This window comes from Pseudomonas sp. MIL9 (genome assembly GCF_016887925.1).
Taxonomy (GTDB): domain Bacteria; phylum Pseudomonadota; class Gammaproteobacteria; order Pseudomonadales; family Pseudomonadaceae; genus Aquipseudomonas; species Aquipseudomonas mohnii.
Genome location: NZ_JAFEHE010000020.1, coordinates 114689 through 172359 on the forward strand (window position 1 = coordinate 114689; position 57671 = coordinate 172359).

At 59.6% G+C, this 57671-nt stretch carries 55 protein-coding genes (1 of these 55 cut by a window edge); 38 read left to right on the forward strand and 17 right to left on the reverse strand.

Translation table 11 applies throughout. From position 1 onward, the window contains the following. Positions 1–814 carry the 3' portion of a peptidoglycan-binding protein LysM gene (locus tag JQF37_RS20095; protein ID WP_130203831.1) on the forward strand. 500 nt of this gene lie to the left of the window's left edge, so the window shows 814 of its 1314 coding nt (coding positions 501–1314); its start codon lies beyond the left edge, outside the window; the stop codon is at positions 812–814. A 136-nt stretch (positions 815–950) separates the two neighbouring features. Further along, on the forward strand, positions 951–1238 hold the full coding sequence (locus tag JQF37_RS20100) for a SelT/SelW/SelH family protein (RefSeq protein WP_130203830.1): 288 nt from the start codon (positions 951–953) through the stop codon (positions 1236–1238). On the opposite strand, the gene JQF37_RS20105 is transcribed toward JQF37_RS20100, so the two are convergent. Together JQF37_RS20105 and JQF37_RS20110 are read right to left on the reverse strand one after the other, a co-directional pair. Then, positions 1232–2125: a DMT family transporter gene (locus JQF37_RS20105; RefSeq protein ID WP_130203829.1), complete on the reverse strand. Its 894-nt coding sequence runs from the start codon at positions 2123–2125 to the stop codon at positions 1232–1234. The two genes, JQF37_RS20100 and JQF37_RS20105, sit on opposite strands and share 7 nt — an antisense overlap. A 73-nt stretch (positions 2126–2198) precedes the next feature. Beyond that, on the reverse strand, positions 2199–2960 hold the full coding sequence (locus JQF37_RS20110; protein ID WP_130203828.1) for an AraC family transcriptional regulator: 762 nt from the start codon (positions 2958–2960) through the stop codon (positions 2199–2201). A 135-nt stretch (positions 2961–3095) separates the two neighbouring features. Between JQF37_RS20110 and JQF37_RS20115 the strand changes: the two genes are divergently transcribed. Beyond that, positions 3096–3911, forward strand: coding sequence for a UDP-2,3-diacylglucosamine diphosphatase (locus JQF37_RS20115; RefSeq protein WP_047532099.1), 816 nt, complete (start codon positions 3096–3098; stop codon positions 3909–3911). Between the two features lie 92 nt (positions 3912–4003). Here the strand turns inward: JQF37_RS20115 and JQF37_RS20120 are convergent, their stop codons facing one another. After that, positions 4004–4594 carry an HD domain-containing protein gene (locus JQF37_RS20120; RefSeq protein WP_130203827.1) on the reverse strand — a complete coding sequence of 197 codons (591 nt, stop codon included), beginning with the start codon at positions 4592–4594 and terminating at the stop codon, positions 4004–4006. Continuing rightward, positions 4591–4917, reverse strand: a complete 327-nt coding sequence (locus tag JQF37_RS20125) for a DUF962 domain-containing protein (protein WP_130203826.1) — start codon at positions 4915–4917, stop codon at positions 4591–4593. The genes JQF37_RS20120 and JQF37_RS20125 overlap by 4 nt, the downstream gene beginning before the upstream one ends. 161 nt (positions 4918–5078) lie before the next feature. On the opposite strand from JQF37_RS20125, the gene JQF37_RS20130 reads away from it, so the two are divergent. Next, positions 5079–6140: an AraC family transcriptional regulator gene (locus tag JQF37_RS20130; RefSeq protein WP_081997935.1), complete on the forward strand. Its 1062-nt coding sequence runs from the start codon at positions 5079–5081 to the stop codon at positions 6138–6140. On the opposite strand, the gene JQF37_RS20135 is transcribed toward JQF37_RS20130, so the two are convergent. Beyond that, complete coding sequence (locus JQF37_RS20135; RefSeq protein WP_130203825.1) at positions 6097–7551, reverse strand: TrkH family potassium uptake protein; 1455 nt, start codon at positions 7549–7551, stop codon at positions 6097–6099. The genes JQF37_RS20130 and JQF37_RS20135 overlap by 44 nt on opposite strands. 121 nt (positions 7552–7672) lie before the next feature. On the opposite strand from JQF37_RS20135, the gene JQF37_RS20140 reads away from it, so the two are divergent. Next, a complete protein-coding gene (locus tag JQF37_RS20140; RefSeq protein ID WP_103406377.1) occupies positions 7673–8239 on the forward strand; it encodes an NAD(P)H nitroreductase in 567 nt (188 codons plus the stop codon). A 108-nt stretch (positions 8240–8347) separates the two neighbouring features. Here the strand turns inward: JQF37_RS20140 and JQF37_RS20145 are convergent, their stop codons facing one another. The 6 genes from JQF37_RS20145 to JQF37_RS20170 all read right to left on the reverse strand — a co-directional run bounded on the left by JQF37_RS20145 (position 8348) and on the right by JQF37_RS20170 (position 12632). Continuing rightward, positions 8348–9691, reverse strand: coding sequence for a HAMP domain-containing sensor histidine kinase (locus tag JQF37_RS20145; protein ID WP_130203824.1), 1344 nt, complete (start codon positions 9689–9691; stop codon positions 8348–8350). Positions 9692–9873: 182 nt separating this feature from the next. Further along, positions 9874–10323: an LTXXQ domain protein gene (locus tag JQF37_RS20150; protein WP_130203823.1), complete on the reverse strand. Its 450-nt coding sequence runs from the start codon at positions 10321–10323 to the stop codon at positions 9874–9876. 202 nt (positions 10324–10525) lie between these two features. Continuing rightward, positions 10526–11203 carry a response regulator transcription factor gene (locus tag JQF37_RS20155; protein ID WP_130203822.1) on the reverse strand — a complete coding sequence of 226 codons (678 nt, stop codon included), beginning with the start codon at positions 11201–11203 and terminating at the stop codon, positions 10526–10528. A 7-nt stretch (positions 11204–11210) separates the two neighbouring features. Further along, on the reverse strand, positions 11211–11624 hold the full coding sequence (locus tag JQF37_RS20160) for a translation initiation factor 2 (RefSeq protein WP_130203821.1): 414 nt from the start codon (positions 11622–11624) through the stop codon (positions 11211–11213). 110 nt (positions 11625–11734) lie between these two features. Next, a complete protein-coding gene (locus JQF37_RS20165; protein WP_008156126.1) occupies positions 11735–12034 on the reverse strand; it encodes a YciI family protein in 300 nt (99 codons plus the stop codon). A 1-nt stretch (position 12035) separates the two neighbouring features. Continuing rightward, a complete protein-coding gene (locus JQF37_RS20170) occupies positions 12036–12632 on the reverse strand; it encodes a septation protein A (RefSeq protein WP_130203819.1) in 597 nt (198 codons plus the stop codon). Between the two features lie 87 nt (positions 12633–12719). Between JQF37_RS20170 and JQF37_RS20175 the strand changes: the two genes are divergently transcribed. The 9 genes from JQF37_RS20175 (at position 12720) to arfB (ending at position 22321) form a co-directional block, all read left to right on the forward strand. Next, positions 12720–13583 carry a PHP domain-containing protein gene (locus tag JQF37_RS20175; RefSeq protein WP_103406381.1) on the forward strand — a complete coding sequence of 288 codons (864 nt, stop codon included), beginning with the start codon at positions 12720–12722 and terminating at the stop codon, positions 13581–13583. A 13-nt stretch (positions 13584–13596) separates the two neighbouring features. Next, the gene (locus JQF37_RS20180) at positions 13597–14226 is read left to right on the forward strand and encodes an L-threonylcarbamoyladenylate synthase (RefSeq protein WP_130203818.1); all 630 of its coding nucleotides are present in this window, start codon (positions 13597–13599) and stop codon (positions 14224–14226) included. Between the two features lie 60 nt (positions 14227–14286). Next, positions 14287–15045 carry a ScpA family protein gene (locus JQF37_RS20185; protein ID WP_174552501.1) on the forward strand — a complete coding sequence of 253 codons (759 nt, stop codon included), beginning with the start codon at positions 14287–14289 and terminating at the stop codon, positions 15043–15045. Between the two features lie 11 nt (positions 15046–15056). Continuing rightward, positions 15057–16046 (forward strand): SMC-Scp complex subunit ScpB, encoded by a 990-nt coding sequence (gene scpB / locus JQF37_RS20190; protein ID WP_130203817.1) that lies wholly within the window; start codon positions 15057–15059, stop codon positions 16044–16046. Between the two features lie 231 nt (positions 16047–16277). Continuing rightward, complete coding sequence (gene rluB / locus JQF37_RS20195; RefSeq protein WP_047532076.1) at positions 16278–17507, forward strand: 23S rRNA pseudouridine(2605) synthase RluB; 1230 nt, start codon at positions 16278–16280, stop codon at positions 17505–17507. Positions 17508–18371: 864 nt separating this feature from the next. Next, positions 18372–19787, forward strand: a complete 1416-nt coding sequence (locus JQF37_RS20200) for an amino acid permease (protein ID WP_130203816.1) — start codon at positions 18372–18374, stop codon at positions 19785–19787. 224 nt (positions 19788–20011) lie between these two features. Then, on the forward strand, positions 20012–20512 hold the full coding sequence (locus JQF37_RS20205; RefSeq protein WP_130203815.1) for an Hcp family type VI secretion system effector: 501 nt from the start codon (positions 20012–20014) through the stop codon (positions 20510–20512). After that, positions 20505–21173: a DUF4225 domain-containing protein gene (locus tag JQF37_RS20210; protein WP_130203814.1), complete on the forward strand. Its 669-nt coding sequence runs from the start codon at positions 20505–20507 to the stop codon at positions 21171–21173. Before JQF37_RS20205 ends, JQF37_RS20210 begins: the two co-directional genes overlap by 8 nt. Positions 21174–21907: 734 nt before the next feature. After that, positions 21908–22321, forward strand: a complete 414-nt coding sequence (gene arfB / locus JQF37_RS20215; protein ID WP_090464219.1) for an alternative ribosome rescue aminoacyl-tRNA hydrolase ArfB — start codon at positions 21908–21910, stop codon at positions 22319–22321. Here the strand turns inward: arfB and JQF37_RS20220 are convergent. The 6 genes from JQF37_RS20220 to phhA form a co-directional block, all read right to left on the reverse strand. Next, complete coding sequence (locus JQF37_RS20220; RefSeq protein WP_130203813.1) at positions 22318–23517, reverse strand: MFS transporter; 1200 nt, start codon at positions 23515–23517, stop codon at positions 22318–22320. The genes arfB and JQF37_RS20220 overlap by 4 nt on opposite strands. A 103-nt stretch (positions 23518–23620) precedes the next feature. Next, positions 23621–23857, reverse strand: a complete 237-nt coding sequence (locus JQF37_RS20225; protein WP_189340168.1) for a hypothetical protein — start codon at positions 23855–23857, stop codon at positions 23621–23623. Positions 23858–23893: 36 nt separating this feature from the next. Next, positions 23894–24025 (reverse strand): hypothetical protein, encoded by a 132-nt coding sequence (locus JQF37_RS31735; protein WP_256590390.1) that lies wholly within the window; start codon positions 24023–24025, stop codon positions 23894–23896. A gap of 264 nt (positions 24026–24289) precedes the next feature. Next, on the reverse strand, positions 24290–25486 hold the full coding sequence (locus tag JQF37_RS20230) for an amino acid aminotransferase (RefSeq protein ID WP_189340174.1): 1197 nt from the start codon (positions 25484–25486) through the stop codon (positions 24290–24292). Beyond that, on the reverse strand, positions 25483–25839 hold the full coding sequence (locus JQF37_RS20235; RefSeq protein WP_130203811.1) for a 4a-hydroxytetrahydrobiopterin dehydratase: 357 nt from the start codon (positions 25837–25839) through the stop codon (positions 25483–25485). The genes JQF37_RS20230 and JQF37_RS20235 overlap by 4 nt, the downstream gene beginning before the upstream one ends. Before the next feature lie 103 nt (positions 25840–25942). Further along, complete coding sequence (phhA, locus tag JQF37_RS20240; protein WP_130203810.1) at positions 25943–26734, reverse strand: phenylalanine 4-monooxygenase; 792 nt, start codon at positions 26732–26734, stop codon at positions 25943–25945. A 386-nt stretch (positions 26735–27120) separates the two neighbouring features. Between phhA and JQF37_RS20245 the strand changes: the two genes are divergently transcribed. The 24 genes from JQF37_RS20245 to JQF37_RS20360 all read left to right on the forward strand — a co-directional run bounded on the left by JQF37_RS20245 (position 27121) and on the right by JQF37_RS20360 (position 57630). After that, on the forward strand, positions 27121–28680 hold the full coding sequence (locus tag JQF37_RS20245) for a sigma-54-dependent transcriptional regulator (RefSeq protein ID WP_103406390.1): 1560 nt from the start codon (positions 27121–27123) through the stop codon (positions 28678–28680). A 228-nt stretch (positions 28681–28908) separates the two neighbouring features. After that, positions 28909–29649, forward strand: a complete 741-nt coding sequence (locus JQF37_RS20250; protein ID WP_130203809.1) for a flagellar basal body rod protein FlgF — start codon at positions 28909–28911, stop codon at positions 29647–29649. A gap of 45 nt (positions 29650–29694) precedes the next feature. Further along, a complete protein-coding gene (flgG, locus tag JQF37_RS20255; protein ID WP_047532060.1) occupies positions 29695–30480 on the forward strand; it encodes a flagellar basal-body rod protein FlgG in 786 nt (261 codons plus the stop codon). A 52-nt stretch (positions 30481–30532) separates the two neighbouring features. Beyond that, entirely contained in the window at positions 30533–31228 is a 696-nt protein-coding gene (flgH, locus tag JQF37_RS20260) for a flagellar basal body L-ring protein FlgH (protein WP_130203808.1), read from the forward strand. Between the two features lie 57 nt (positions 31229–31285). Further along, entirely contained in the window at positions 31286–32356 is a 1071-nt protein-coding gene (locus JQF37_RS20265) for a flagellar basal body P-ring protein FlgI (RefSeq protein ID WP_239142529.1), read from the forward strand. A 10-nt stretch (positions 32357–32366) separates the two neighbouring features. After that, on the forward strand, positions 32367–33656 hold the full coding sequence (flgJ, locus tag JQF37_RS20270) for a flagellar assembly peptidoglycan hydrolase FlgJ (RefSeq protein WP_103402444.1): 1290 nt from the start codon (positions 32367–32369) through the stop codon (positions 33654–33656). Between the two features lie 10 nt (positions 33657–33666). Continuing rightward, positions 33667–35724 carry a flagellar hook-associated protein FlgK gene (flgK, locus tag JQF37_RS20275; protein WP_130203807.1) on the forward strand — a complete coding sequence of 686 codons (2058 nt, stop codon included), beginning with the start codon at positions 33667–33669 and terminating at the stop codon, positions 35722–35724. Between the two features lie 13 nt (positions 35725–35737). Next, positions 35738–37318: a flagellar hook-associated protein 3 gene (locus JQF37_RS20280; RefSeq protein ID WP_130203806.1), complete on the forward strand. Its 1581-nt coding sequence runs from the start codon at positions 35738–35740 to the stop codon at positions 37316–37318. Between the two features lie 113 nt (positions 37319–37431). Next, a complete protein-coding gene (locus tag JQF37_RS20285; RefSeq protein ID WP_130203805.1) occupies positions 37432–41028 on the forward strand; it encodes a glycosyltransferase in 3597 nt (1198 codons plus the stop codon). A gap of 215 nt (positions 41029–41243) precedes the next feature. After that, positions 41244–42017, forward strand: coding sequence for a glucose-1-phosphate cytidylyltransferase (gene rfbF / locus JQF37_RS20290; protein WP_103402448.1), 774 nt, complete (start codon positions 41244–41246; stop codon positions 42015–42017). Further along, positions 41999–43081 (forward strand): CDP-glucose 4,6-dehydratase, encoded by a 1083-nt coding sequence (gene rfbG / locus JQF37_RS20295; RefSeq protein WP_103402449.1) that lies wholly within the window; start codon positions 41999–42001, stop codon positions 43079–43081. The genes rfbF and rfbG overlap by 19 nt, the downstream gene beginning before the upstream one ends. Further along, positions 43078–43638 (forward strand): dTDP-4-dehydrorhamnose 3,5-epimerase, encoded by a 561-nt coding sequence (rfbC, locus tag JQF37_RS20300; RefSeq protein ID WP_130203804.1) that lies wholly within the window; start codon positions 43078–43080, stop codon positions 43636–43638. The genes rfbG and rfbC overlap by 4 nt, the downstream gene beginning before the upstream one ends. Beyond that, positions 43635–44861 carry a class I SAM-dependent methyltransferase gene (locus tag JQF37_RS20305; RefSeq protein ID WP_130203803.1) on the forward strand — a complete coding sequence of 409 codons (1227 nt, stop codon included), beginning with the start codon at positions 43635–43637 and terminating at the stop codon, positions 44859–44861. Before rfbC ends, JQF37_RS20305 begins: the two co-directional genes overlap by 4 nt. Then, on the forward strand, positions 44858–45979 hold the full coding sequence (locus JQF37_RS20310; protein ID WP_103402452.1) for a DegT/DnrJ/EryC1/StrS family aminotransferase: 1122 nt from the start codon (positions 44858–44860) through the stop codon (positions 45977–45979). The genes JQF37_RS20305 and JQF37_RS20310 overlap by 4 nt, the downstream gene beginning before the upstream one ends. Further along, on the forward strand, positions 45976–46641 hold the full coding sequence (locus JQF37_RS20315) for an acetyltransferase (protein WP_103402453.1): 666 nt from the start codon (positions 45976–45978) through the stop codon (positions 46639–46641). The genes JQF37_RS20310 and JQF37_RS20315 overlap by 4 nt, the downstream gene beginning before the upstream one ends. A 25-nt stretch (positions 46642–46666) precedes the next feature. Further along, the gene (locus JQF37_RS20320) at positions 46667–47395 is read left to right on the forward strand and encodes a cephalosporin hydroxylase family protein (protein WP_103402454.1); all 729 of its coding nucleotides are present in this window, start codon (positions 46667–46669) and stop codon (positions 47393–47395) included. A 55-nt stretch (positions 47396–47450) separates the two neighbouring features. Further along, positions 47451–50381 carry a TIGR00180 family glycosyltransferase gene (locus JQF37_RS20325; protein ID WP_103402455.1) on the forward strand — a complete coding sequence of 977 codons (2931 nt, stop codon included), beginning with the start codon at positions 47451–47453 and terminating at the stop codon, positions 50379–50381. Positions 50382–50411: 30 nt separating this feature from the next. Beyond that, complete coding sequence (gene pseB / locus JQF37_RS20330) at positions 50412–51413, forward strand: UDP-N-acetylglucosamine 4,6-dehydratase (inverting) (RefSeq protein ID WP_130203801.1); 1002 nt, start codon at positions 50412–50414, stop codon at positions 51411–51413. Continuing rightward, positions 51410–52567, forward strand: a complete 1158-nt coding sequence (gene pseC, locus JQF37_RS20335) for a UDP-4-amino-4,6-dideoxy-N-acetyl-beta-L-altrosamine transaminase (protein WP_130203800.1) — start codon at positions 51410–51412, stop codon at positions 52565–52567. Before pseB ends, pseC begins: the two co-directional genes overlap by 4 nt. A gap of 32 nt (positions 52568–52599) precedes the next feature. Next, complete coding sequence (locus JQF37_RS20340) at positions 52600–53223, forward strand: pseudaminic acid biosynthesis-associated methylase (RefSeq protein ID WP_130203799.1); 624 nt, start codon at positions 52600–52602, stop codon at positions 53221–53223. Next, positions 53220–53927, forward strand: coding sequence for a pseudaminic acid cytidylyltransferase (pseF, locus tag JQF37_RS20345; RefSeq protein WP_130203798.1), 708 nt, complete (start codon positions 53220–53222; stop codon positions 53925–53927). The genes JQF37_RS20340 and pseF overlap by 4 nt, the downstream gene beginning before the upstream one ends. Then, entirely contained in the window at positions 53924–55429 is a 1506-nt protein-coding gene (pseG, locus tag JQF37_RS20350; RefSeq protein ID WP_130203797.1) for a UDP-2,4-diacetamido-2,4,6-trideoxy-beta-L-altropyranose hydrolase, read from the forward strand. Before pseF ends, pseG begins: the two co-directional genes overlap by 4 nt. Further along, on the forward strand, positions 55422–56474 hold the full coding sequence (pseI, locus tag JQF37_RS20355) for a pseudaminic acid synthase (protein WP_103402461.1): 1053 nt from the start codon (positions 55422–55424) through the stop codon (positions 56472–56474). Before pseG ends, pseI begins: the two co-directional genes overlap by 8 nt. Before the next feature lie 229 nt (positions 56475–56703). After that, the gene (locus JQF37_RS20360) at positions 56704–57630 is read left to right on the forward strand and encodes a ketoacyl-ACP synthase III (protein ID WP_103402462.1); all 927 of its coding nucleotides are present in this window, start codon (positions 56704–56706) and stop codon (positions 57628–57630) included. Positions 57631–57671: the final 41 nt, after the last annotated feature.

Below are 57671 nucleotides of genomic sequence, written 5' to 3' on the forward strand. Positions count from 1 at the left end.
ACTTCCTGCGCGCAAGGAACCGCCCAGGCCTGGCGCCGCTCCAGTGAATGATCCGCTTTCTGAACAATTGGCCGCCAGCGTGCTGCAAAACCAGCAATTGCAGGCAAGCGTCGACGAGCTCAAGGCGACGCTCCTGGCACAGGGCGAACAGATCGCCGCTGGGAAAAAGCAGGTAGCCGAGTTGCAAACCCGGTTGGCAGAAGTTCAGCAGGCAGCAGCGGAGCCATATGAGCCTGCGGTGGTGACGCCGACGCCTGTCGTCGCAACAGAGCCCCGGACGGATTTGTCGCTGATGTTCGGGCTACCGGCGCTGGTGGTGTTGGTGTTGCTGGGATGGTTCGTTCGGCGTCGCCGCCAGCCATTTCAGACCGCCCCCGAACCTGAGGCCAAGCAAGAGCCGGTGCTGAACCGATCGGTGGAACCACGGCAGGATGTTCTGGGCAAGCAAGGTGATATCGCGGCCCATGACGCGCAACAGGCCAGCCTGCGCAGTTCCGGGTTTGCCCCACAAGAACTTCTGGAAAACCCTGCACGTCATCCCGGGTTGAGCCCTGTCGCACCAGCCGCGGTGCCCGTGGCGACAGCGTCTGGCAACGAGTACCAGTTGAACCTGGATGACCTGTCGATGGGGGCGAGTTGGGACTTGATCGACGCCATCGCACCGCCACCGAGTGCGTCTACGCTGCCGGAGCCCGAAATTGAATGGGAAATCGAACCCGTTTCCCGATCGATGGACGACAGCTTTCTCGTCGAGTTCGCCGAGCCGGTTCCATCGACGGACCTTGATCCGCCGAAACAGACGGCCCGCAGTTAATGGGCCGGCACCCGATAATCCTGGGTGTAAGGAACTATTGTGGCGAGGGGGGAAGCTCCCTCGCCACAGATGTGATGTGTTGTAAGCTGGAGCGCATTCAAACGTCAGTCTTTATGCCTCAGGGAACCTGTCTTTCATGACCGCGAGCAAACCGGAAATCGTCATCACTTATTGCACCCAATGTCAGTGGCTGTTGCGCGCTGCCTGGCTGGCCCAGGAGCTGCTCAGCACGTTCGGCGATGATCTCGGCAAAGTGTCCCTGGTACCCGGCACGGGCGGGGTCTTTCACATTTTCTGCGACGAGGTGCAAATCTGGGAGCGCAAGGCTGACGGTGGGTTTCCCGAGGCCAAGGTTCTGAAACAGCGGGTCCGCGATCAAATCGATCCGGACCGGGATCTCGGACACAACGACCGCACTCAGTGAGAGGCGGCCTCTGCGGCGACGGCTTTCTTGCTCGAACCGCCCGCAAGCCTGCTGGACACCACAATCGCGACGATGATCAGCGCACCGCCCAGCAACATGCGCAGGGTCGGGTTTTCATCGAATAACAGCCAGGCCACCGTGATCCCGTAAACCGGCTCCAGGGCGAAGACCACGGCGGCGGTCCGGGCCTTGATCACGGCGAGACTGGCGACGAACAGGCTGTGGGCAACGCCGGTGCAGAACACCCCCAGCAGGCCGATCCACAGCCAGTCGATGGCACGCACCTCGCTCAATTGTGGCGCCGCCATCGGCAACAGGCACAGGGCAACCACCACGTTCTGACATAACGCTGCCTGCACCGGCGGAATGCGACCGGAACTGACGCGATTGGTCAGCGACAGCAGGGCAAACAATAGACCTGACGCCACTGCCCAGAGCAGGCCGGTGGTAGCGCCGCTGGCCAGATCGAACGCTGGCGTCACCAGCACCAACCCGATACTGACCAGCACGACCAGCAGGATCTCATTGGCGCGAATGCGTTCGCGGAAAATCAGGCCTTCGAGGATGACGGTAAAGGCCGGGAAACTGGCAAAACCGAGCGTTGCGATCGCCACGCCAGCCACTTTCACTGCAATGAAGAAACTTACCCAGTGCCCGGCCAGCAACAGGCCGCTGAGCAACAGTCGACGCCAGTCCACGGCTTCAAGGGTTTGCCAGCGGCTCTGGCGGGCGAATCGTGCAAAAAATGCCAGCGCCAGCACTGCGAATGCCGCGCGGCCGAAAACGATGATGGCCGGTGAGGCCGCGGCGAGTTTTCCGAATACGCCGGTCAGGCCAAACATCAGTGCGCCGATATGCAGGGCGCCAAGGGCGGTACGGGGAGTCATTGCAGTCCTTGATAAACATCGTGAGCCAGACCATTTAACCGCACCCGCTACCGTCGTGTCTGTCGTCAGACTCTCACTGTTTGTCGCCAGCCTCGCGTCGCAGTTTGCCCGGTGATGTGCCGAACTCGCGCAGCACTGCGGCGGCGAATGCACTCTGGGAGCTGTAACCGACGCGACAGGCAATCTCGCCTATGGGCAGCATCGATTCGCGCAACAAGGTAACGGCCTTATGCAGGCGGCGACTGCGGATGTAATCCATCGGTGTCTGCCCGCATTCGGCAACGAACCGGGCGTGCAGGCGAGCACTGGAGAGGCCGGACACGCGTGCCAGATCGGCGACTTGCAGCGGGTAGGCGGCGTATTGGTCAATGTGCGCATTCAATGCAGCATAGGGCAGGCGCCGAGTACCGACGCTGTCAGGCCTTGCGTTGCTCAGACTGGCCAGCAACAGCACCGCACCCTGTTGCGCAATCAGCGGATCCTCGACCGGACTGTTGGCCAGCCAGGCGACCAGTTGGCTTTGCCCGGCATCCAGCGACAGCCGTCCAGCGTTGTCGAGCAAGCGTCGGCTGGATTCGGCATGATCGCCCAGCGACTGAGAGACCCATTGATCACCGGGCACGTCCAGTACCAGGCAACGGCTGCCATTGGCGCTGCCGCACGCATGGTGCGCGCCGGATGGCACCACCGCGAAACTCTGCTGAACCACCTGGCTGCCACGCCCGTCGATCTCGAAATCCAGCGCACCCGACAACCCGAACACCAATTGTGCGTGCTCGTGGCTGTGGATGATCAGGTCGTGGCTGTACTGGCGAAGGGTGAGGATCGGTCTCATCGCAGGGCTCCGGGGACTGGGCGGCAGTTTACACCGGAGCGGCTCGTTCGCGTTGTCACAAGACTGACTTGCTGCTGTCATGGGCTATTAATCCACCCGGCGCAAGCTGGCGAAAACCAGTCCTGAGGGTTGCCCATGACCAGCGCCGAGCTCGCCAAACCCAGCCGTAAACAACGAGTGCGGACCCTGTGGATTTCCGACGTGCATTTGGGCACGCGCGATTGCCAGGCCGAGCATCTGTCGCAGTTTCTCAAGGGTTACCACGCAGACAAGATCTATCTGGTGGGCGATATCATCGACGGCTGGAAACTGCGCGGCGGCATGTACTGGCCGCAGGCGCACACCAACGTGATCCGGCGCTTGCTGACCATGGCCAAGCGCGGTACCGAGGTGATCTACGTCACCGGCAACCATGACGAATTCCTGCGCCGCTATTCGAAGCTGATTCTGGGCAATATCCAGTTGGTGGACGAAGCGGTGCACGTGACCGCTGACGGCAGGCATTTGTTGGTGATCCACGGTGACCAGTTTGACGTGATCACTCGCTATCACCGCTGGCTGGCCTTTCTCGGCGACTCGGCCTACGAATTCACCCTGACCCTCAATCGTTGGCTCAACCATTGGCGTGCCCGTTATGGCTATGGCTACTGGTCGCTGTCGGCGTACCTCAAGCACAAGGTGAAAACCGCCGTCAGCTTCATCAGCGATTTTGAAGAAGCCATCGCCCATGAGTGTGTCAAACGCGAGCTGCATGGCGTGGTGTGCGGGCACATTCACCATGCCGAGATTCGCAAGGTCGGCGAGGTGGATTACCTCAATTGCGGGGACTGGGTGGAGTCTTGCACGGCGCTGATCGAGCATTGGGATGGCACGATCGAGTTGTATCGCCTGGCGGATGCCCAGGCGCGGGAGGCGCAGTTGAAGGCTTTGAAAGTCGCCGAGCCGGCTTGAACATTGCGCTGATTGCAGTGGCCTCATCGCGAGCAGGCTCGCTCCCACAATTTGATCGTTTTTCCTGAAAGAACGCGGTCCCCTGTGGCCTGTCAGGCGGGTGAGTATTCTTCCATCGCCGCCTTGTAGATCGAGTGCTTCGGCTGCGCAAACAGCCGCGCCATCATCGGTTCAAAGAAGCTCAGCGGCAGGGTGTCATACGCCGGATCAAACGCCGCCGCATCGTACCTGGCGCAGAATTCGATGGTTGCCAGGTACTGCGGGTGATCGCTGAATTGCTCGCGCAGGTGCCGGTCCATGCCCAGGTGATGGAAGAAGTAGTAGCCCTGGAAAATTCCGTGTTTTTCCACCATCCACAAATTCTCGGCGCTGACGAACGGTTTGAGGATGGCGGCCGCGATGTCCGGGTGGTTGTAGGAGCCAAGGGTGTCGCCGATGTCATGGAGCAGGGCGCAGACCACGTACTCTTCATCGCGGCCGTCGCGCCAGGCGCGGGTGGCGGTTTGCAGGGAGTGGGTCAGGCGGTCCACTGGAAAGCCAGCAAAATCACCCTCCAACAACTTCAGGTGCGCCGCGATTCGTGCCGGCAGTTGACGGGCGTAGGCACTGAAGTCCGCAGCAATGATCGCCCAGTCTTCCTGGGTGCCGTCCTTCATGTGGGTGAAACGGGCGTTTGCATTCATCGGCAATCCTCCTGTAACGGCACGCGTCCCAGAATCATGTCGCGATACATGACGAAATCGCCGAGCAGGCTATAGAAGGGATGTTGGAACGTTGCAGGGCGATTCCTTTCGAAGAAGAAATGTCCGACCCAGGCGAAGCTGTAACCGGCCACCGGCAAAGCCCATAACAGCATCCAGGCGCCCCGACCAATGGTCAGCGCCAGAATGAAAATGACCAGCGTCGTGCCGATGAAGTGCATTCGTCGGCAAGTGCTGTTGCTGTGCTCGCTGAGGTAATACGGGTAAAACTCAGCGAAGCTGTTGAATCGTTTGACGTTTTCCACGACCGCGATCTCTGTGGTTATTGTTCTGACTGCAAGTTGTTCTGCGGGTAGCTTATTTGAGTCTAGAGTGATCAATGGCATCGGCCAGTGACAATAGGCGCCACTTTAGTATCCTTCGGAAATTGGCCGTGACATTGCGGCTCATCATGTAAGAACCCGACATGAGCGAACGAACGACTTCTGCAAGCTGGGCGATGGGGATTGTCAAAGCACTGGAAATGGACGGCCTGGATTGCCGGGTTCTGTTCAAACAGCTGGGGCTTGACTACGCGGCATTGGATGATCCGGATGCGCGATTTCCGCAGGACTCCATGACACGACTCTGGCAACGCGCGGTTGAGCTGTCCGGCAATCCGGCGATTGGCCTGAACATGGGCAAGGTGGTACGACCCGCGCAGTTCCATGTGACCGGCTACGCCTTGATGTCCAGCCAGACCCTGGCCGAAGGTTTCAAGCGGCTGGTGCGTTACCAGCGAATCATTGCTGAAAGCGCGGACCTGAGTTTCCGTCTGCTGGATGAGGGGTATGCGCTGATTCTGACGGTCCACGGCGATCATTTGCCGCCCACCCGCCAAAGCGCCGAAGCCTCACTGGCCTGCGCCCTGGCGTTGTGCGGCTGGCTGACCGGTCGCACGCTGCACCCGCGAAAAGTGCTGGTCCAGGGCGATCAACCGGCCAATCTCGAGCCCTATAAACAGGCTTTCCATGCGCCCTTGGTGTTCAACGCACCTTACGATGCGCTGATTTTCGAGCGTTCGGACATGGAAGCGCCATTGCCGACAGCCAACGAGGCCATGGCGCTGCTGCATGACCGCTTTGCCGGCGAATACCTGGCACGGTTTTCCGAGGGGCGCGTGACCCACAAGGCGCGGCAGGTGCTATGCCGCTTGCTGCCACAGGGCGAGCCCAAGCGCGACACCGTGGCGCAAACGCTGCACCTGTCGCAACGTACTTTGCAGCGACGCTTGCAGGAAGAGGGCACGAGTTTTCAAGCGTTGCTCGACGACACCCGGCGCGAATTGGCCGAGCAGTATCTGGCGCAACCGACCATGACGCTGCTGGAAATTGCCTACCTGCTGGGGTTCGCCGATCCGAGCAACTTCTTCCGCGCCTTCCGGCGCTGGTTCGATGCCACGCCCGGCGAATACCGGGCGCGATTGATGGAAGCGCCACCGACGGTCAGTGACGCCAGAACGCCGGAATGCACAGAACAAACACCGTAATGATCTCCAGTCGGCCCAAGAGCATGCCGAACGAGAGAATCCACTTGGCGGCGTCGGGCAGCGAGGCGAAGTTGCCGGCCGGGCCGATGGTTTCACCCAGGCCGGGGCCGACACCGGACACGGTGCTGGCGGCGCCGGTGAGCGCGGTCATCCAGTCCACCCCGAGCAGCGACAACAACAGCGCGATCACGCAGATGGTGATGGCGAAGAAAAACGAAAAGGTCAGAATCGAACGCACGATCTCTTCATCGAGCCGGTGACCGTTGTACTTCTGCTTGATCACCGCGCGCGGGTGAATCAACTGATTAAGGTTGGCCTTGAGCAGAATGTAGGCCACCTGGAAGCGGAAAATCTTGATCCCGCCAGCCGTCGAGCCGGAACAACCGCCGACAAAGCCCAAATAGAAGAACAGCATCAGCGAGAAATTGCCCCAGAGGCTGTAGTCCCCCAGTGCGAAACCGGTGGTCGTCACCACCGACGTCACGTTCAGCGCGACATGCCGCAGCGCTTCCAGCCAATGCAGTTTGGTGGTCCACCAGTACCAGGTGCCGAGCACCAGCCAGGTCACCAGTAACATGCCGAGCAAGCCTTGAACCTGTTGATCCTTGATCAGCGCCCGACGGTTGCCGCGCAGGGTCGCTACATACAGGGTGAACGGCAGGCTGCCGAGAATCATGATGACGATCGCCACCCAGTGCACCGCCGGTTGTGTCCATTTGGCCAGGGACTGGTCGGAGGTGGAGAAACCACCGGTGGAAATCGCCGACATCGCATGGTTGATCGCATCGAACAGGCTCATCCCGGCCCACCAGAACGCCAGGCTGCCGACAATGGTGATGCCGACGTAGGCCGCTACGATCAACCGCGCCACCATGTGTGAACGGGGCATGACTTTTTCGGAACGGTCCGACGACTCGGTCTGAAACAGCCGCATGCCACCGATGCGCAGCAGTGGCAGAATCGCCACCGCCATGCCGATAAAGCCGATGCCGCCGATCCAGTGCAACAGCGAGCGCCACATCAGAATGCCGGGGGACATGCTGTCCAGGCCACTGAGTACCGTCGAGCCGGTGGCGGTGATGCCGGACATGCTTTCAAAAAACGAGTCGGTGTAGCTGATGCGCTGGGTCAACAGAAACGGCAGTGCGGCGAAGATGCACACCACCAGCCAGCTGCTGACGGTCAGCAGGTACATGTCCCGTGGACGCAGGTGAATGTGCTCGGGTCGTCCCGGAATGACCAGCGCCAAGCCGGCGACAAAGGTGATCATACTGGCCCAGAGGAACGACGGCAGGTCATGGGTGCGGTCGAAGATCACCAGCGTGGCCATGGGCACGACCATGGCGATGGCCAGGGTTATCAGGAAGATGCCGATGATGAAACCAATGATCCGTAAGGTCGGCAACGCCATGAGGTCCGCTCGGCTGAATGTGGGAAGGGCGCCATTCTACCTGCGGTGCAGGGCATGTAAACCGGCACTCTGGCGGTAGATACCGCTAGAATAGCCGCACCAATTTTTCAGGAGGTGGCCGATGCAGGCTCTCGACGTATTGCTCAACCGTGTTTCCGTCCCACGCCTGGTCGAGCCGGCTCCCACGCCAGAGCAGCGCGAGGCGCTGTTTGCCGCCGCCATGCGTGCACCCGATCACGGTCACTTGCAGCCGTGGCGTTTCTTGACCGTCGAAGGTGCTGCGCGCGAGCAAATGGGCGAGTTGCTGGCCGAAGCCGCAAAGCTGCAGGATGGCGAAGCCAGCGAGGCGGCCATCGACAAGGCGCGCAACGGTCCGCTGCGGGCGCCGCTGGTGGTCGTGGTGATTGCGCGCTTGCAGGATCACGTCAAATATCCAAAGTCCGAGCAACGGCTGGCGGCTGGCTGCGCGGCCCACGGGATTTTGCTGGCGGCCTATGCGCAGGGCATTGGCGCGGTGTGGCGTACGGGTGATCTGGCCTATTCGCCGCATGTGGCCAAGGGCTTGGGATTGGCCGAAGGTGAGGAGGTGATTGCGTTTCTGTACCTTGGCACGCCGCAGAAAGAACCGCGCGTTGCGGAGAAAGTTGATCTGGCCGAATTTGTCAGCGCCTGGCCCGGTAAAGCCTGACGACCTCGATCAAAAGTGGCAGCGAGCCTGCTCGCGATAGCGGTGTTTCAGTCACTTTGATTGTGAATGTACTGCCGCTTTCGGGAGCAGGCTCGCTCCCACAGGGGTTCAGGGTTGGACCACTGCGCCTGGGACGAGTGGCAATTCCAGGCTGGCAATAAACCCGCCTTCCGGGTGATTGGCCAGCACCAGACTGCCGCCATGTCTCTCCGCTGCCCGCCGTGCAATGGCCAAACCCAAACCGTGGCCTGCCGCAGTCTGCCCCGGCGCGCGGTAGAAGGGTTCACCGAGTTGATTCAAGTGTTCGGCGTCAACGCCCGGCCCATGATCGCGCACGCTCACCACGATCCGGTCTCCCTGACGCAATGCCAGCATTTCGATCGGTTGCCCGTTCACCGGGTTGAAGCGCTGGGCATTGCGCAGCAGGTTGTCCACGGCGCGTTCGATCATGGTCGGCCAGCCTTTCAGGTTCAGTTGCGCCTCAGCCTCCAGTCTTACGCTTTGTTCCGGTGAAGCCATTTGCGCATCCCGTTGCAGCGCTGTGAGCAAGGCGTTGAGGTCCACCTCCTCAGCGCTGGCGTTATCGGCATCGACCCGCGCCAGCACCAGAATTTCGCTGATCAGCGCTTCGAGTCGGTCACATTCGCGCGTGAGGCGCGGCCAGAGCTTTTGCCGTTCTTCCGGTGACGCCCGTTCGGTCAAGGCCAGGGCAATGCGCAGCCGGGCGAGGGGAGAGCGCAGTTCGTGGGACACATCGCGCAGCAATTGCCGCTGGCTGCCGATCAGGCTTTGCAGGCGTGCACCCATGCGGTTGAAGTCGTTGGCCAGCACACCGAATTCATCGCGGCGGTTGGCCAGTTTGACCAGGCTGTTCTGTTGGTAAGTGGTTTGCCCCAGATCATGCACCGCGCCGCGCAAACGGTTGAGGGGGCGGGTGATGGAAAGGGTCACGAACAAGCTGAACAGGGTCAGCACCACCAGGGCAATCCCCAGCGCACTCAACGGCCAGAGCAGGCTTTCGCGGTGCCAGGCGTCCAGTTCCGGGTGTGGAATGCGGTAAATCAGCAGGTAGGTGTCGCCGGTTTTTTCGCTGGTGTATTCCGCCGTCAGACGACGCCATGGCAGGTGCCGGTCATCATTGTTCTGGCGTGCTTCGAAGGCCGCCGCGCGACGTGGGAAGGTGCCGCGCACCACCGGGTCGCCGCTTTCGTTGAGCACCTGAACATCGATGTGATATTGGCGTTTGCGCTGTTCGAGAATGTCCTGGGCGGCTTCCTCGCCTTGGGTCTCATAGGTTTGAGTCCACTCCTCGGCCAGGGTGTTGAGGCCGGGATGACGACTGAGAATCCACGCGTCCTGATTGAGCATGTGCCCCAGCAGAATGGAGAGTCCTGCAACCAAAGCGATCGCCAGCCAGAAGCTGGCCAGAATACGCCAGAACAATGAGCGCACAGAAAATCCTCGAACAATCACGGAATCACATGTAGGAGCGAGCCTGCTCGCGAAAAACGAATAGACAACACGTGCTACCTGTTGCCGCGCGTTATCGTTGACGTCCATCGCGAGCAGGCTCGCTCCTACAGTAAAAGCATCAGACCCAACGGTGTTCAGCCATTGGGTCCGGGGTTAACGCATTATTGCGCTTTTTGCGGTTGTTGCGCTTTCCAGGCCTTGAATTCGGCCCATTCGGCGCGGCGTTCAGCCTGTTGCTTCTGGATCTCGTCGAATTTCTTCTGCTGATCCGGCTTCAGCAGGGCGCGGACGTCGGCTTCGGCTTTCTTGTGGTTGGCGGCCATTTCGTCCTTCATGGCTTTCTGGTCGGCTGGCGAAAGTTTTTCCAGGTACTTGTCTACCAGTTGCTGACGCTCGTGCATTTGCTCGCCCATGATCTTGCGGATCTGATCGCGCTGTTCGCGGCTCAGGTCCAGTTGGCTGTACGGGCCTTTGCCGTGCATGCCGTGCATCTGACCGCCGTGGCGCGAACCGTCCATTGGCCCACCCATCGGGCCTGTGCCTTCAGGCATGGCCATGGCAACGGTCGGCAGGGCGGCGGCGAACATCAGAGCGATAAGAGTCTTGCGCATGGTGAATCTCCTTGTCTCGTTCCCGGTACGTTCCGGATGAGTACAGATTACGGAGATCAAGGTCAGCGGCGGTCAGTGGAGCGTAAAGCTTGGGTAAAGATGGTTTTCCGCCGACCTGACATAACGTCATTTGGGGCGCCGGTCTGGGGCGAGGGAGCAAGCTGACTCGCCACAGGTTGCAGTCGGCCAGCTCCTTCTCGGTTTACAGGCTGTAGTAGTAACCACGGCTACGCAGCGCGACGATGCGCGGACGGCCATCCGGGTGCGGGCCGATCTTCTTGCGAAGGTTGCTGACGTGCATGTCCAGGCTGCGGTCGTACAGCGTCAGTTTGCGACCGAGGGCGATTTGCGCCAGTTCCTGTTTGTCCAGTGGCTCGCCGGGTTGCTTGAGCAAGGCTTCCAGCAAGCGGCTTTCGGAGACGGTGAGGGTGAATTCCTGTTCGTCGATGCTGACCACGCCGCGCACCGGGCTGAAACATAGATCGCCCAGTTCCAGCTGACTGGAAACGGCCGCGGGGTGGCTGCGGCGCAACACCGCTCGCAGGCGGGCGGTCAGTTCCCGCGGGTCGCAGGGTTTGGCCAGGTAATCGTCGGCACCCAGTTCCAGGCCGAGGATGCGGTCCAAAGGTTCACCGCGGGCCGAAAGCATCAGTACCAGCAAGTCCGGGTGATCGCTGCGCAGTTGCTTGAGCAGTTCCAGGCCGCTGCCATCGGGCAACATCACATCCAGCACGACGGCTGCCGGAGACGTTTCGGCCAGTGCACGACGGGCGCTCTGGCCATCGTGACAGGCACGGACTTGAAAGCCTTCCTGGCTCAGCCAACTGCTCAGGAGCTCGCACAGCTCCTGGTCATCATCAATAAGTAACAGCTCGCTCATGACTCACTCAATTTAGCCATTGTCGACGTTTTCGACTTGCACCACTGGCGAAGATACCGCAGAGCAAGGCCAATAGCGCAACTCCGGCGCCGATGACGAACCATTGTTGCTGATCGGTCAGCAAGCGCGGCAGCGGGCTGCTGGCCTGGGCCTCCTTGAGTTGCAGCTTCAAGCGCTGGTTCTCCTGGCGCAATCGGGCCAGCACGGGGCTTTCGCGTTCGCCATCGGCATTTTGCAATTGTTTGCTCAGTTCTTCCCGTTGCCGCTCGCTTTCCTTAAGACGCTGTTGCAACTCGGTGATCTGGCTGCCAGCGTTCAGGGACAGCGGCGTCGAATTACCGCCACTGGCGCTTTCTTCACCGTGGACGGGGGCCACGATCGACAACGTGACCAACATCAGACACAACGGACCCTTGCGCATCACGACTCCTGATTCCAATACGAGTATTGGGAAGTTGTCGGCAGGCAAACGAGAATAATGAGCGATTGAGAGCGCGATGAACCGAGAAGGTTCATCGCGAGGGGGACGAATTACGGCAGGACTTGCTTGAACGGTTTGACCGAAACGTTGGCGTAGACGCCTGCGGCGATATACGGATCGGCGTCGGCCCAGGCCTGGGCAGCGCTCAGGGAGTCGAATTCGGCGACGATCAGGCTGCCGGTGAAACCCGCCGCGCCCGGATCATTGCTGTCGACCGCCGGATGCGGGCCGGCCAGTACGATGCGACCTTCGCCCTTGAGCACTTGCAGACGCTCAAGGTGCGCTGGCCGGGCGGCCAGGCGAGCTTCCAGGGAGTTGGCGACGTCTGTGGCAATGATTGCGTAAAGCATGTCAGTCCTCGGTTTTTGGCGTGGTGGTATCGGCATCGTGCAAGTGGCGGGACAGGTAGATACCTTGACCGACCAGGAACAGCAAAGTCATGCCCAGGCTGCCGAATACCTTGAAGTCGACCCAGTAGCTCTGGAAGGTGAACGCGACAAAGAGATTGGCGGCACCGCAAAACAGGAAGAACACGATCCAGGCGATGTTCAGGCGGTTCCAGATGGCGTCAGGCAGGGTCAGCGCGTGGCCCATGATGCGTTTGATCAGCAACTGCTCACCGACGAAATGGCTGCCAATGAACGCGAGGGCGAACAGCCAGTTGACCACCGGGGCCTTCCATTTCAGGAAGGTCTCGCTGTGGAACGCCAGGGTCAGGCTGCCGAAGACCAGGCAGGCGATCAGGGTCAGCCACTGGCTCTTCTCCAGCTTGCGCTGTTTGATGAACAGCGTGCCGTAGACCACCAGGGAACTGATGATGAGCATCGCGGTGGCGCTGTAGATGCCGCCTACAGTGACCTCGTGGCCGGCAATGTCGACGACCCTTGGATCAATCTTGAAGACGATGAAAAACAGCAGGAGGGGGATGAAATCGATGAATTGTTTCACAGTGGCAGCCAGAAGCAGGATGTGGCGGCATAATAACAAACATATGGGCGCGCGATAGCGCCAGCTGATTTGAGGTTACAAAGCCCCGTGAATGTTGATTTGCACTGCCATAGCACGGCCTCCGATGGCGCCCTGGCGCCTGCGGTTCTGGTTGCGCGTGCGTTCGAGAAAGGCGTGCGAGTCCTGGCCTTGACCGATCACGATACCCTCGAGGGCCTCGACGAGGCCCGCAACGCAGCGAACGCGCTGGGGATGCAACTGGTCAACGGTGTCGAATTGTCCTGTACCTGGGGCGGTGCGACCATTCATGTATTGGGCTACGGTTTCGACGTCAATGCCGCGCCGTTGGTCGAGGCAATCGCCAAATTGCATGACGGTCGCTGGTTGCGATCCGAAGAAATCAGCCGAAAACTGGCGCTCAAAGGCATGCCGGGCGCGCTGGAAGGCGCACGGGAGATCCAGCAGGAATTGGGTGACAGCGGCAACGCGCCGGCCCGCCCGCACTTTGCCGACTGGATGGTGCGCGAAGGTTTCGTCAAGGATCGCGCCGAAGCGTTCCGCAAATGGCTGGGTGCCGGCAAGCTGGGCGACGTCAAGCTACATTGGCCGACGCTGGAAGATACCGTTGAAACACTGCGCGCAGCCAACGCCTGGGTCAGTCTGGCGCACCCCTGGCATTACGATTTCACGCGCAGCAAACGTCGCCGCCTGATTGCCGACTATATTCAAGCAGGGGGCCACGCGATTGAAGTGGTCAATGGCCATCAGCCCGCCGAGCAAGTGGGCAGCCTGGCCATTCTCGCCCGGGAGTTTGGTCTGCTGGTTAGCGCCGGCAGTGATTTTCATGGCCCTGGAGGCTGGTCCGAGATCGGTGAGTACCGCCCGGTCCCGGAGGATCTGCCACCACTGTGGTGTCGATTCAAACATGACCCAATTATTGCCGCCGTCTGAACAGGTAGAGAATGTGAGTCAATTTTTCCAGATTCATCCGGAAAACCCGCAAGCGCGCCTGATCAAACAGGCGGTCGAGATCATCCGCAGCGGCGGGGTGGTGATTTATCCCACGGACTCGTCCTACGCCATTGGTTGCCAGATCGGCGACAAGAATGCCGTGGAGCGTGTGCGCCGGTTGCGTGGGCTGGATGACAAGCACAATTTCGCGCTGATTTGCAGCGACCTTTCGCAACTGGGACTGTTCGCCAAGATCGACACCGGCCTTTTCCGCTTGCTCAAGGCCCATCTACCGGGCCCGTACACCTTCATTCTCAACGCCACCCGTGAAGTGCCGCGCCTGCTGTTGCACCCGAAAAAACGCACCATCGGCCTGCGGGTGCCGAGCCATCCGATTGCCTTGGCGCTGCTCGAAGAGCTCGGCGAGCCGCTGATGAGCGTGACTCTGATCCTGCCCGGCGAAACAGACCCGATGACCGATCCCTATGAAATGCGCCAGGTGCTTGAGCATCAGGTTGACCTGATCATCGACGGCGGTTTCGGCGGGGTTAAGGCGTCCACCGTGATCAACCTCGCCGACGGCGAGCCGGAAGTGATCCGCGTCGGTTGCGGCGATCCCACGCCGTTCATGGCCGAGGCCTAGATGTCCGCAGTAGAACCCGTCGACAGTCAGGCCGGAGCCCAGCAAGAGCTGCCCTTCGCCATGGTCTATGGCCAGGCGGTCATGGAAATGCCGCTGGACTTGTACATTCCGCCGGATGCGCTCGAAGTCTTTCTCGAAGCCTTCGAAGGCCCCCTCGATCTGCTGCTGTACCTGATCCGCAAACAGAACATCAATATCCTCGACATCCCTGTGGCGGAAATCACCCGTCAGTACATGGGGTATGTCGAGTTGATGCAGTCGGTGCGCCTGGAGCTGGCTGCCGAGTACCTGGTGATGGCCGCGATGCTGGCCGAGATCAAGTCGCGGATGCTGTTGCCACGGGCTGAAACCGTCGAAGACGAGGAAGAAGACCCGCGCGCCGAGCTGATCCGCCGCTTGCAAGAGTACGAGCGCTTCAAGGCCGCCGCCGAAGGCATCGACGGTCTGAGTCGCGTCGGTCGCGATGTGCTGGTGCCCAAGCTCGACGCCCCGGAGGCCCGGGCGCGCAAGCTGCTGCCGGACGTGCGGTTGTCGGAACTGCTGCTGTCCATGGCCGAAGTGCTGCGTCGCGGCGACATGTTCGAAAGCCACCAGGTCAGCCGCGAGGCGCTGTCCACTCGCGAGCGCATGAGCGATGTGCTGGAACGGCTCAAGGGCGGCGGGTTTGTGCCGTTCGTCGAGCTGTTCACCGCCGAAGAAGGGCGTCTGGGAGTGGTGGTGACATTTATGGCGATCCTCGAGCTGGTCAAGGAATCCTTGGTCGAGCTGGTGCAGAATGAGCCGTTCGCAGCGATCCACGTGCGAGCCCGAGCCGAATAACGAGTTGAATCATGAACCTGAGTGAACCCCGCGAGCTGGCACCCTTGCTCGAAGCCTTCCTGTTGGCCTCGGGAAAACCGCAATCCCTGGAGCGTCTGTTCGAACTCTTCGAAGAGGGCGAGCGGCCGGAGCCACCGGTTTTCAAGAAAGCGTTGACGATACTCGCCAAGTCCTGCGATGGCCGCGCCTTTGAACTGAAGGAGGTCGCGTCCGGTTATCGCCTGCAAATCCGCGAAAAGTTTTCGCCGTGGGTCGGCCGTTTGTGGGAGGAGCGCCCGCAGCGCTATTCCCGCGCCATGCTCGAGACCATTGCCCTGATCGCCTACCGCCAGCCGATCACCCGTGGCGAGATCGAGGACGTGCGGGGTGTGGCGGTCAACAGTCAGATCGTCAAAACGCTGATGGAGCGTGAGTGGATTCGCATCGTCGGATACCGCGACGTGCCGGGCAAGCCGGCGATGTTCGCCACCACCAAGGCGTTTCTCGATCACTTCAACCTGAAAAACCTCGACGACCTGCCGCCGCTGGCCGAATTGCGCGAACTGGAGCCCGATCCGGTGCTCGATTTCGACGATGCGCCGGTGCCCGCCGGTCTGCAAGAATTGGCGGACGCCAGCGCCGAGCCGGAAGAGCCCAAGGAAGAAACCAGTTTCCATACGCTGTTGCTGGAACTGGACAGCATGGAGGAGGGGATCAAGACCGATTTCGATGATTTGTTGCGTGATGGCGAGGTATCCGTGACTGATCCGGAGTTCGCTGACGTTCAGCCGGACACCGAAACCGTGCAGATCGAGCCGGCGCCTGACCTTGAAGCGGAGCCTGAAGCAGACATCGAGCCGGAACAGGAAGACGACATTCTCGGTGTCGCCGAAGCCCGGGAAAAACTGCTGGCGGCGGTTGCTGCCCTGGAACAGCCAAAACCCGAGCTGAGTGATGAAGAGGCCGAAGCATTGGCTTTGGCCGAAGCCATCGAAGCCGAACGCCGCGAATTCGAAGACTGACCGCAATCCCGTAACCACCCAATATCCCTGTGGGAGCGGGCTTTGGTAAATCATCACCCAATCACCGGTCGGCGGAAAAGCCAATAAGCTTTGGCGAATCAACTAGTCTCTGATGCGCAAACGCCCTGATGAGCGTATGATTCGCGACCCTTCGGCGATCCCTTCGCCCAGGTACACAGATTTGCAACGTTCCAGGCCACGCCTGGACAGATCACACCGGGAGGTGCCCAGATGAGTATCAACGACCAGCAAGACGACCAGCCAATCGGCCCAGCAGGCGAAAAACTGCAGAAAGTCCTCGCCCGTATCGGCGTCGGCTCGCGCCGTGACGTGGAAGCCTGGATCAGCCACGGCCGCATCAAGGTCAACGGCAAAGACGCCACCCTTGGCCAGCGCGTCGACATGCACGACGCCATCACCATCGATGGCAAGGTGATCAAGCGCGAAGAAGCCGCCGAGTCGGTACGCCGCGTGATCATGTACAACAAACCCGATGGCGAAATCTGCACCCGTGTCGATCCGGAAGGGCGTCCGACCGTGTTCGACAAGCTGCCGCGTCCGAAAGAAGGGCGCTGGATCAACATCGGTCGCCTGGACATCAACACCACGGGTTTGCTGATGTTCACCACCGACGGTGAGCTGGCCAACCGCCTGATGCACCCGTCCTACGAGATGGACCGCGAATACGCCGTGCGTGTACGTGGCGAAGTCGATGACGAGATGATCGAGCGCCTGAAAGCGGGCGTCGTCCTCGAAGACGGCCCGGCGCGTTTCACCGACATCCAGCAGGCTCCAGGTGGCGAAGGGTTCAACCACTGGTACCACTGCGTGGTGATGGAAGGTCGCAACCGCGAAGTCCGTCGTCTGTGGGAGTCCCAGGGGCTGGTGGTCAGCCGTCTGAAACGCGTGCGTTTCGGTCCGGTGTTCCTCAACTCCGACCTGCCGATGGGTCGCTGGCGCGAAATGAGCCAGTACGAAGTCGATATTCTCAGCGCCGAAGTCGGCTTGACCCCGGTGGCCATGCCGCAACTGAACGCCAAGAGCAAAGACAAGCTTGAGCGTATGCAGCGCAAGTCTTCGCGTCCGATGGCCAAGACCGAGCGCGTGCGTACCCTGCGTCCGGCGGCTGGTGCACCTGCCGCGCCACGTGAAAGCCGCGAGCCGCAGATCGAAGGTGAGCGTCCGGGGCGCAAGCCTGTTGCACGTCAGGATGGCGAGCGCGGTCCACGCACGCCACGTCCGGCCAATGGCCGCACCGAGCGCGGTGAAGGTCGCGGCGCCCCAGCCGGTCGCGGTACGCCGGTCGCCGATCGCCCAGTCGACACCAAGCGTCCGGCCAAGCCGGCGCCAAAGCGTCCGGGGATCAAGCTGGTCGAGGGTGACAAGCCTTCAGGCAAGCGTCGTGGCGCACCGGCCGGTTCGGGTCAGCGTCCGGGTTTTGGTCGTCGCAAGCCGGAGTGATCGGTAAGCGCTTCATAAAAAAACGCCAACCCTCGGGTTGGCGTTTTTTTTTGCGCCTGGTTTCAGTGTTGTGCTGATTTTGGGTGCCCCTTCGCTGGCAAGCCAGCTCCCACAGGGTTATCGGGCGTACATAAAATGGGCGGCGCCAAAGATCAAGGTGGGAGCAGGCTTGCCCGCGAAGGCGTCAGGTGCAACACCGTCATGCCGGAAGTGGAAACCCGTCGTTACGCCATGTAACGATTTCCTGACGAATTCCGCCGGTTACCCCCGTGCAATCCTCACTTCCCTGATGCTGTAAGAAAATTCTTCCACTTCACGACCCTTTCAGTCTCGGCCGATGGCTCTAACCCGCTTGTCTCAACGCCTCATGCAGGGTGTCATGCGCGCCATGCCTGTCGTGCAGGTGCATAACAAAAAGGAGGCGCAATGAACGCCGCAATCCGTTTTCACCTCTCTGCGTGGGGCGATTTTTCTGCCGCCCCCGTCAATGACCCGCAAAGGTCTGAGCCCTTTTTTACAGCCGCCCGAGCCATTCGGAGTGGACACAGGCAATCCCGGCAACCGACACGCTGACTCAGCGGTGTCTGGCGGCAGGGGGTTAGCGGTGTACAATGCGCCGCGTTTTACCTGTGACCTCCTGCGCATCTGCGCAAACCTCGAGGCTATCCGCCTTGTTCACTCCGCCGCGTCACGAGCGTGTCGGGTTCGATTTCGTCACAGATAAAAACAAACAGGTGACGCATGACCGTTGTAAATACGCTGAACTCCTGGTGCCTGCGCTGGGGTTTGATCGGTGCCGCTTAACGCCTTTGCTGAGCAGCAACGTCTACTGAACATCATCAAACCTTGCGTGAGACCCTTTTCATGAGTGGACAAAACTCGCATTCAGGCGAGCTGAAACGCGGCCTGAAAAATCGCCACATTCAACTGATTGCCCTCGGTGGCGCGATTGGTACCGGTTTGTTCCTCGGCTCGGCCGGGGTGCTGAAATCCGCCGGCCCGTCGATGATCCTCGGCTATGCCATTTGTGGCTTCATAGCCTTCATGATCATGCGCCAACTGGGCGAAATGATCGTTGAAGAGCCTGTGGCCGGTTCTTTCAGCCACTTCGCACACAAATACTGGGGCGGTTTCGCCGGCTTCCTGTCGGGCTGGAACTGCTGGATCCTGTACATCCTGGTGGGCATGTCGGAGCTGACCGCCGTCGGCAAATACATTCACTACTGGGCGCCGCACATCCCGAGCTGGGTCACGGCTGCTGGCTTCTTCGTGCTGATCAACCTGATCAACCTGGCCAACGTCAAAGTCTTTGGCGAGGCCGAGTTCTGGTTCGCGATCATCAAGGTCGTGGCGATCGTCGGCATGATTGGCCTGGGCAGCTACCTGCTGGTCAGCGGTCACGGCGGCCCGCAAGCCTCGGTGAGCAACCTGTGGTCCCACGGCGGCTTCTTCCCGAACGGCGTCAGCGGTCTGGTGATGGCCATGGCGATCATCATGTTCTCCTTCGGAGGCCTGGAAATGCTCGGTTTCACCGCAGCCGAAGCCGACAAGCCGAAAACCGTGATCCCCAAAGCCATCAACCAGGTGATCTACCGGATCCTGATTTTCTACATCGGTGCGCTGGTTATCCTGCTGTCGCTGACCCCGTGGGACAGCCTGCTGCAGACCCTGAACGCATCCGGCGACTCCTACAGCGGCAGTCCGTTCGTCCAGGTGTTCTCGATGCTGGGTAGCAACACCGCCGCGCACATCCTCAACTTCGTGGTCCTGACGGCGGCGTTGTCGGTGTACAACAGCGGCACCTACTGCAACAGCCGCATGTTGCTGGGCATGGCCGAGCAGGGCGACGCGCCGAAAGCGCTGGCGAAGATCGACAAGCGCGGTGTGCCGGTGCGTTCGATCCTGGCCTCGGCTGCCGTGACGCTGATCGCGGTGCTGCTGAACTACCTGATCCCGCAAAACGCGCTGGAACTGCTGATGTCGCTGGTAGTGGCTACCCTGGTGATCAACTGGGCGATGATCAGCTTCTCGCACTTCAAGTTCCGCCAGCACATGAACAAGACCCACCAGACGCCGCTGTTCAAGGCCTTGTGGTACCCGTACGGGAACTACATCTGCCTGGCGTTCGTGGTGTTCATTCTCGGCGTGATGCTGTTGATTCCGGGGATCCAGATCTCGGTGTATGCGATTCCGGTGTGGGTCGTGTTCATGTGGGTCTGCTACGGCATCAAGAACAAGCGCAGTGCGCGACATGCGCTGCAGGCTGCCAGCGCGAAGTAAGCGTGGAACACAGAAACAACAAACCCGGCCATGTGCCGGGTTTGTTGTTCTTGATGTTCTGATTTCACGATCGCGCTGAAGTCTGGTTCCTACAAAGTCGGGAATCGTTTACTACAGTCATTTCGGAATTTTAATAAAACGGATTGATTCAGAACGGGCCTACACCCTGCCTGCTCCTGTTTGCCCTAGACTCGGGCGCTCCAGTTAAACAAGGAGTGCTGATTGTGGCGAGTCAAAGTTACATGAGTATCACCGGTAAACGACAAGGCTTGATTTCAGCGGGTTGTTCAGGCCAAAGCTCTATCGGCAACAAATGCCAACTCAGCCATCAGGATGAAATCATGGTGTTGGCTTACTCGCACGATATGCTCACGGGTAATGATGGCAGTGTTGCAGGCGGTCGCGGCAAGCACATGCCGATCATGATTACCAAAGCTATCGATAAGTCATCGCCTCTGCTGGCGAGCGCGCTGCATGCCGGTGAAGAACTGGACTGCATCATCAATTTATACCGAACCTCCTCGACCGGAGGTCAAGAGCGATATTATTCGATACACCTCACCGATGCGCGTATTGCGCATATCAGCCTGCAGGTTCCCCATGCCATTCGCATGAATGATGCCGAGCCGCAAGAGTTGGTGTCTATCCGATACAGGAATATTGCCTGGGCGCATGTTCCAGCGGCGACCAGTGCTTATAGCACCTGGATGAAAGAGGATGAATGAATCTTCCTGCGATATTCATGATGTAACCAGGTCTGCTTCTGATCTGGTTGCAGCGGGGTGCGCCATTGGCATGGCGCATATTCCTGACGGTTTTGCACGGCTTCGATTTGGTTCGATGGTCGCTTCCTATGTTGATGAAGTGATTCAGGCGGTTGATGAGGGGGTTATTAGTGCGTGGCAGGCCGTACAGGAAATAAGGGCTGAATATGAAGACTTGGCGTCAAAGGCGCGCTTTTATCTTCAAAATGGTGTTGGGGTTGTTGCGGGGGTGATGCAGGTTAGGACGGGGTTTACGATTATCGGAACTCCGGGAGGGCTCGGTGTGATTCCAGGCACCCTCATGGTTGGGCATGGAGCAAATAATATCTATGAAAGCTTCGGAAATATTTATCGTGGGCCGGGTGCTCCGAGCACGGTTGGGCCTGTTAGGTATTTTTATAGGGATATGTTTGATGAAAAGGGTGACATGATTTACTACTCAATGGACTTGTTTCTTTCCGCAATCGGGGTTTTTAGGCCGGTGTCAAAGCCTGGTTCGGTGGAGTTGTTCAGGCGTGATCCAATTAACTATGAGATGGCTTATCGACAGAGTGGTAGGTTGGCTTTGTTTTTTGAAGTATTAGTTGATTTTTTTACGATAGACTCAATGCTGTCAGATTGATCTTTTGCTCTAACTCTAGGAAATATTTTAGGAGGCGAATTTGGTCATATCACTCCACGCATTCTAGGGATGTAAATCTTTAAGCCGCAAATAACTAGAATTATGTAGGTTATCAGATAGGCTATGTCTAGATTGCTTTCATCTATGTAGATTACTTTTCTGATGCCGAACACAATAATTCCGGTGGGGAGTCCGGAACAGCCTAAAACCATGAAGGTGACTGCAATATGATATCGAATGTTTTCAATGTTCATGGGTTGTAAGGTCTTGTTTTTTTGGTGCGTTGGATGAGGTGGTTGTGTAGTCTGTAGTGACTTATGCGAGTGTTATGTCATTCCTCGCATTCTAGGTATATAAATTCGTGGTCCAATTAAAACAAGTGCTATGTAGGTTGTAAGGTATGCGATTTTTAGATGTTCTTCATTTATGTGAATTACTTTATTTATGCAGAATACGATGGCGAGTGTGGGAAGTCCCGAGGAGCCTAAAACCAAAAGAGTAACTGCAATATGGTATCGAATATTCTCAAGATTCATTATCTAAGTAATCAGTTTGATGTGAAGCCTTAGATTAGTGTGGTCACTGGAAACAATGCAACGTCCCTTTTGTAAATCCGACAACGCTGTAGGAAAAGTCTGGCAGGGCTTTTTCGATCTCGCCTGCACCTGTGATTGTCCCCTATTCAAAACGCTATCGCGGTATCCTGAACGCTCCCGACCCCGGACCCCTTTTCCATGCTGGTGATTTCCAACAACGTGCATATACCGGATGCCGAGATCGAGTTGACCGCCATTCGCGCCCAGGGCGCAGGAGGGCAGAACGTCAACAAGGTCTCCAGCGCCGTGCACCTGCGCTTCGACATTGCGGCCTCGTCCTTGCCCGAGTTCTACAAGGAGCGGCTGCTGGCGTTGCGCGACAGTCGTATCACCAGCGAAGGTGTGTTGATCATCAAGGCCCAGCAATACCGGACCCAGGAACAGAACCGGGCCGATGCGCTGGCGCGTTTGACCGAGTTGATCCTCAGCGCCACCAAAGTCGAAAAGAAACGTCGCCCGACCAAGCCGACCCTCGGTTCGAAGACCCGTCGGCTCGAATCCAAGAGCAAGCGCGGCAACATCAAGGCCGGGCGCGGCAAGGTCGATTTCTAGCGGGATTCTCGCGTTTCGCGCTGTTTCGGCGCCTGCCGGTACAAGTAGATGCTGAGCATCAAACCGGTTAAAGCGGCGAGGGCGGCGAACAGGAAGATAGAGGCAAAACCGAAGCCCGCCGCAATCGCGCCGGCCAGTGGTCCGGTGATCCCCAGCGACAAGTCGATGAACAGCGAATAGGCCCCGACCGCCGCGCCACGGCTGGACGCGGGCACGAGGTTGACCGCTTCGACCCCCAGCGCCGGAAACACCAGGGAGAAACCAAAGCCACTGAGCGCCGCGCCCGCGAGCGCCCAGTGCGCGTCAGGTGCCAGCCACAGCAGCAACAGCCCCAGGACCTCCACCGACAGGCAGGCAATCGCCACGCGGAATCCGCCGAGGCGGTTGATCAGGTTGCCGAACAACAGTCGTGCACCGATGAAGCTGGCACCAAACAGGCTCAGGCACAGAACGGCGTTGTCCCAGTGCCGGGTGGCGTAATACAGGGTGATAAACGTGGCGATGGTGCCGAAACCGATGGAGCCCAGGGCCAGTCCGCAGCCGTGGGGCAGCACCCGCCCGAGTACATGCATGAACGGCAAGCGCTCACCGGTCACGATCGGCGCGGCGGTTTTCGGCCATGCCAGCAACAGGCCCAGGGCGGCCAGCAACACGATGCTCACGCCCATGCTCCACAAGCCCATTTGATTGACCAGCAGCACCCCCAGCGGCGCACCGACCGCCAGTGCGCCATAACTGGCGATGCCATTCCAGGAGATAACCTTGGCGGTGTTCGCCGCGCCAACCCGGCCGATGCCCCAGCCAATCGAACCGGAGCCCACCAGGCTTTCCGCGCTGCCGAGCACCAGGCGACCGACCAACAGGCTGATCAGGCTCAACATCGGCAGGCTTTGGGTCCAGGCTGAAAGCAGCATGAACACGCCACTCAGCCCGCAACCGGCCAAGCCGTACATCACGGCCAATTTACTGCCCTTGTTATCGATGATTTTCCCGGCGTACGGACGGCTGAGCAGGGTGGCAAGGTATTGCACGCTGATCACCAAACCGGCGATCACCGCGCCGAAGCCTAGGTCGCTATGGACGTAGCCCGGCAATACGGCCAGGGGAATACCGATGTTCAGGTAGCCGATAAAGGTAAACAGGACGATGGAGACAACTTGCAGCGTGACCGCCAGGGGGCGCTGGTTTTCAGACATGGGTCAAAGGTCCACGGGATAGCAGATAGATAGGCTGCTTATGATAACGGCGCAGGCGGTCGTGGGTTGAGAAAAAGTAAAACTAATTGCCGAGCGGGATCAATCAGGGCTTGGCGGGCGCCAACAGTTGCGTGGTGACCAGGGCGGCCAGCGCATTTTCTTCGCTGCCGAAGCGGGCCAGCAATGCGGCTTGTTTTTCAGCAGACAGACGACTCCAGATCTCGATCATTTTCTCGGCGGTACCGATCAGAACGCTGGCCTGCAGTGCTTCATCAAAAGGAGGAGTGACGTTGTCGGTCATGGTGCGGGACTCACGGTTCAGGCGGTGTGGAAAGCGCATGTTAGCGCTTTCCACACGGTCTGTACGGCGGGTGTTTCAGTCTTCGCTGTCAGCCTTGCGGCTGCCAGTGGCTTCTTTCGGCTCGGGCTGTTGGGCGCCGGCTTGTTGCGTGGTCGTCTGCTCAGGTTCGTGCAGGCTTGGGAAGGGGAGATTAGGAATCTCGTGCATAGTCGCGCTCCTCGCTAAGTCTGTTGATAGATCTGGTAGATCCGCGCTTTTAAAAAAGCCTGGGCAGGATACAGCAGGGGAAATGACAAACAGACTTTTATATCCATTTGTTTCGACGAATGGGATTGTCTAGACAGGTCTATTGTTTTGTCGCAGGCATACTTGCAGGAGCGAGCCTGCTCGCGATGGTGTGTCAGTCATTGAGGTGTCAACTGATACTCCATCGCGAGCAGGCTCGCTCCTACGGGGGGCAGTGTTTGGGGCTTACTTGCAGACGTCAGCAATCGCCTGTGCCAGCAGATCCAGACGCGTCGCATCAATCCCCGCCACGTTGGCCCGGCCGGAACTGACCATGTACACGCTGTGGTTGTCGCGCAGGTTTTTCACTTGTTCCGGCGTCAAACCGGTGTAGGAAAACATTCCGCGCTGCACACCAATGTGCGCAAAACGCTCGCGTAAACCGTGGGGTTCAAGGGCTTCCACCAGGCCGCTGCGCAGCTGGGCGATGCGCAAGCGCATGGTTTCCACTTCGTCGGCCCACAGGCGTTTCAACTCCGGATCGCCAAGGATGGTTGCCACCACGGCAGCACCGTGATCCGGTGGCGTCGACCACAGGTTGCGGGCGATATTGGCCAGTTGGCTGCGGATATCCACCAGCTTGTCGGCGGTTTTCGCGCAGACAATCAGGGCACCGGTGCGGTCGCGATACAGGCCGAAGTTCTTCGAGCAGGAGCTGGTGATCAGCACTTCCGGCAACTCGGCGGCGAACAAGCGGGTCGACCAGGCGTCCTGTTCCAGGCCATCGCCGAAGCCCTGGTAGGCGAAATCGATCAGCGGCAGCAGTTCACGCCGACGCACGACGTCCAGCACGCGGTGCCAGTCGTCGTGGGACAGGTCGAAACCGGTCGGGTTGTGGCAGCAGGCGTGCAACAACACCACATCGCCCTTTGGCGCTTCATTGAGCACGGCAAGCATGGCATCGACGTCGAGACGATTGTCGCTGCCCACGTAGGGGTAATGACTGACCTTGACGTGGGCCGCCGCGAAAATGGTTTCGTGGATCGGCCAGGTCGGATTGCTCAACCAGATGCCACGGCCCGGCAGGCACTGGGCGATGAAGTCCGCGCTCAGGCGCAACGCTCCGGTACCGCCCGGTGTCTGGGTGGCGCCGGCGCGTTGTTCGCTGATCAGTTTTGAATCGACGCCGAGCACCAGCTCACTGATGAGCTTGCCGAAGGCCGGTTCGCCATGACCGCCGATGTAGGTCTTGGTGGTCTGGCGATCGACCAGGCGCGCCTCGGCGAGTTTCACGGCCTGGGGGATCGACGTCAGGCCCTGGGCGTCTTTGTAGACACCCACGCCGAGGTCGAATTTGCGCGGGTTGGGGTCCTGCGCATAGGCCTCCATCAGGCCGAGGATCGGGTCGCCGGGCACCCGGCCGATGGCGTCGAAATGCATTATTTGCGGCCCTCGGCGTCCTTGGCCACTTCGTCCGTACGCGCGGCCATGATGAAGTCATTGCGGTGCAGGCCTTTGATCGAGTGGCTCCACCAGGTCACGGTGACTTTGCCCCACTCGGTCAGCAGGCCCGGGTGATGACCTTCGGCCTCGGAGATTTCACCGATGGCGTTGGTGAACGCCAGGGCGTGCTTGAAGTTTTTGAACAGGAAGACTTTTTCCAGCTGCATGATGCTGTCGCGTACTTCGATGTTCCAGTCCGGGATCTGCTTGATCAGTACCGGCAGTTCTTCGTCGCTGACTTGCGGAGCATCGGCGCGGCAGGCTTCGCAGTGGGCTTGGTTCAATGTGGACATGATGTGTTCCTGAAATCGAATGTTTGGAATTCGGCCGTCATGTCACCACGCTAAAGCAAAGCGTCGGTTCCGGACAGGCTCACTTGGTTCTAAAAGCTGCGGATCACGCGGCTTTTGGTTTTGGCGGAAATTTCGGTGCATGCAGGCCCATCTGCATCGCTTGCTTGACCATGCCCATGATGTCTTCGTGGGCGAGGTCGAACAGACGCTTGAGATCTGGCAAGACGAAATACAGTGGCTGCAGGATGTCGATGCGGTAAGGCGTGCGCATGCACTCCAGCGGATCGAACGCCTGATGTTCAGGTTCGTCCGACAGGCAGTACACGGTCTCTTTCGGCGAAGACAGGATGCCGCCGCCGTAGATGCGCCGGCCTTGCGGGGTTTCCAGCAGGCCGAACTCGATGGTCATCCAGTACAGGCGTGCCAGGTACACGCGCTCTTCCTTGGAGGCCTGCAGGCCGAGTTTGCCGTAGGTGTGGGTAAATTCCGCGAACCAGGGGTTGGTGAGCAAGGGACAGTGGCCGAAGATTTCGTGGAAAATGTCCGGCTCTTGCAGGTAATCCAGCTCTTCGCGGGTGCGAATAAAAGTGGCGACCGGAAACTGCTTGTTGGCGAGCAATTCAAAAAAGGTCTGGAAGGGGATCAGCGCCGGTACCCGGGCGACCTGCCAACCGGTGGTTTCACCGAGCACCTTGTTGATTTCGCCCAGTTGCGGAATACGGTCGTGGGGCAGGTCGAGCTTTTCGATGCCGTCCAGGTATTCCTGGCACGCACGCCCTTCGATCACTTTCAACTGGCGAGTGATCAGCGTGTTCCACACCGCGTGTTCTTCAGCGGTGTAGTCGATAAAACCTTGCGCATCGGGCTCGCGAGCCACGTATTGCGTCTGCTTCATGCTGCTCTCCTGCGAGGGGGCTTCGTTCTTGTTATGTTCAGCTATGGACCTAGAAATAACCCATGAATTGCAGCGGTGCAGTAGGTGTTCAGCGGCGAATGTAGGAAAAATCCGCAAATATCGTAAAGTTTTCGTTACGTATTGGCCGGCGTCGCGCAGCTATTGAGATTTGTCAGTTTGAAAAGCGCTCCGGGTGTCACATAATCTTGACGGCTATCTGAGTATCTCTGCAGAAAAATATGCCTGAAGGCACTGCAGGGCCCCCTGTGGGAGCGAGCCTGCTCGCGATGAGGTACGTCAGTCGACATTAATTCGCATGACCCACCGCCATCGCGAACAGGCTCGCTCCCACAGGTTCATTCACCGTTTTTTTTCAGGCCTTTTATATGCGTATCAAAGTCCACTGCCAGAACCGTATTGGCATCCTGCGCGACATTCTCAACTTGCTGGTGGGGTATGGGATCAACGTCGCTCGGGGGGAGGTGGGCGGTGAGCATGGCAACGCCATCTACCTGCATTGCCCGAACCTGATCAACATTCAGTTCCAGGCATTGCGTCCGAAATTCGAGGCCATCGCCGGGGTTTTTGGCGTCAAGCGCGTAGGGCTGATGCCCAGCGAGCGTCGGCACATGGAGCTCAATGCCTTGCTCGGGGCCCTGGAGTTTCCGGTGTTGTCGATCGACATGGGCGGCTCGATTGTCGCGGCCAACCGCGCCGCGGCGCAGTTGCTCGGGGTGCGTGTCGATGAAGTGCCGGGGATACCGCTGTCGCGTTACGCCGAAGATTTCGACTTGCCGGAGCTGGTGCGCGCCAACAAATCGCGGATCAACGGGTTGCGGGTCAAGGTCAAGGGCGATGTGTTTCTGGCTGACATCGCGCCGCTGCAGTCGGAACATGACGACAGCGAAGCCATGGCCGGTGCGGTATTGACGCTGCATCGCGCCGACCGGGTGGGCGAGCGTATTTATAACGTGCGCAAACAGGAGTTGCGCGGCTTCGACAGCATCTTTCAAAGCTCGAAAGTGATGGCGGCGGTGGTGCGTGAGGCGCGGCGCATGGCGCCACTGGACGCACCGCTATTGATAGAGGGTGAAACCGGTACCGGTAAAGAATTGCTGGCACGGGCCTGCCATCTGGCCAGTCCTCGCGGTCAGTCACCGTTGATGGCGCTCAACTGCGCCGGTCTGCCGGAGTCCATGGCCGAGACTGAATTGTTCGGCTACGGCCCCGGCGCTTTCGAAGGCGCGCGCGCCGAAGGCAAGCTCGGTCTGCTGGAGCTGACGGCGGGCGGTACGCTGTTTCTCGATGGCGTCGGGGAAATGAGCCCGCGTTTGCAGGTGAAATTGCTGCGCTTCCTGCAGGACGGTTGCTTCCGTCGTGTGGGCAGTGATGAAGAGGTTTACCTCGATGTGCGAGTGATTTGTGCGACCCAGGTCGATTTGTCGGAGTTGTGCGCCCGCGGAGAGTTTCGCCAGGACCTCTATCACCGCTTGAACGTGTTGTCGCTGCACATCCCGCCGCTGCGCGAATGCCTCGACGGTTTGGCGCCGCTGGTGGAGCACTTCCTCGATCAAGCCAGTCGACAGATCGGTTGCCCGTTGCCAAAACTCGCGCCGGCGGCCATGGAGCGACTCAGTCATTACCATTGGCCGGGCAACGTTCGGCAGTTGGAAAACGTGTTGTTTCAGGCGGTGTCGCTGTGTGAAGGCGGCACGGTCAAGGTCGAGCATATTCGCTTGCCTGATTACGGTGTGCGTCAGCCCCTTGGCGATTTTTCCCTCGAAGGTGGGCTGGATGAGATTGTCGGGCGTTTCGAAAAGGCAGTGCTGGAGCGGCTGTATTCCGAGCATCCGAGCAGTCGGCAGTTGGGCAAGCGGTTGGGGGTTTCCCACACCACCATTGCCAATAAGTTGCGTGATTATCAGGTTGGCAAAGACAACGCCTGATCCTGTGGCGAGGGAGCTGGTGGTGGTCCTTGCAGGCCGGCCATTGCCACCCACCGGCATAACACCGCCGGTTTTTCGTCTCTGATACAAACCCTCCGCGCCAGCTCAATCCCTCAAGCCCTTTGTTTGCCGGGTCTTGCCGTGCCAGGAACAAGTTGGTCTGCAAATTGCTTGTGGCTCATCAGTACAGCAGTGGGCGGCAAACGTCCGGCAGGCAGAGGAAAGATTGTGGACAAGTACCTTTATGTGGCAATGACCGGCGCCAGCCAGAATGCCCTGGCGCAAAAGGCTCATGCCAACAACCTGGCGAACATCTCCACCAACGGCTTCCAGAAAGACCTGGAGCAGGCGCGTTCGATGCCGGTGTTCGGTGACAGCTTTCCGGCGCGTGCGTTTGCGATGTCCGAACGCCCGGCCACGGACTTCTCCCCGGGGGCCCTGGTAGAAACCGGTCGCGACCTCGATGTCGCCGTGCAAGGCAGCGGCTGGCTGGCCGTGCAGACCCCGGAAGGCGGTGAAAGCTATGTGCGCACCGGCAGTCTGGTGGTTGACGCCCTGGGCGTATTGCGGGCCGGCAACGGCATGCCGGTGATCGGCAATGGCGGGCCGATTGCCGTGCCGCCAGAGCAGCAGATCGAAGTGGGTGAAGACGGCACCATCAGCATTCGTGCGATGGGTGAGGGCCCGCGCGTGATGGCCGAAGTCGACCGCATCAAACTGGTCAATCCCGACATCAAGAACATGACCAAGGGCCTGGACGGTTCGATCCAAACCAAGGACGGCAAGCCGGCGCAAGCCGATGCCAACGTCAAGCTGGTGTCCGGGTTCCTCGAGTCGAGCAACGTCAACGCCGTGGAAGAGATGACCTCGGTGCTGGCCTTGTCCAAGCAATTCGAGCTGCACATCAAGATGATGAACACCGCCAAAGACGACGACCAGGCCATGGCTCGGGTCTTGCAGATCAGCTAACTATCAGAACGTCGCGCCGTAAAACAGGCGCACGAGGAGAATCGAATGCTTCCGGCTCTATGGGTTGCCAAAACCGGTCTGTCCGCCCAGGACACCAACCTGACCACCATCTCCAACAACCTGGCCAACGTGTCGACCACGGGTTTCAAACGTGACCGCGCCGAGTTCCAGGATCTGCTCTATCAGATCAAGCGTCAGCCAGGCGCCCAGTCGACCCAGGACAGCGAACTGCCGTCGGGCCTGCAACTGGGTACCGGTGTGCGCATTGTCGGCACCCAGAAGAACTTCACCGCCGGCAGCCTGCAAACCACCGAGCAGCCGCTGGACATGGCCATCGATGGTCGTGGTTTCTTCCAGATTCTGCAGCCTGACGGCACAACGTCCTACACCCGTGACGGTACCTTCCACTTGGACTCCAATGGCCAGATCGTCAACGCCAGCGGGTTTGCCCTGGAGCCGGCCATCGTCATTCCGAACGATGCCCAGACCTTCACGGTCGGTCGCGACGGCACCGTGTCCATCACCGTTGCCGGCAACCCGGCTGCCCAGGTGATCGGCAACCTGCAAACCGCCGACTTCATCAATCCGGCCGGCCTGCAGGCCGTGGGTAACAACCTGTTCCTGGAAACCGCCGCCAGTGGTGCGCCGCAAGTCGGCACGCCAGGCCTGGCCGGTTTCGGCACCACGCTGCAGAACACCCTGGAAACGTCCAACGTCAGCACCGTTGAAGAGATGGTCAACATGATCACCACTCAGCGCGCCTACGAGATGAACTCCAAGGTGATCTCCACCGCCGACCAGATGCTCTCGTTCGTAACGCAGAATCTGTAATCAAGTCTATGAGGCGGCCATGAGGCCGCCTGCAACACCGTGAGGTAGGGTCATGAATCGCTTCGTTTCCGTTCTGGCATTGATTGGAGTCACCGTGCTCGCGGGCTGTGTGCCGTCGACACCCAAGCCCAATGATCCCTACTACGCCCCGGTGTTGCCGCGTACGCCGCTGCCGGCTGCCGCGAACAACGGCTCGATCTACCAGGCCGGTTTCGAACAGAACCTCTACAGCGACCGCAAGGCGTTTCGGGTCGGTGACATCATCACCATCACCCTGAACGAGAAGACCCAGGCCAGCAAGAACGCCAACTCGCAGATCGACAAGAACAGCAAGACCGGCATCGGCCTGACCTCGCTGTTCGGCTCCTCGCCCAATACCAACAACCCATTCGGCAGTGGCGACTTGAGCCTGAGCGCCAGTTACGAAGGCGACCGTGCGACCAAAGGCGACAGCAAGGCCGCCCAGGGCAATACCCTGACCGGCTCGATCACCGTGACCGTCGCCGACGTGTTGCCCAACGGCATCATTGCCGTGCGAGGCGAGAAGTGGATGACCCTCAACACCGGGGATGAGCTGGTGCGGATCGCAGGGCTCGTGCGTGCCGATGACATCGCGACCGACAACACTGTTTCGTCGACTCGCGTCGCCGATGCGCGCATCACCTATTCGGGCACCGGTTCGTTTGCCGATGCGAGTCAGCCAGGCTGGTTCGACCGTTTCTTCCTCAGCCCGCTGTTCCCTTTCTAGGTGGCTTTTTTGGTGAGCAAGTTGAACTTCAAGCACCTGATCGCAGCTGCGCTGTTGATGTCCTTGTCGCTGGGGGCTCAAGCCGAGCGGCTGAAGGACATCGCCAGTATTTCCGGCGTGCGTTCCAACCAATTGATCGGTTACGGCCTGGTGGTCGGGCTTAACGGCACCGGTGACCAGACGACGCAAACCCCGTTCACCCTGCAGACCTTCAACAACATGCTCTCGCAGTTCGGTATCAAGGTGCCGGCGGGATCGGGCAACGTGCAGTTGAAGAACGTCGCGGCCGTGTCGATCAGCGCTGACTTGCCAGCGTTCGCCAAGCCGGGGCAGCAGGTCGACGTCACCGTTTCGTCCATCGGTAACTCCAAGAGCCTGCGTGGCGGTACCTTGCTGCTGACGCCGCTCAAGGGGATCGACGGTAACGTCTATGCCATCGCCCAGGGCAACCTGGTGGTGGGCGGTTTCGATGCTGAAGGTCGCGACGGTTCGAAAATCACCGTCAACGTTCCGTCGGCCGGTCGCATCCCGGGCGGTGCCTCGGTCGAGCGAGCGGTGCCGAGCGGTTTCAACCAGGGCAACAGCCTGACGCTGAACCTCAACCGTTCCGACTTCACCACCGCCAAGCGCATCGTCGACAAGATCAACGACATGCTCGGCCCTGGCGTGGCCCAGGCCATCGACGGCGGTTCGATCCGCGTCAGTGCGCCGCTGGATCCGAGTCAGCGGGTCGACTACCTGTCGATCATCGAAAACCTCGAAATCGATCCGGGCCAGGCGGTGGCGAAAGTCATCATCAACTCCCGTACCGGCACCATCGTGATTGGTCAGAACGTCAAGGTTTCACCGGCCGCCGTGACCCACGGCAGCCTGACCGTGACCATCACCGAAGACCCGATCGTCAGTCAGCCGGGGCCTCTGTCCAATGGTCAGACGGCGGTCGTGCCGCGTTCGAAAGTCAATGCCCAGCAGGAAGCCAAGCCGATGTTCAAATTCGGCCCCGGCACCACCCTCGACGAAATCGTGCGGGCGGTGAATCAGGTCGGTGCGGCCCCGGGTGACTTGATGGCGATCCTCGAAGCCCTGAAGCAGGCCGGCGCGTTGCAAGCCGATCTGATCGTGATCTGAGGACGGCACCGTGGATATGCGCAAGAGCGGTCTGGTCAGCAGCAGCGATTCGGGTTCCTACTCGGACCTCAATCGTCTGAACCAGCTCAAGGTCGGCGACAAGAACAGCGACGGCAATATGCGCAAGGTTGCGCAGGAATTCGAGTCGCTGTTCCTCGGTGAAATGCTCAAGTCCATGCGCTCGGCCACCGAAGCGCTGGGCCAGGACAATCCGCTCAACACCCCTGCAGCCAAGCAATACCAGGAAATGTACGACCAGCAACTCGCCGTATCCATGTCCCGCGAAGGCGGCGGTATCGGTTTGGCGGACGTGCTGATGCGGCAGATGTCGAAGAACAAGCCGATGGCTCCCGGTGAGGCGGCCGCCGCGTCGGCGGCCAAGCAGGAAGCGGCAAAGGCAGCAGCGCAGACACCGGTGGCCGCCGGTACGGTCGCAACCGGTGGGCCGCTTTCGCGGGTCAATGGCCAGCGTCCGTTGTGGGCTTCGCGCTCGGTCCATGCGCCGACGGGCGAGGGCGCGCACCGCAACGACATGGCGATGATCAATCAGCGGCGCCTGGCCTTGCCGCCGAAACTGGCTGACCGCTTGCTGGCGGGTCTGGTGCCTTCGGCCTCGACCACCGCTGCGACCGCTGCCACGGTGCAGAACAAAATCCAGTTGCCGCAGAGCACTCGCAGCGGTTCCGGCCCCCTGTACAACGGCGACTGGCTCGCTTCGCAAACGGACACGGCTGCCGGCGGCGGTATGCAGATTTACGGTCGTGCCATGGCGCAGATTCCGCTCGCGCCGGCGAAAAAAGCCTTCAGCTCCGCCGACGAATTCGTCAACACCATGCTCCCGATGGCCAAGGAAGCCGCCGCACGCATCGGCGTCGACCCGCGTTACCTGGTGGCCCAGGCCGCCCTGGAAACCGGTTGGGGCAAATCGGTCATGCGCGCCCAGGATGGCAGCAGTAGTCACAACCTGTTCGGCATCAAGGCCGGCAGCAGTTGGAAGGGCGATTCGGCGCGGGCGATCACCAGCGAATTCAGGAATGGCGAGATGGTCAGGGAGACGGCCCAGTTCCGTTCCTACGATTCCTACAAGGACAGCTTCCACGACCTTGTGACTTTGCTGCAGACCAATAATCGCTATCAAGATGTCGTGAAGTCGGCCGATAACCCAGAACAGTTTGTACGCGAGTTGCAAAAGGCCGGTTACGCAACCGACCCTGACTACGCAAGCAAGATTTCGCAGATTGCCAGGCAGATGACGAGTTACCAGAACTACGCTGCGGCGGGCGTTTCAACGAATTTATAAGGTCTGAACCATGAGTTTGCTCAATATCGGGATGTCGGGTTTGTCCGCTAGCCAGTCTGCATTGATGACTACCGGCAATAACATTTCCAATGTCGACACCGCCGGTTATTCGCGCCAGCAAACCGTGCAGGGCTCCAAGGCGTCGATTCAGTACGGCAACGTCTACATCGGCACCGGCACGACGCTGGCCGATGTGCGCCGGGTGTACAACAGCTACCTCGATGCACAGTTGCAGACCACGACGTCGCTCAACAGTGATTCGGCTGCCTACCTGGACCAGGTCACGCCGCTCGACAAGTTGCTTTCCGACAGCGGCACCGGCCTCAACGGCGCACTGACCAAGTTCTTTGCTTCGGTGCAGAACGTCAATGCCAAGCCCGGCGACGACGCTTCCCGTCAGTTGCTGCTCAGCGATGCGCAGGCCCTGAGCAACCGCTTCAACTCGATCTCCACCCAGTTGAACTCGCAAAACGCCGACATCAACGGCAACCTGACCAGCATGGCTGATCAGGTCAACAAGCTGGCGACTACTATGGCGCAGCTGAACAAGAAGATCAGCGAAGTCTCCAGTTCCGGCGGTGCGCCAAATGACCTGCTGGATGCTCGCAACGAAACCATGCGTCAGCTTTCAACCTTTACCGGTGCGCAGTTTGTTGAGCGTGAAGGAAACGTAGACATCTATCTGGGCAGCGGTCAGCCGTTGGTGATTGGCAATACCGTCAACAAACTGGAGACGGTGCCAAGCAAGGATGATCCGGGGCGTGTATCGCTGCAGCTCAATCGTGGTTCGAGCACCATCGACATCACATCGATCACGACCGGTGGTGAAATCGGCGGCCTGCTGCGTTATCGCAGCGAAGTACTCGAACCGGCCATGAACGAGTTGGGTCGTGTGGCGCTCACCGTCGCCGATCAGATGAACACCATCCAGGCCCAAGGCATCGACAAGAACGGTAATTTCGGCGGCAATCTGTTCAACAACATCAACAGTGCCACGAACATGGCTCAGCGCAGCATTGCCACGATCGGCAACAGCGCCGGCTCGGGCAACTTCGATGTCAGCATTGAAGACAGCGGCAAGCTGACCACCAACGATTACAAGGTGACGTTCACCAGCGCCACAGACTACACCGTGCAACGTTTGCCGGACGGCTCCGCCGTGGGCGCCTACAGCACCACCACCAACCCGCCACCGGTGATCGAGGGCTTCGCGCTGAAGCTCAACGGCGGGGCAGCCGCGGGCGACAGCTTCAAGATCACCCCGACCCGTAATGCCGCGGCGAACATCCAGACCGAGATGACCGACTCCAAGCGTCTGGCCATCGCGGCGCCGCTGGGCGCGGCCATCGCCCCGGGTGGTAGCGGAACGCTGACCATTCCGGCCAGCGGTCAGCCGACCCTGACCACGAAATTCGATATCTACGATTCGGCTACTGCCACTGCCATGCAGAACGGCCTGAAAAACTCGACGCCGACCAAGGTCGTATTTGGCGATGTTTCCGCCGACGGCACCAGTCAGACCTACCAGTTCCTGGATGCCAAAGGTGGTGTCATCAGCAGCGGCACCATCAAGCCCGGTGAAAACAACACCCTGAGCCTGACGGTGCCACTCCAGGATGCCTCGGGAGCGCCGATCCCGCCTGCGCCCGCCACACAGTACACCGCAAGCTTTGATATGACCGTCGCCGGCTCCCCGGGCAAAGGCACCGCAATCAATGTCACGCTCAGCCAGCCAGGTACGCTGGACAATCGTAACGGCACGGCGCTGGCGGGCTTGCAGACCCAGCAAACCGTGGATACAGGGTCTGCCAGCAAAGGCATTTCCCTGACTGATGCTTACGGAAAACTGGTCGAAGGTGTCGGTGCCAAGGCGGCTCAGGGCAAACTCGACAGCGCGGCGACCGAAGCGATTCTGGCCAACGCCAAAAGCGCGCGGGATTCGCTGTCGGGTGTCGATCTCGATGAAGAGACCGGCAATCTGGTCAAGTATCAGCAGTACTACACGGCCTCTTCGCAGATCATCAAGGCTGCGCAAGAAATCTTCAGCACACTGATTAACAGTCTTTAAGGAGTCGTAACCCATGCGCATTTCCACCGGCCAGTTTTACGAGTCCACTGCGGCGAACTATCAAAAGAACTTCGCCAACGCTGTCAAGACCAGTCAAGAGGCGAGCAGTCTGGTTCGCGTCAATACCGCGGCCGATGATCCGGTGGGGGCTTCGCGACTGCTGCAATTGGGTCAACAGGCTTCGATGCTTGATCAGTACACGGCCAACTCCAACACGATCAAGGCGACACTGGGTCAGGCCGAGTCGGTCATGACCAGCATCACCAGCGTGCTGCAACGCGCCAAGGAGCTGGCAATTGGTGTCGGTAACACCGGTTATAGCGACGCTGACCGTCAGGCGAATGCGTCTGAACTCGGCCAGATTGAAGATCAGCTACTAAGCCTGATGAACACCAAGGATGAAAACGGCAAGTACATTTTCGCCGGCTCCAAGGGCGATACCGCTCCGTTCTCGCGTAACAGTGACGGCACCTACAGCTACAATGGCGATCAGACGACGCTTGATCTTGCCGTTGGCGACACTATGTCGATGGCCACTAACAGCACCGGTTGGGAAGCGTTTGAGCAGGCGATCAACACCAGTCGTAGTCAGGTCATCATGACGGCTCCGTCGCCAGATAACGGGAAGGTAACGCTTTCCAATGGCCAGGTTTCGTCGAACATCACCTACAACAGCAAGTTCCGCAGCGGTGAGCCATACACGGTGGAGTTCGCCAGTGGTACCCAGCTGAAAATCACTGACTCGGCCGGTAACGACGTGACGGCTGAAGCTAGTAAGGGTGGAATGTTCGATCCAACCACCGCGGCTGGCCAAGCGGTCAGTTTTCGCGGTGTCGAGCTGAGTCTGAACATCAATCTGAGCGCTACGGACAGTCCTGCGGCCACGCTGCCTAACGTTTTTACGCTGGAATCCAAGGCTGATACATTCACCACGACCCGCAGCCCTGGCAACCCGAGCTCGGCACAAATAACGGGCAGCAGCATCACCAACGCTACCGATTATCACGCCAGTTTTCCGAGCGGTTCGGCCATCGTCAAGTTCAAGGATGCCACTAACTTTGATCTGTATGCGGCGCCTCTGACCGCCAACAGCAAGCCTGTGTCCAGCGGTACGGTAGTGGCTGGCGTTGGCACCGCATCCGGTGTGACCTTCACCGTGGCGAGTGGTCCTGCGCCGACGCCAGGTCCGAGTGCTGGCGATCAGTTCAACGTTGCCGTCGACTCTCATGAAACCCAGAGCATTCTGGATACCGTGAGCCAGTTGAAAACCGCACTGAGCACACCAACCAATGGCAATGCGATCGCGATGCAAAAGCTGCAAGCGGCAGTGGACTCGGGCATCGCCAACCTGGCAAGTGGCACTGACCAGCTATCCGGTGCCCTGAGTTCGGTGGGTGCACGCGGTGCTGCCCTCGATACCCAAAACGCAACCAACCAGGCTCTGTCGCTGGCCAACACCCAGACCCAGGCGTCGATTCGCGATTCCGATCCTGCTGAGGTGATGACGCGTCTGACCTTGCAACAGACGATGTTGCAGGCTTCGCAACTGGCGTTCAGCAAAATCACTCAACTGGGTCTGTTCAACAAAATCTAACGGGGCCTGCGCGTCAGCGCACGGCCGTAAACCGCCGAATACCCATCGTCTTTTTTCAGCGGTTTGAGGCGCTCATCCGGCCGGGTGGGCGGCCACCACTTGAGAGCTCCGCCGTGAATCCAGTTTCGCTTGTCAGCCTTGTCATCCCCGCCTTCAATCCGCGCTTTTTTGCCGGGTCCCTGCACACCGCCCTTATCCAGCAATACGCCAACCTTGAAATCATCGTGTGCGACGACAGTCGTGGCGATGAAATCCGCCAGGTTGTCGAGTCGCTGACGGGTGATGCCGAGCAGCGAGTGCGTTACGTACGAAACCCTGGGACATTGGGTTTTGTCGGCAATCTGCTGGCGTGCCTAGACGAAGCCAAAGGCGAGTACATCAAATTTCTGTGTGATGACGATCAGTTGTCGCCGGCCTGTATCGAGCGCCAGGCACACGTGCTGGATCAGCAGGCGGACATCAATCTGGTGCTGGCCCAGCGGGCCTTGTGGGATGCTGACGATCATCCGTTGCCGTCTCGTCTGGAGAACAGCACGCTGTCGCCTGTGTGCGGAATCTTCAAGGGCGATGACCTGCTGGCGATTTTCGAGAGCTTTCCGGTCAACTTCCTCGGTGGTTTCAGTGGCGCATTATTCCGCCGCAAGGATCTAGAGGAACTAATGCCCGCATTGACTCAGCCCGGCCATTGTTTTGTCGCGTCACTAGATCTGGCCTTGTACATCTGCCTGCTACGTCGGGGCAACCTGGCGGTGCTCAACTATGTATTGAGTGTCGAGCGCCTGTATCCGGAGCGTTTGAGCCGTCAGCAGTCGATGAAAGATGCGGCGGAGCAGGAAAGACAGTGGTTGGTGCAGATGCTCAAGGTTCGCGGTGGCGAGGGCGCACCGGCGGCCGGTTGGGTTCGTTACCTGCCCTTGAGTCGCAGCGACGAGGCGCCACGTGTCTGGGACGAGCTGCCCCTGAGCCGAACTTTGGGTGCCCGCCAGGCCAACCAGGGATATCGTGTCGGTATTGCCAGCGAGAGTTTTTCCGAGGTTTACGCGCAATGGCTGGCGTGTCGCACGCTCAGCGAAACCCAGCGCAGTCTCCTGCCGGACACATTGGCTGGCTGGTCGCGGCAACCCAAAATTCTGCCGATCATTATTGATGATCTGGGCAGTCGCGCCAGTCTGGATCTCACCCTCGACAGCCTTGCCGGGCAGATCTATGCATCGGAACTGATCCTGGTGTTGTCCAGCGCCTGCACCGAAGCGCAACTCGACGGCAAAGTGTTCAACCTGCCGTTGCAGGATGACGGCTATGAGCAGATCACCGGCTTGCTGCCACAGCTCGACGGCGTTGACTGGTTTTATGTGCTGCGAGCCGGTGATCGTCTGGTTGAGCCGGCCTTGTTGCTGCTGGCCGATAAGATCAGCGCGTCGCCAGAGGCGTTGTGTGTTTATAGCGATGAAGGTCGTTTGCGTGATGGTGAGTCGGTGGACCCGATCCTGAAGCCAGACTTCAACCTGGACCTGATGCGCAGTTATCCCTACGTCGGGCGTGCCCTGGCATTTCAGCGCGAGCAGTTCCTGGCGTTGGGTGGCTTCAATTCGAACTATGGCGAACTGGCGCCTCACGATGTGCTGTGGCGCATGGTCGAGAGGGACGGCATCAAGGTCATCGAGCATATTGCCGAGGTGATGCTGGAGTCGACGCTCGGCCTGGCGCAATGGCTGGCACTGCCGGGCGTCATTGAACTCAACCCGCAGGTGCTGGAGGCACATCTTCAACGATTGGGCGTTGCCCATGACATTCGCCAGGGCAGCTTTACCTTGCTCAATCGTGTCGATTACCTGCATGCGGTCCGACCGCTGGTGTCGATCATCATTGTCTGCAAAGACCAGTTGGCAGCCGTGCAGCGTTGTGTCGAAACGCTCCTGGAGAAAACGGCGTACAGCGAGTACGAGTTGCTGTTGATCGACAATGGCAGTGAATCGCCGCCGATGCATGAGTGGTTGAGCGCCATGGCGCAACTGGGCAGCGACCGATTCCGGGTGAAGGCGTTTGCGCAGCAAGGTAATGTCGCGGCAACGCGCAATTTCGCCGTTCAGCAGGCCCGTGGCGAGTATGTGCTGATGCTCGATCCATATGCGGTGGTCACGTGTGAGGACTGGCTGAATGAGCTGCTCAATCATGCCCAGCGCCCGGAAGTCGGTGTCGTGGGAGCCAAGCTGTTCAATTCAGATGGCCGGGTTCTGCATGCAGGACTGATTCTCGGGCTGCAAGGGCCGGCAACCTCACCGTTTTTCGGCGACCCCGTTAATGCAGCCGGTTACATGCACCGTTTGCAAGTGGTGCAGGACATGAGTGCTGTCGGTGCCGATTGCCTGATGGTGCGAAGATCGCTGTTCGAAAGCGTGGGTGGTTTTCAGGCGCAGGACTTTACCTTGACCCTTAACGAGGTGGATCTGTGTCTACGGATTCGCCAAAACGGTTACCTGGTGGTGTGGACGCCGTATGCCCAACTGGCCCTCGGCACACCGCCCGCGGCCACGGTGGGAGAGGCCGAGATTGCGCTTCGCCTTCAAGAGCAGGATACGTTCTACCGCCGTTGGCTACCGATTGTCGCTCGCGACCCGGCCTACAATCCCAACCTGATGCTCAATACGTGGGGCGGCTCCAGCTACAGTTTAGAGCCAGGCTTGCGCACAGGGTGGAGTCCGTTCTCCGTTCGCCAGTTACCGAAGGTCATGGCGCTGCCGGTCAACTCCTCGGCGGTCGGACACTATCGGGCGATCCAGCCGCTGATCGAGCTGGAGAAGGCTGGCCGGGCAACCGGACGGGTCTACTACGATTTGCCGTCGATTTTCGAGATCGAGCGCGAGTCACCTGACGTGATCATTTTGCAGGGGCGCTACAGCGAAGGACCGATCAACGAGATCGCCGCGTTCAAGCCCTACACCAATGCCCGTCTGATTTTCGAGCTGGATGACTATGTCATCAAGGCGCCGAAGAAGAACGCGCACATTCGCAATATGCCGGACAATGTCGAGATGGAGCGTCTGGTCCGTCGCGGCATCGGCTTGTGCGATCGCGTGGTGGTTTCGACGCAGTCGCTGGCCGATGCGTTGTCGTCCATGCACCACGACATTCGGGTAGTGCCGAATATGCTCGCCACTCACCTGTGGAGTGATCTGCGCAGTCAGCGTCGCACGTCGAAAAAACCACGGGTTGGCTGGGGCGGCGGCACCAGCCACTCCGGTGACCTGGCGATCATTGCCGACGTGGTCCGTGAACTGGCCAACGAGGTCGATTGGGTGTTCTTCGGCATGTGTCCCGAAGAGTTGAAACCTTACATGCATGAGTTCCACGGGGTGATCGACCTGAGCGTCTACCCGGCGAAGCTGGCCAGTCTGAACCTGGATCTGGCGCTGGCACCGCTGGAGTTTCATATCTTCAACGACTGCAAGAGCAACTTGCGTCTGCTGGAGTATGGCGCGTGCGGCTACCCGGTGGTCTGCACCGATACCGAGGCGTATCGTGGTTACCTGCCTTGCACGCGGGTGGTCAGCAACTCTACCGATGAGTGGCTGCAAGCCATCCGCATGCACCTGGCGGACCCGGAAGCGAGCTACCGCATGGGCGATGAACTGCGCGAAGCGGTACTGCGCGATTACATGCTGCGCGGCGATAACGTGCGGTACTGGGAGAATGGCTGGCTGGCCGATTGATACACCCTCTGATGTAGTCGCTGCCCAACGGTAGCGGCTACACAGCGCCGCCGTTCGAGCTGGCGCGTTTCCTGCAAGTCCCCTGAAAATCGCCATAAATCTAGCATGTGCGACGCAGCCAGAAGCCGATGGGTGCCGCCTCATGCGATTTATCCAGATGGCCGCAAAGCCTTGTCAGGCTTGGGCAGGCCCTGTGACGAACAAAAGGGGAAATGATGAAGGCAGTTATTCTGGCGGGTGGTCTGGGCACGCGCATCAGCGAGGAGTCGCACCTCAAGCCCAAGCCAATGATCGAGATCGGTGGCAAGCCAATTCTCTGGCACATCATGAAGCAGTATTCCGCTCATGGAATTCACGACTTCGTGATTTGCCTGGGCTACAAGGGCTATGCGATCAAGGACTTCTTCGCCAACTACTTCCTGCACACCTCTGACGTCACCTTCGACATGTCCAACAATCGCATGGACGTTCACCAGAACTACAGCGAGCCGTGGCGCGTGACCCTGATCGACACCGGCGAAGACACCATGACCGGTGGCCGCCTGCGTCGCGCCGCCCGTTACGTTGAAGGCGAACAGGCGTTCTGTTTCACCTACGGCGACGGCGTCTCGGATCTAAACATTGGCGCTTTGGTGGATTTTCACTTAAGCAGCGGTAAGTTGGCGACGGTCACGGCGGTGCAGCCACCCGGACGTTACGGCGCGCTGGAGCGTGACGGCGATCTGGTGCGTGGTTTCATCGAAAAACCTCGCGGCGATGGGGGCTGGATCAACGGTGGCTTCTTCGTCTTGTCACCCAAAGTGTTGTCGCTGATCACTGCCGACGAAACAGTCTGGGAGTCGCAGCCGTTGACGACCCTGGCTGCCGAAGGGCAACTGAACGCATTCCAGCACGATGGCTTCTGGCATCCGATGGACACCCTGCGTGACAAGAACCATCTGGAGCATTTGTGGCAGAGCGGGGAGGCCCCATGGAAACAATGGGACTGAGCCCGGAGTTCTGGCGCGGCAAGCGGGTTCTGCTGACTGGCCACACCGGTTTCAAAGGCAGTTGGCTGACGTTGTGGCTGCAAAGCCTCGGCGCCGAGGTCAGCGGGTTTTCCCTTGATCCGTCCACCGAGCCAAGCCTGTTCGAACTGGCGCGTGTTCACGAAGGCATCAACGATCAACGCGGTGACCTGCGTGACCTGGGTGCCTTGCTGGAATTGATCGCCGAAACCCAACCGGAAATTGTCCTGCACCTGGCAGCCCAACCGCTGGTGCGCGAAGGCTATCGCGATCCGCTGGGGACTTACTCCAGCAACGTCATGGGCACGCTCAATCTGCTCGAGGCGATCCGTCAGGTCGGCGGCGTTCGCGCGTGCGTGCTGGTGACCACCGACAAGGTTTACGCCAATCAGGAATGGGTGTGGCCCTACCGTGAAAACGAAGCCCTCGGCGGGCATGATCCTTACAGCAGCAGCAAGGCCTGTTGCGAGTTGCTCGCGCAGTCGTATGTCGCGTCATTTTTCCCGGCCGAAAAATATGCCGAGCATGGCCTGGCACTCGCCACGGCGCGTGCCGGCAACGTGCTGGGTGGGGGGGATTTTGCTCCGGAACGATTGATTCCCGACGTCTTGAAGGCGTGGTCCGCCGACGAACCCGTGACCCTGCGCTACCCACACGCCGTGCGCCCGTGGCAGCACGCGCTGGAACCGCTGGCCGGTTACCTGCAACTGGCCGTCGGCCTCTACGAGCACGGCCCGGAGTTTACCGGCGCGTGGAACTTCGGTCCGAGCGAAGCGGACATGTGCAGCGTTGGCGAAGTGGTCAAGTTGCTCGCCAACCGCTGGCCACAAGCGCGTGGCTTGCGCATCGAACCGAGTGATTTGCATGAAGCGGGTCTGTTGCGCCTGGACAGCAGCCGTGCTCGCCAATTGTTGGCCTGGCAGCCGCGCTGGTCGTTGCAGCAGTGCCTGACCCAAACCCTTGATTGGCACCTGGCCTGGCAGAACGGCGATGACATGCGCGCCATCACCCTGGGTCAATTGAACCTGTACCGAGGCGCGCTGTGAGCGAGTTTCTGTTGAAACCGTTGCCGCTGGCCGGCCTGTTCAGCGTGCAACACAAACGCTTCGAGGATGAGCGCGGGCATTTCGCGCGCCTGTTTTGCGAAGGCAGCCTGAGCGCGTTCGGCCAGCCGTTTCATATCCGTCAGATCAACCATTCCCGCACCCGTGAATGCGGCAGTGTGCGCGGTCTGCATTATCAGAACGCCAGCGCGCCGGAAGCCAAGTTGATCAGCTGCCTGCGCGGTGAAGTCTGGGATGTGGCAGTGGACTTGCGCCCTGACTCCGAGACGTTCCTACATTGGCACGCCGAACACCTGCGGGCCGGCGACGGCCGCAGCCTGCTGATCCCGGCCGGGTTCGCCCACGGTTTCCAGACCCTCACCGACGACGCCGAGTTGCTCTACCTGCACAGCGCGGACTACGCGCCTGCGCACGAGGGCGGTTTGAGTGTCAACGATCCAAGGCTGGCGATTGCCTGGCCGTTGCCTGTCAATAATCTGTCGGCCCGGGACTCCAGCCATCCCTTGCTCGATCAGTACTTCGCTGGAGTGCGTGTATGAACTGCCGTGGTTGCGGGACTTCTTTGGCTTTGCCGCTGATCGATCTCGGCACTTCGCCGCCGTCCAACGCCTATGTGTGCGCCGATCAGCTTGAGCACGCCGAGCAATGGGTGCCGCTGAAAGTGGCGGTGTGTCAGCACTGCTGGCTGGTGCAGACCGAGGACTACACCCGCGCCGACAGCCTGTTCGACGCCGAGTACGCCTATTTCAGTTCGTTCTCCAGCACCTGGCTGGCCCACGCCGAGCGCTATGTGGCCGAGATGGTTGAGCGTTTCGACCTGACGACCGATAGCCGCGTGGTGGAAATCGCCGCGAACGACGGTTACCTGTTGCAGTACGTGGCCAAGCGCGGCATTCCTTGCCTGGGCGTTGAGCCGACCCGAAGCACCGCGCAAGCGGCGCGGGAAAAAGGCCTGGAGATCCGCGAACTGTTCTTCGGTCGCGACACGGCATCACAGTTGAACACTGAAGGCTGGGCCGCCGACCTGATGGCCGCCAACAACGTGTTGGCCCACGTGCCGGACATCAACGATTTCCTTGGCGGTTTCGCGACCCTGCTCAAGCCAACCGGCGTGGCGACGTTCGAGTTTCCGCAGTTGCTCACACTGATGGCTGGCCAGCAGTTCGACACGCTGTACCACGAGCACTATTCCTACCTGTCGTTGACTGCCGTGCAGACGCTGTGCGAGCGCAACGGCCTGGAAGTATTCGACGTCAGTCAGCTGACCACCCATGGCGGATCGCTTCGGGTCTTCGTCCAGCGCGCCGATGGCGTTCGCCGCGACGTACAGCCGGCTGTTCAACTGCAACTGAAGGCCGAGCTCGACGCCGGGGTAAAAACCGCCGGGTACTACTCGACCCTCGCGCCTAATGCCGAACGTATCAAACACGAACTGCTGCGTTTCCTGTTGCAGGCCAAGGCTGATGGCAAGATCGTGGTCGGTTACGGCGCCGCCGCCAAGGGCAACACATTGCTCAACTACGCCGGGGTCAAGCCGGATCTGTTGGCCTGGGTGGCAGATGCCAGTCCGCACAAGCAAGGCAAGTACTTGCCGGGCAGCCGCATTCCGGTGGTTTCTCCCGAGCGGATTGAAATCGAAAAGCCGGATTACGTTCTGGTACTGCCATGGAACCTGCTGTACGAGATTACCCAGCAATTCGCGGTTGTCCGCAGTTGGGGCGCACGTTTTGTCGTTGCCATTCCGGAGTTGAGCTTCAGATGAGCCGAATTCACTATACCAAGCCCAGTGTGGGTGAACTGGAGGCCAAGTACGTGCTGGACGCTGTGCAGCATGGCTGGGGTGAGCGCTGCTACGAATACATCACACGTTTCGAAAAATCCTTCGCACAGCACATGGACGTACCGTATGCCATCGCGACGTCCAGTTGCACCGGCGCTTTGCACATGGGAATGGCGGCACTTGACATCGGTCCGGGCGATGAAGTGATTCTGGCGAATACCAACTGGATCGCTTCGGCGGCGCCCATCGATTACCTGGGGGCTACCCCGGTTTTCGTCGACGTGTTGGCGGACAGTTGGTGCCTGGATCCGGAACAGGTGCGCAAAGCCATTACTCCGCGAACCAAGGCCATCGTGGCAGTGCATTTGTACGGCAATCTGTGTGATTTGGACGCGTTGCTGGAGATCGGCCGTGAGCACGGTATTGCTGTCATCGAAGACGCCGCCGAAGCCATCGGCTCGCAATGGCGTGGTAAAGCCGCCGGCTCGTTGGGGGCTTTTGGCGCATTCTCCTTTCATGGCACCAAGACCATGACCACCGGAGAAGGCGGGATTTTCGTGACCTCGGACAAGGCGCTGTATGAGCGAGTGCTTACGCTCTCCAATCACGGTCGGGTCAACGGCAGCAAACGTCAATTTTGGCCGGACTTCATCGGTTTCAAGTACAAGATGAGTAATCTGCAGGCCGCGATCGGTTGCGCCCAGATCGAACGTGTCGATGAGCTGATCGCCCGTAAACGCGCGATCTTCGATCGTTATGCCCAAGGGCTGCTGGATATCCCGTTGCTGTCCATGAACCCGCAGCCGCATCACTCCAGGAATGGGTACTGGATGCCCACGGTGGTGTTCCATGAAAACACTGGGATTACCCGGGAGCTATTGATCGAAGCCTTTCAGGCCGCCGATATCGATGCGCGGGTGTTTTTCTGGCCATTGTCGGCACTGCCGATGTTCGCCGATAAACCGGTGCACACGCCGATGGCGTTTTCGCTGTCGGAGCGGGCCATCAATCTGCCGAGCTATCACGACATGACCGACGCCGATCAGCAGCGGGTGATTGAGGTCATTCGCGCGGTCTGCCAGCAAAGGAATGTGCTGTGATCGTCTACCTGTTGGGGGCGGCGAACCCTGAAGCAGTGCGCATGATAGGCTCCGTCAAACGGGCCGATCCGGCCGTGGAGTTTGCGTTTCTCGACAACGATGCAGCCAAGCACGGCACCTTGTTTTACGGCGTGCCGGTGATCGGTGGAGTGGAGCGTGTGGCCGATTTGAAAGGCCCGGATACGCAGTTTGTGAACCTGATCACCCGCGACACCAAGACCCGTTACGAGACCACACGACAGATCATCGAGGCCGGGGGGACGCTGGGCAACTTCCTGCACCCGGGCATCGATCTGAGCATGACGCGCATGGGCACCGGTAACTATCTCCAGGAAGGCGTGATCATCCAGGCTGAAGTGTCCCTGGGCGATAACAGCAGCATCAGCTACGGCAGCGTGATCGGGCACGAAGGCCGGATCGGGCATTCCGTGTTCATGGCGCCCGGTGTTGCTATCGCCGGCTGCGTCGAAGTGGGTGACGGTGCTTTCATCGGCGTCAACGCCACCATCCTGCCACGGTTGCGCATCGGTCGCTGGGCGACAGTCGGCGCCGGAGCCGTGGTCACCCGGGACGTCCCCGACTACGCAGTCGTTGTGGGCAATCCAGCTCGAATTATCAAGACTCAGGCTGTTCCTTATCAGGACGGCCGGGTTTTCAACTGACAAAACCCCGTAACGGAGTGTTTGCATGAATCCTCATGAGCAGTTTCGCAAAGAAGTAAGCCAGAACATCGAAGGTTTGCAGCAGGACAAAAAACTTCGGTCCGAGTCGCTGGACTGGGTCGGTGTCACGGCCAAACACAAGTACACCTACAACTTCAGCTGGATGGGCCGGCCAATCATTCAGTTTCCTCAGGACATGGTCGCCATGCAGGAAATCATCTGGGACCTGCGCCCGGATGTGATTGTCGAAACGGGCATCGCCCACGGCGGCTCCCTGGTGTTTTACGCCTCGATGATGGAACTGATCGGTCACGGCGAAGTGCTGGGTGTGGACATCGATATTCGTCAACACAACCGCGAAGCCATTGAAGCCCATCCGATGGCTCGACGGATCAGCATGATCCAGGGGTCGAGTATCGATACGGCCATAGTTGACGAGGTCCGTGCGCGGGTTGCCGGCAAGAAAGTGCTGGTGGTTCTGGACTCCAACCATACCCATGAGCATGTGCTTGAAGAGTTGCGTCTGTATGCACCGCTGGTTTCGGTCGGCAGTTATTGCGTGGTGATGGACACCGTGGTCGAAGACATGCCCGAAGACGCCTTCCCGGATCGTCCTTGGGGCAAGGGTGACAACCCGAAAACTGCCGTATGGGCCTATCTGGAAGAGAATCGCGATTTTGAAATCGATGCCCGGATTCACAGCAAACTGCTGATCACCGTGGCACCGGACGGTTATCTGCGTCGGGTTCGTTAAGCAACGACATCATTGTTGAGTTCATCGGGCGATACGCCGGTTGTGGGGAAAGAATATGCAAGGCAAGTACGTTTCTGAAAGCGGATTACCACTGAACGAGTTGGTGACGGTGGTAGTGATTACCCACAATCGCCCGGCATTTGCGCGTCGGGCAGTGAAGTTTTACAGCGCCTTGCCTTGCAGGATTCTGGTGCTGGATTCTTCAGCTAAGGTCACCGATGGCATCGACGGTGCTTACCCTGGCATCGACTACCGGCATTTGCCGCAGTACGGCTATTGGGGCATTCGGGCCAAGCTCGATTACGGTGTGCAACAAGTCACTACGCCCTACATGGTGTTCGCTGCCGACGATGACTTCATCGTGCATGACGCCCTCGACGCTTCGGTCTCGTTCCTGGAAGCGAACCCGGACTACGGCATGTGCCATGGTTACTGCCTGATGTATCTGGCGCTGGCCGATAGCGTGAGCTATTACCGCCGGGACAAGAAGGTTTGTGAAGACTATTCGTCCGATCGCGCTCAGGATCGCGTGATTGACTTCATGCATCAGTACATTCCCCCGTTCTATGCCGTTCACCGTACCGCGATGTTGCGTGACTGGTACGCGCTCATGCCGCAAGACACCATCTTTGAATGGCAGGAAATCGGTCATGCGTACTACATGTTGGCGAGGGCCAAGGCGCGAATTCTGCCGATCCCTTATGTGGTGCGCGAGGTCAATTACCTGGAGTCGGAGCACAACACCGAGATCTACAGCACCCTGACCCTAGCCGATGCAAAATCGGTGGCGGATCGTGAGACTTACGCTCAATTACTGTCGACGTTGCCAAGTGCCCAGACGGGGCTCGATCCCGCGCAGGGCAAGCAGTTGGCACTGGACAGTTTCGAGGCTCTGGCCGACAGCCTGCGTAACCGTCGGGCGCTGACCGCCGAACCTATTTTCGAGTCGCGCTGGACTGATGTGCAGAAGGGGCCAAGCCGTCGCTTCGGGCTTTTGCAATACGTAGAAATGCCTTTCTACAATCAGCCGTTTTTCGATCTGTTGAGCCGATTCGAGATGATGCTGCACGGCATGCCGGCCGGCCGTGTTCAGCTCCAGGGGCTCGAAGGTATTTGGGCGCACCAGGAAGACATGATGCGTCCTCGCAACAACGACACGACTGAAAGTGTTGTCGAGCGACTCTGGCATGCGTATGACCGCAGCCCGTTCAACCGTCAAGTGGTCAAGCGCCTGGCGCAGCAGTTGGAACTGCTAGGCGACGCCGACGAGGCGCGGGACATGTTCGCCTGGGCCGAGCGCCTGGACGCTGTATCGACGCAAGGCAATGACGAGGCGTTCGGTGCCATGCGCTCCGGTCGCCTGCTCAAGTGGCTGGCGGCGCGCGCCCCTGAGGCTGACGAAGTCGCCGCGACTTCGCGTTTCCTGGCGGACCACAACGGTGGTCCACAATTTGGCATTTTGGTGCTGGACCTCGAAAACGACGCGGCCAAACTGCAAATCACCCTCGACAGTTTGCTGGAAGGTCACAACCACGCCTTCAAGATCGTGGTGTTCACCACGGGCGAATTGTTGACGGCCACCACAGAGCGCAACACGCTGCACTTTGTTCGTGTAACCCCGGTCAACTATGTCGACAAGCTCAATCAGATCGCGCGTCAATCGACGTGCGACTGGTTGCTGCTGACCGAGGCGGGTGACGAGTTCACTGCGGGTGGTCTGCTGCGCGCCGGACTGGAACTGCGTGCCGCGCCTGAATGCCGAGCGGTGGCATCCGACGAAATTCACCGCGATGCCAATGGTGCGCTGGTGGATGTGTTCCGTCCAGGCTTTAACCTCGACCTGCTGCAAAGCCTCCCAGCGCTGATGGCGCGACACTGGCTGATTCGCAAGGATGTGTTGCTGGACGCGGGCGGTTACCAGGCCGACTTCAGCAAGGCGCTGGAATTCGACCTGCTGCTGCGCATCATCGAACAGGGCGGCCTGGCCTGGCTGGCACATCTGGACGAGCCGCTGCTGATCGCCCGTGCACCGGTACTGGAGGAAAACGCCCACGAGCGTCAGGCGTTGATCCGTCACCTCGCGACCCGTGGCTACAAGGCGCAAGTCAGCTCGGACGAACCTGGCACTTACCGTATCGACTACCGTCACACTGAACGTCCGCTGGTGACAATCATTGTGGCGAGCCAGGACGATCTGGAGCAACTTCAACGTTGCCTCACCGGCATCGTGCAACGTACCCGCTACACCCGTTACGAAGTGCTGATTGCCGATAACGCGAGTCAGTCCCCCGACCTTCTGCAATGGCTGGACGGTCTCGGACAGCCGGGCGACCGGGTCCGTGTCTTGCGCGCGCAAGAGCGTCTCAGCACGTCGGCCTTGTACAACGAAGCCAGTCAGCAGGCCCAGGGTGAATACCTGGTGCTGCTGGCAGCGGACAGTGAAGTGGTCAACCCCAACTGGCTCGAATCCCTGCTCAACCAGGCCCAGCGTCCGGAAGTGGGCGTGGTCGGTGCCAAGTTGCAGAACCGCGACGGCAACGTTACCCAGGCCGGGCTGATTCTGGGCATGAACGACGGCGTCGGTTCGGCCTTTGTCGGTGAGCCGAAGGATGCCAAGGGCTACCTGAATCGTCTGGTGCTGGAACAAAACTATTCGGCCGTCTCGGCCGTGTGCCTGATGATCCCCAAAGCGTTGTTCGACGAGGTTGGCGGACTGGACGAAGGCGCCTTCACCGATGCTTTCGCCGATGTCGATCTGTGCCTGAAGGTTGGTCAGGCGGGTTATCTGGTGGTGTGGACGCCGCAAGTACAGGTCATTCACCCAGGCACCTTGCCCGATGCGCCGCAGACTCTTCAGGCCTTGCGTGAAAAGTGGGCGGGGCCGTTCCAGCATGATCTGGCGTACAACAAGAACCTCGCCTTGACCGGCAAGGGTTTTACCCTTGGCAGCGCGACCAGTGTGGATTGGGCGCGGTTGCTGGTTTAAGTCTGGTGCACAGGTAGAAGGATTCGCGGCATGTTCAACGGTAAATCGATTTTCATCTCCGGCGGCACCGGTTCGTTCGGTCGCAACTTCATCCGTCGCCTGCTGGAGCAATATCAGCCCAAGCGGGTGGTGGTGTTTTCGCGTGATGAGCTCAAGCAGTACGAGATGCAGCAGACGTTCAACGCGCCGTGCATGCGTTACTTCCTGGGCGATGTGCGCGACGCCGAGCGTTTGCGCCAGGCCATGCGCGGCATTGACTACGTGGTGCATGCCGCCGCCCTGAAGCAAGTGCCGGCGGCCGAGTACAACCCCACCGAATGCATTCGTACCAACGTCAACGGCGCGGAAAACATCATTGCCGCGGCCATAGATAACTGCGTGAAAAAAGTCGTCGCGCTGTCCACCGACAAAGCCGCCAGCCCGATCAACCTGTACGGCGCAACCAAGCTGCTGTCGGACAAATTGTTCGTCGCCGCGAACAATATTGCCGGGGACCAGAACACACGCTTCTCGGTGGTCCGTTACGGTAACGTGGCCGGCTCCCGGGGTTCGGTCGTGCCGTTCTTCAGCAAGCTGATTGCCGAGGGCGCGACAGAGCTGCCGATCACCGATGAGCGCATGACGCGCTTTTGGATCACCCTTGATCACGGCGTGCAGTTTGTGCTCGACAGCTTTGCCCGCATGCATGGCGGTGAAGTGTTTGTGCCGAAGATTCCGTCGATCCGCATCGTCGATCTGGCGGTGGGTATGGCCGGGCACTTGCCGCACAAGAACGTGGGCATTCGTCCGGGCGAAAAACTCCATGAGCTGATGGTGCCGCTGGACGATGCGCGCATGACCCTGGAGTTCGACGATCACTACACGATCCAGCCGTCGATCCGCTTCACCAGCGTCGACGTGGATTTTTCCGTGGACAAACTGGGCGAGCAGGGCCAGCCGGTGAGCGAAGACTTCGAGTATCGCTCCGACACCAACCCGCAATTCCTGACGGTGGGGCAGATTGCTGATCTGCACGCGGAGCTGTCGGCATGATTCCTTACGGTCGGCAGAGTCTCGATCAGGCGGACATCGACGCGGTGGTCGCCGTGTTGCAGTCCGACTGGCTGACTCAAGGGCCGACCATCGAGCGATTCGAACAGGCCATGGCCGACCGTTGCCAGGCCGATTTTGCGGTGGCAGTGTGTAACGCCACGGCGGCGTTGCACATCGCTTGCCTGGCGGCCGGGCTCGGGCCGGGTGATCGTTTGTGGACCACGCCCAACACCTTTCTGGCGTCGGCCAATTGCGGTCGTTATTGCGGTGCCGAGGTGGACTTCGTCGACATCGATCCGCTGACCTGGAACCTCGATGCTGATGCCCTGAAAGCCAGGCTGGAAGCGGCGGTGGACAACGGTACGTTGCCTAAGGTGCTGGTGGCGGTGGCGTTCTCCGGCCAGAGTTGCGACATGCGGCTGATCGCCGAGCTGGCCGAGCGTTATGCTTTCACGGTCATTGAGGACGCCTCCCATGCGGTCGGCGCGTCCTATGCCGGGCGACCGGTGGGCTGTGGTGATTTCGCGGCAATGACGGTGTTCAGTTTTCATCCGGTGAAAATCATCACCAGCGCCGAAGGTGGCATGGTGCTGACTAATCGCCCGGAACTGGCCGAGCGCTTGCAACGTCTACGCAGCCACGGCATGACTCGCGATCCGCAGCACATGACCGAGGCCAGCCATGGCCCCTGGTATTACCAGCAAGTGGAACTGGGCTTCAATTACCGAATCACCGACCTGCAAGCCGCCCTCGGGCTGTCGCAACTGAACAAACTGGATGGCTTCATCGAGCGCCGGCGTGAACTGGCGGCGCGTTATGACCGGTTGCTGGCGTCTTTGCCGTTGACCTTGCCCAGCCCTCAGCCTGAAGCCGAGTCGGCGTGGCATCTGTATGTGGTGCGCTTGCAACTTGATCGCATCAAACTCAGCCATCGACAGGTGTTCGAAGGGTTGCGAGCTGCCGGCGTCGGTGTGAATCTGCACTACATTCCGGTGCACTTGCAGCCGTACTATCGCGACCTGGGTTTCGCCGAGGGCGACTTTCCGCAAGCCGAACGTTACTACGCCGAGGCCATCAGCCTGCCGCTGTTTCCGTTGCTCAGTGATGAGCAACAGGATTTCGTGGTCGAGCAACTGCGCCGGCTGACCGAATAAATACCGCCACAGGCGGCGGATGGGAATGTGCGATGCGCGAATTGAGCGAGCAGGAAAGATTCTGGCAAGGCGACTTCGGTAACCAGTACGTCGACCGCAACGTCGGGCAGCCCCTGGTGGCGGCCAACCTGGCGTTGTTTGCCAAGGCACTGACACGTGCCGGGCGGATTGACAGCCTGGTTGAGCTGGTGGGCACCAATGCCGGCAATAACTTGCAGGCGCTGCGCCAGCTGTTGCCCCGGTGTGAACTGTTCGGCGTGGAGATCAATGCCAGCGCCTGTGCCCAGGCCCAGGCGCTGGACATCGCGCAAATATGGCACGGCTCGCTGTTCGATTTTCCCCGCGAGCGCAGCTTTGACTTGACCCTGAGCAAAGGCGTGCTGATTCATCTGGCGCCGGAACTGCTGGCCGCAGCCTATGACCATCTGTATGCGTTGAGCCAGCGTTATATCCTGATCGCCGAGTACTACAACCCGGTGCCGGTCGAAGTGTCCTATCGCGGGAACAGCGGCAAGTTGTTCAAACGCGATTTTGCCGGTGAAATGCTTGATCGTTACGCTGACCTGCAACTGCTGGATTACGGTTTTGGTTATCACCGCGACCCGCAGTTCCCGGTAGACGACATCACGTGGTTCCTGCTGGAAAAACGCTCTTGAACAACGTCGCAATCATCCCGGCTCGCGGTGGCAGTAAACGCATACCGCGCAAGAACCTCAAGCCGTTCGACGACGTGCCGATGATTGCCCGTTCGATTCAAACCGCCCTCGATTCGGGACTGTTCGCCCAGGTGGTGGTCAGCACCGACGATGAAGAAATCGCCGCGCTGGCTCGGGCCTGCGGTGCGCAAGTGCCGTTTATGCGGCCCGCGGCATTGGCTGATGATTTCACCGGCACGGCGGCGGTGATTGTGCATGCCTTGGCGGAGTTGTCTCGACAAGGCCAGGATTTTGATTGCGCCTGTTGCATCTATGCCACGGCGCCATGGCTGCAAGCGCGATTTTTGCAGCAGGGTTTAAAGCTGCTGGAGCAGCATCCGGACAAGTCCTTCGCCTTCTCGGTCTGCGATTTCGGCTTTCCGGTGCAGCGTGCCCTGACCCTCGATGAGCAGGGTGCCTTGATGGCGTTGTACCCGCAGTTTCGCGAGACTCGCTCCCAGGACCTGCCGCCGGCCTATCAAGACGCCGGGCAGTTTTACTGGGGCCGCAGCAGTGCCTGGCTGCAGGGCGAGGTGTTGTATTCACCGCAAAGCCTGCCGGTGATCCTGCCGCGCTATCTGGTGCAGGACATCGATACCCTCGAGGACTGGAAGCGCGCCGAATACCTTTACGCGGCGCTGAAGGCCGGTGGGGAGCTGCAATGAGAGTACTGATCCGTGCCGACGCTTCGCCGACCATTGGCAGCGGTCACATTGCCCGCTGCCTGACCCTGGCCAGGGTGTTGCGCCAGCAGGGCGGGCACGTGGCATTTGCCTGTCGTCAATTGCAGGGCCATCGACTCGACAGCGTTGCCGCCGAAGGTTTTGAAACCTTTGCGTTGCCGGATCGCTATCCCGACGAAGACCCGCAGCAAGCCATCGAAGCCATGTTGCCGTGGCAGGCGGACATTGCCGCGCTGGGGCAAGCGCTGGAACACCATCAGGCCTTCGACTGGATCATCGTCGACCACTACAGCCTCGATCATCACTGGCAGACGGCGGCTCGTCGCTGGGCACCCCGGATTGCGGCGGTGGATGATCTGGCGACGCGCACCTACAGCGTCGATTTGCTGCTGAACCAGAATCTGTCGGGTACCCCTGAGGCTTATGCCGGACTGCTTGCACCCGATTGTCGGACTTTGATCGGACCACGCTTCGCCATGCTGCGGGATGAGTTCTGCTGCCCGGCGATCAAGATCAAGCGCCAGGCGAAGCGCGTACTGGTGAACTTCGGCGGCTTCGATGCCGCGATGCAGACTCACCACGCGATGCTGGCGCTGGCGGATTTTCATCAGCTTGAAGTCGATTTTGTTGCCGGTGGCGATAACCCGGCGTGGGAGGAAATGCGGGTTCTGGCGGCACATCATCCGAACTGGCGCTTGCACCGTTTTGTCGACGACTTTTACCGATTGATGACCGAAGCCGACCTGTTTGTCGGTGCCGGCGGCGGGACCAGTTGGGAGAGGGCGGCCATGGGGCTGCCGACGATCTGTATTGCGGTCTCGAATAATCAGCAAGCCAACGGCGAAGTGATGGCGACGTCGGGGGCTCATGTGTATCTGGGCACCCGCGAGCAGGTCAGTGTCGAGCAGTTGCGTCAGGCCATCGGTTTTGTCGTCGGCAATCAGGGATTACGGCAAAGCCTGGCTGGACGTTCACGGCAACTGGTCGATGGTCGGGGTGCGCAGCGTGTCGCGGCGGCGCTGGCCGGTGCGGTGTTGCAGGTGCGCCCGGCGACAGCAGGCGATGCACAGTTGTTGTTCGAAGGACGCAATGCCGAGGCGGTGCGTCGCTGGTCGCTGGAAACCGGGGTGATTGAATGGCAGCCGCATCAAAACTGGCTGACTGCCAGTCTGAGCAACGATCAACGCTTGCTGTTGATCGCCGAAGCGGATGACGGCCCGGTCGGGGTGCTGCGTTATGACTTGCGCGGCTTCGCAGCCGAAGTCTCGATTTACCTGTTCGAAGGGCGATTTGGCCTGGGTTGGGGCAGGGCGTTGCTGGCGCGAGGCGAAGCTTTCGTGACGCAGCATTGGCCGCAACTGCAAACCATTACCGCGCAGGTTTTGCCGGCGAATAAGCCGTCGCTGAAGGTGTTTCGCGAAGCCGGTTTCACCCAGAGTGCTTGCGCCTTCACGCGCCTATTGAAGGATCACCACAATGACTAGTTTCAAGATTGGCCACCGTAGCATCGGTGCTGATGCGCCGCCGTTCATCATTGCCGAGATGAGTGGCAACCATAACCAGTCCCTGGAAGTGGCGCTGCAGATCGTCGAAGCCGCCTCCAGGGCCGGCGCTCATGCCTTGAAGCTGCAAACCTACACCGCCGACACCATGACCCTGGACCTGTCCGAAGACGAGTTCTTCATCAAGGACCCGAACAGCCTGTGGGCAGGTACTTCGCTGTACGCGCTGTATGAGAAGGCCCATACACCCTGGGAGTGGCATGCACCGATTTTCGCCCGTGCCAGGGAGCTGGGCATGCTGGCGTTCTCCACGCCGTTTGATAACAGCGCGGTGGACTTCCTGGAAAGCCTCGACGTGCCGGCGTACAAGATCGCCAGTTTCGAGAACACCGATCTGCCGCTGATTCGGCGGGTCGCTGCTACCGGCAAGCCATTGATCATTTCCACGGGCATGGCCAGTATCGCGGAACTCGACGAAACCGTACGTGCTGCCCGCGAGGCCGGTTGCCAGGACCTGGTATTACTCAAGTGCACCAGCACCTATCCGGCGACGCCAGCCAATAGCAATGTGCGGACGATTCCTCATCTGCGCGAATTGTTTGGTTGTGAAGTGGGCCTGTCCGATCACTCCATGGGCGTCGGCGTGTCGGTGGCAGCCGTCGCGCTGGGGGCGACGGTGGTAGAAAAACACTTCACCCTCGACCGTGCTGCCGGGGGCGTGGACGCCAGTTTTTCGCTCGAACCGGCTGAGCTCGCCAGCCTGGTGATCGAAACCGAACGTGCCTGGCAAGCCATGGGGCAAGTGCATTACGGTGTGTCCGAGGCCGAGCGAAAGTCGCTGGTGTACCGCCGTTCGCTCTACGTCACCGAGGATATGACGGCCGGTGAACCCTTCACCGTCGACAATTTGCGTGCCATTCGTCCAGGCCTCGGGCTGGCACCGAAACACGCGCAAATCCTTCTGGGGCGCCGTGCGCGCCACGCTATCAAGCGTGGGACGCCACTGGACTGGTCATTGGTCGAATAACGCCTTATCGCCCTGATTCGGCAAAATAGAGTGACCTGCGAGTCAGAACGCGCATCTTCACTGTATTGTATAAATGGGGAAGGTGGCGCCTGGTCTCTGTTTTTGGCCAGTGATAGCCTTTTATTCTTCTTGCTGTCGCCTCTTCGAGGTGACGTTTTTCTCCGTTAGTCGGCGCCCCTCAATTCCTTGCGAGCGGTGGTTTTGGGCTGTTTATTATTGGGAAGTCGTAATGATTGGCATAAAAAGCATTGCGAGCTACGTTCCTGTAGCCGGCGTGGACAATTACGCACAAGGTGCAAAATTCGAAAAGGATGAAGAGTTCATCCTGGGCAAGATCGGTTCGGCTTTCCTGCCGCGCAAAGACGCCGGGCAGGAAACATCGGACCTGTGTGTCGAAGCAGTCAACGCGCTGTTTGCCAACAATCCCGGTTTGAAACGTGAAGCTATCGACGTGCTGATCGTCGTCACGCAGAACGGCGACGAAGAAGGCCTGCCCCATACTGCAGCGATCGTTCAGGACAAACTGGGCCTGCCGACCACCGTCGCTGCGTTCGATATCTCCCTGGGCTGTTCTGGCTACGTTTACGGCATCTATGCGATCAAAGGTTTCATGGAAGCCACGGGGCTGAAAAATGGTCTGCTGGTGACGGCTGACCCGTACTCGAAGATCGTCGACCCGGAAGATCGCAACACCACCATGCTCTTCGGCGACGCTGCCACCGCTACCTGGATGGGCGAAGACGCGCCATGGCAGCTGGGCAAGGCCAAGTTCGGCACCGACGGTTCCGGCGCACCGCACCTGAAGGTAACCGATGGCGTGTTCTTCATGAACGGCCGTCAGGTCTTCAACTTCGCGCTGCTCAAGGTTCCGGCGCATTTGCATGAGCTGTTGGCTGAAGCGCAACTGACGGCTGACGATGTCGATGCCTTCTGCATTCACCAGGGCAGTGCGGCGATTGTCGATGCAGTGGCGCGACGCTTCGAAGGTGAGCCGGAAAAGTTCATCAAGGACATGGTCGAGACCGGTAATACCGTGTCGTCGAGCATTCCGTTGCTGCTGGAAAAACACGTTCTGGGTTCCAGCTGGAAGCGCGTCGCGTTGAGCGGTTTTGGTGTTGGATTGTCCTGGGGTTCGGCGATCATTTATCGTCCTTGAGCTGACTTTGGGGCATAAAAAATAGCGTTCAGGGTGTAACC

What these genes read in the sequence shown, in the direction of transcription:
- flgG (WP_047532060.1), top strand. Translation starts at nt 29,695, where the DNA reads ATGCTTCCGGCTCTATGGGTTGCCAAAACCGGTCTGTCCGCCCAGGAC.
- JQF37_RS20115 (WP_047532099.1), top strand. Translation starts at nt 3,096, where the DNA reads ATGACCAGCGCCGAGCTCGCCAAACCCAGCCGTAAACAACGAGTGCGG.
- rfbG (WP_103402449.1), top strand. Translation starts at nt 41,999, where the DNA reads ATGGAAACAATGGGACTGAGCCCGGAGTTCTGGCGCGGCAAGCGGGTT.
- JQF37_RS20140 (WP_103406377.1), top strand. Translation starts at nt 7,673, where the DNA reads ATGCAGGCTCTCGACGTATTGCTCAACCGTGTTTCCGTCCCACGCCTG.
- arfB (WP_090464219.1), top strand. Translation starts at nt 21,908, where the DNA reads ATGCTGGTGATTTCCAACAACGTGCATATACCGGATGCCGAGATCGAG.
- JQF37_RS20100 (WP_130203830.1), top strand. Translation starts at nt 951, where the DNA reads ATGACCGCGAGCAAACCGGAAATCGTCATCACTTATTGCACCCAATGT.
- JQF37_RS20220 (WP_130203813.1), bottom strand. Translation starts at nt 23,517, where the DNA reads ATGTCTGAAAACCAGCGCCCCCTGGCGGTCACGCTGCAAGTTGTCTCC.
- JQF37_RS20120 (WP_130203827.1), bottom strand. Translation starts at nt 4,594, where the DNA reads ATGAATGCAAACGCCCGTTTCACCCACATGAAGGACGGCACCCAGGAA.
- JQF37_RS20265 (WP_239142529.1), top strand. Translation starts at nt 31,286, where the DNA reads ATGTCCTTGTCGCTGGGGGCTCAAGCCGAGCGGCTGAAGGACATCGCC.
- JQF37_RS20225 (WP_189340168.1), bottom strand. Translation starts at nt 23,857, where the DNA reads ATGCGCTTTCCACACCGCCTGAACCGTGAGTCCCGCACCATGACCGAC.
- flgH (WP_130203808.1), top strand. Translation starts at nt 30,533, where the DNA reads ATGAATCGCTTCGTTTCCGTTCTGGCATTGATTGGAGTCACCGTGCTC.
- JQF37_RS20150 (WP_130203823.1), bottom strand. Translation starts at nt 10,323, where the DNA reads ATGCGCAAGACTCTTATCGCTCTGATGTTCGCCGCCGCCCTGCCGACC.
- JQF37_RS20135 (WP_130203825.1), bottom strand. Translation starts at nt 7,551, where the DNA reads ATGGCGTTGCCGACCTTACGGATCATTGGTTTCATCATCGGCATCTTC.
- JQF37_RS20110 (WP_130203828.1), bottom strand. Translation starts at nt 2,960, where the DNA reads ATGAGACCGATCCTCACCCTTCGCCAGTACAGCCACGACCTGATCATC.
- JQF37_RS20310 (WP_103402452.1), top strand. Translation starts at nt 44,858, where the DNA reads ATGAGCCGAATTCACTATACCAAGCCCAGTGTGGGTGAACTGGAGGCC.
- rfbF (WP_103402448.1), top strand. Translation starts at nt 41,244, where the DNA reads ATGAAGGCAGTTATTCTGGCGGGTGGTCTGGGCACGCGCATCAGCGAG.
- JQF37_RS20165 (WP_008156126.1), bottom strand. Translation starts at nt 12,034, where the DNA reads ATGCTTTACGCAATCATTGCCACAGACGTCGCCAACTCCCTGGAAGCT.
- JQF37_RS20235 (WP_130203811.1), bottom strand. Translation starts at nt 25,839, where the DNA reads ATGTCCACATTGAACCAAGCCCACTGCGAAGCCTGCCGCGCCGATGCT.
- JQF37_RS20160 (WP_130203821.1), bottom strand. Translation starts at nt 11,624, where the DNA reads ATGCGCAAGGGTCCGTTGTGTCTGATGTTGGTCACGTTGTCGATCGTG.
- pseG (WP_130203797.1), top strand. Translation starts at nt 53,924, where the DNA reads ATGAGAGTACTGATCCGTGCCGACGCTTCGCCGACCATTGGCAGCGGT.
- JQF37_RS20245 (WP_103406390.1), top strand. Translation starts at nt 27,121, where the DNA reads ATGCGTATCAAAGTCCACTGCCAGAACCGTATTGGCATCCTGCGCGAC.
- pseB (WP_130203801.1), top strand. Translation starts at nt 50,412, where the DNA reads ATGTTCAACGGTAAATCGATTTTCATCTCCGGCGGCACCGGTTCGTTC.
- JQF37_RS20305 (WP_130203803.1), top strand. Translation starts at nt 43,635, where the DNA reads ATGAACTGCCGTGGTTGCGGGACTTCTTTGGCTTTGCCGCTGATCGAT.
- JQF37_RS20200 (WP_130203816.1), top strand. Translation starts at nt 18,372, where the DNA reads ATGAGTGGACAAAACTCGCATTCAGGCGAGCTGAAACGCGGCCTGAAA.
- JQF37_RS20340 (WP_130203799.1), top strand. Translation starts at nt 52,600, where the DNA reads ATGCGCGAATTGAGCGAGCAGGAAAGATTCTGGCAAGGCGACTTCGGT.
- JQF37_RS20320 (WP_103402454.1), top strand. Translation starts at nt 46,667, where the DNA reads ATGAATCCTCATGAGCAGTTTCGCAAAGAAGTAAGCCAGAACATCGAA.
- rluB (WP_047532076.1), top strand. Translation starts at nt 16,278, where the DNA reads ATGAGTATCAACGACCAGCAAGACGACCAGCCAATCGGCCCAGCAGGC.
- JQF37_RS20360 (WP_103402462.1), top strand. Translation starts at nt 56,704, where the DNA reads ATGATTGGCATAAAAAGCATTGCGAGCTACGTTCCTGTAGCCGGCGTG.
- pseI (WP_103402461.1), top strand. Translation starts at nt 55,422, where the DNA reads ATGACTAGTTTCAAGATTGGCCACCGTAGCATCGGTGCTGATGCGCCG.
- JQF37_RS20105 (WP_130203829.1), bottom strand. Translation starts at nt 2,125, where the DNA reads ATGACTCCCCGTACCGCCCTTGGCGCCCTGCATATCGGCGCACTGATG.
- JQF37_RS20210 (WP_130203814.1), top strand. Translation starts at nt 20,505, where the DNA reads ATGAATGAATCTTCCTGCGATATTCATGATGTAACCAGGTCTGCTTCT.
- JQF37_RS20280 (WP_130203806.1), top strand. Translation starts at nt 35,738, where the DNA reads ATGCGCATTTCCACCGGCCAGTTTTACGAGTCCACTGCGGCGAACTAT.
- scpB (WP_130203817.1), top strand. Translation starts at nt 15,057, where the DNA reads ATGAACCTGAGTGAACCCCGCGAGCTGGCACCCTTGCTCGAAGCCTTC.
- JQF37_RS20130 (WP_081997935.1), top strand. Translation starts at nt 5,079, where the DNA reads ATGAGCGAACGAACGACTTCTGCAAGCTGGGCGATGGGGATTGTCAAA.
- JQF37_RS31735 (WP_256590390.1), bottom strand. Translation starts at nt 24,025, where the DNA reads ATGCACGAGATTCCTAATCTCCCCTTCCCAAGCCTGCACGAACCTGAG.
- JQF37_RS20155 (WP_130203822.1), bottom strand. Translation starts at nt 11,203, where the DNA reads ATGAGCGAGCTGTTACTTATTGATGATGACCAGGAGCTGTGCGAGCTC.
- pseC (WP_130203800.1), top strand. Translation starts at nt 51,410, where the DNA reads ATGATTCCTTACGGTCGGCAGAGTCTCGATCAGGCGGACATCGACGCG.
- JQF37_RS20185 (WP_174552501.1), top strand. Translation starts at nt 14,287, where the DNA reads ATGGTCTATGGCCAGGCGGTCATGGAAATGCCGCTGGACTTGTACATT.
- JQF37_RS20325 (WP_103402455.1), top strand. Translation starts at nt 47,451, where the DNA reads ATGCAAGGCAAGTACGTTTCTGAAAGCGGATTACCACTGAACGAGTTG.
- phhA (WP_130203810.1), bottom strand. Translation starts at nt 26,734, where the DNA reads ATGAAGCAGACGCAATACGTGGCTCGCGAGCCCGATGCGCAAGGTTTT.
- flgK (WP_130203807.1), top strand. Translation starts at nt 33,667, where the DNA reads ATGAGTTTGCTCAATATCGGGATGTCGGGTTTGTCCGCTAGCCAGTCT.